Source organism: Asticcacaulis machinosus (assembly GCF_028550435.1).
GTDB lineage: Bacteria > Pseudomonadota > Alphaproteobacteria > Caulobacterales > Caulobacteraceae > Asticcacaulis > Asticcacaulis machinosus.
The window spans coordinates 172,537-230,207 of record NZ_JAQQKV010000001.1; the positions used below are offsets into that span (position 1 = coordinate 172,537).

Consider the following 57,671-nt stretch of genomic DNA (forward strand, 5'->3'; position numbering starts at 1 on the left):
TCTGGCTGATCTGGAGGCCTTAAAAGCGCTGCTGGCTCAGGTTGAGGGTAGGGCATTTGTGGCGCTGATGCTGGTCAATAATGAGACCGGCATCATTCAGCCGGTGGCTGAGGCCGCCGAAATTGTCCATGCCGCAGGTGGGTGGCTGCATGTCGATGCCGTACAGGCTGCAGGAAAAATCAATATTGATATTGAGACTTTGGGCGCGGATAGCCTGACCTTGACGGCGCATAAAATCGGCGGGCCAGTCGGCGTAGGTGCTTTGGTTTATAATAGCGGCCATACGATTTTGCCGATGATTACCGGCGGCGGACAGGAGCAGGGTTTGCGCGCCGGGACTGAAAATGTCGCAGGCCTTGCGGCCTTTGGTGTGGCGGCTTTGGCGGCGCGGGTTTGTGAGGGTTTACCCCAACAAACTTCAAACGAGGCCGCGCTTAAGGCTTTGGGGGCGCACATCATCGGCGAAGATGTCCCGCGTGTTTCAGGTATCACCTGTCTGGCGGTGCCGGACTGGTCGTCGCAATTGCAGCTTATCCATATGGATATGGCTGGCATTTGCGTCAGTTCAGGTTCTGCCTGTTCATCTGGAAAGGTCAAGCACAGCCGTGTCCTGAATGCTATGGGGCTGGAAAACCTGTCGAGCGGGGTCTTGCGCATATCGACCGGTTGGTCTAGCCAGCCTGCGGACTGGGGCCGGTTTTTTGAAGTTTGGTCGGGCGGGTATCAGACCTTCCGCGCCCGCCAGAAGACTAACAAGTCGACTAAGTTGAATATAAAGGAAAAAGCCTGATGGCGGCCGTTAAGGAAACCATTGATACGGTTCAAAAACTTGAGACCTATGAGCATGGTTTCGTCTCGGACATCGAGATGGAATTTGCGCCTAAAGGCCTCAATGCCGATATCGTGCGTTTCATTTCCGAGAAGAAGAATGAGCCGGAATGGATGCTGCAATGGCGTCTGGACGCGTTTGAGCGCTGGCAGTCGATGGATGAACCCGATTGGGCCAAGCTGAACTATAAACGTGTCGATTATCAGGACCTTTATTACTATGCGGCGCCTAAGCAAAAAGTGGCGCCAAAATCGCTGGATGAGATCGATCCGGAATTGCTGCGCACCTATGAGAAGCTGGGTATCCCTCTGAAAGAGCAGATGGTGCTGGCCGGTGTCGAAGGCGCGCCCAAATATGCGGTCGATGCCGTGTTTGACTCCGTTTCGGTGGTCACGACCTTTAAGGATGAACTGAAAAAGTCAGGCGTGATTTTTTGTTCAATTTCAGAGGCATTACGCGAATATCCTGAGCTGGTGCGTAAATATCTGGGCACCGTGGTGCCGCAATCGGATAATTATTTCGCAGCGCTTAATTCGGCGGTGTTTTCGGACGGATCATTTGTTTACATCCCACCGGGCGTACGTTGTCCGATGGAGCTTTCGACCTATTTCCGCATCAATGCGTCGGAGACCGGTCAGTTTGAGCGCACCCTGATCATCGCCGATAAGGGGGCTTACGTTTCGTATTTAGAGGGCTGCACCGCCCCGATGCGCGATGAAAATCAGCTTCATGCCGCCGTCGTTGAACTGGTCGTGCTGGAAGATGCCGAAATCAAATATTCGACCGTGCAGAACTGGTATCCCGGCGATGCGGAAGGCAAAGGCGGCATCTATAATTTCGTGACCAAGCGCGCCGATTGCCGTGAGCCACGCGCCAAGGTGTCGTGGACGCAGGTAGAGACCGGATCGGCGATTACCTGGAAATATCCGTCGTGCATCCTGCGCGGCGACGACAGCGTCGGTGAGTTCTATTCGATCGCGGTCACTAATGGTCATCAGCAGGCCGATACCGGCACCAAGATGATCCATCTGGGCAAAAATACCCGCTCACGGATCATCTCCAAAGGCATATCGGCGGGTAAGTCATCCAACACCTATCGCGGTCTGGTTTCGGCTCATGCACGGGCGGCGGGGGCACGGAACTTCACTCAATGTGACAGCCTGCTGATCGGTAAGACCTGTGCGGCCCACACCGTGCCTTATGTCGAGGCCGACACCGCCAAGGCGCAGTTTGAGCATGAAGCGACGACGACACGGTTGTCGGAAGATCAACTATTCTACGCCATGCAGCGCGGACTGTCGCAGGAAGAGGCGGTGGCCCTTCTGGTCAATGGTTTCGTGCGCGACGTGTTGCAGGAACTACCGATGGAATTTGCCGTTGAGGCACAAAAACTGGTGGCCATCAGCCTTGAAGGCTCGGTCGGCTAAAAAGAGAATAATGACAATGCTTAATATTGAAAACCTCACCGTCAGCGTTGACGACAAAACCATCCTTAAGGGCCTGACGCTTGATGTGCCAACGGGCGAGGTCCATGCCATTATGGGGCCGAATGGTGCCGGTAAATCGACGCTGGGCTACACGCTGGCGGGCCGTTCCAACTATGAGGTAACGGCTGGATCGGCCACGCTTAACGGCGAAGATCTGCTGGATAAGGATGTGCATGAACGCGCCGCGGCCGGACTTTATCTGTCGTTTCAGTATCCGCTCGAAATCCCCGGTGTTCCGGCCCTGACCTTTATCCGCACGGCTTTGAATGCTCAGCGCAAACTGCGCGGTGAGGACGAAATGTCGGCACCTGAGTTCCTGAAAACGACCCGCGAAGTGGCCAAGTCGCTGAAAATCGACATGGATATGCTTAAACGTCCGCTCAATGTGGGTTTCTCCGGCGGCGAAAAGAAGCGCATGGAAGTGCTGCAAATGGCGTTGCTTAAGCCGAAGTTCCTCATCCTTGATGAAACCGATTCCGGCCTAGATATCGACGCGCTTAAGGTCGTGTCAGAAGGTGTGAATGCCTTGCGTGCCCCTGATCGCGGGATGCTGGTCATCACCCACTATCAGCGACTGCTCGATCATATCACGCCGGATCGCATCCATATTCTGGTTGATGGTCGCATTGTTCATTCAGGCGGGCCGGAACTGGCCCACGAATTGGAAGCCAATGGCTATGACCAGTACCTCGGTGAGGCGGCATAATGGCGTTCGATCTGTTCGACCCCATAACCTGGCCAACGCGGCGCGATGAGGAATGGAAATATTCCGATCTGGCGCGGCATTTGCGCATCACGCCGCGTGAGTTGGAGGTTTCGACGGATATCGCAGCCCCGGCCCTGACGCTGGAGGGCTTCCATGTCCATAATGTCTTTGGGGCGGACTATAGCGGCCTTGAGGCGGCGGTTGCCGCGTCTAATGGTAAGCTGTGGTTGCGGCACTGGGCACGCGGGCGTCTGGACTGCGTGGCGGGTTTTCAGAATAAAGGCCGGATTGATCTTAAGGCCGGTGAGCATTTGACCCTGTTTGAGACCTATGAGGGGAAGGGTAATTACGCGGTTCATAGTGAGCTTGAACTCACTCTGGCTGAGGGTGCGCGTCTTGAGCGCGTGGTGGTGATGGACGAGCCGGAAACGGCAACATCCGTGCGGCAGTCAACGATTGATACAGCGCCCAACGCTCAGTATGTGCAGACCGTGGTATCGACTGGCGCGGCCTTTCAGCGCTTTGAAAGCCATGTAGCCCATGCGGGTCATGGGGCGGAAGTCCGCATGGATGGTGCGTACTTACTGAAGAACAAAACCCATTTCGATTACACCACGCGCCTTGATCATCAGCATATCAATGGCGTGACCACCCAAACTATCAAAGGGCTGGTCAAGGATCAGGCGCAGGTCGTGTTTCAGGGGCGTATTCTGGTGCAAAAGGGCGCTGATGGCACTGATGCCCGGATGCGGCATCAGGCGCTGATTTTGAATGACGGTGCGAGGGTACGCGCCAAGCCGGAACTGGAAATCTATGCCGATGACGTCCAGTGCGCGCACGGCAACACGATTGGCAATCTGGATGAAAACGCGCTGTTTTTTTGCATGTCGCGCGGCATGGATGAAGCCACCGCCCGCGGCCTTTTGATGCAGGCGTTTATTGTGCCGGTGATCGAAGCCATTGACGACGATCACTTACGCGCGGCGGTGCTGGAGTTCGTTGAGGCTAAGGCCGGAGGCTTTTATGGCGTTTGACGTCGCAAAGGCCCGCGAAGACTTTCCGATCCTGTCGCGGAAGATCAAGGGCAAGCCCCTGATCTATCTCGACAGCGGGGCCAGCGCCCAGAAACCGCGTCAGGTGCTGGAGGCCATGAGCGCACATGCAGCCACCTCATATGCCAATGTTCACCGTGGCCTGCATACTCTGGCGAATGAAACGACGGATGCCTTTGAAAAGGGCCGCGAAACCGTTGCGCGTTTTATAAATGCCGCTCGTGTCGAAGAGGTCATCTTCACCAAATCAGCGACAGAGTCGATTAATCTGGTTGCCTTCAGTTTCGGCACTTTCATCAAAGCCGGTGACGAAATCCTGATCTCTGAGATGGAGCACCATGCTAATATCGTACCCTGGCATATGCTGGCGGAGCGTACCGGGGCGGTGCTGAAATGGGTGCCGATCCTTGATGACGGCAGCCTGGATATGCTGGCCTTTGATCAACTATTGACGGATAAGGTCAAGCTGGTCGCCATAGCCCATATGTCGAATGTTTTGGGGACCATCAACCCGGTGGCTGAGATCGTATCCAAGGCCCATGCGGTAGGTGCCAAGGTTCTGATCGACGGCTGTCAGGGCGTGGTCCATCTGCCAGTTGATGTCCAGACGCTTGACTGTGATTTTTACGCGTTTTCGGCCCACAAGCTTTATGGGCCGACAGGCTTAGGTGTGTTGTACGGTAAGTATGATCTGCTGGCCGTCATGCCACCCTATCAGGGTGGAGGGGAAATGATCGCCCATGTCAGCAAAGAGCGCATAACCTATGCCGAACCGCCCCATCGCTTTGAAGCGGGCACGCCGGCGATCCTTGAGGTTATCGGCCTGACGGCTGCGATCGAATGGTTGTCGCAGTTTGACCGTGACGCAACTATTGTTCATGAAATGGCACTATATGACCGGGCCTATGAGGGCTTGCGCGGTATCAATAATCTGCGGGTACATGGCCATGCGGGCCACAAAGGCTCGATCCTGACCTTTTCTTTGGGGCAGGCCCATGCCCATGACGTTGCACAAATCCTTGATCGCTACAATATAGCGGTAAGGGCCGGTACACATTGCGCCGAACCGCTGATGACGCGCCTTGGGGTGACGTCGACCGTGAGGGCATCGATTGCGCTTTATAATACCGAAGATGAGATCGACGCTCTGATCGCGGCGGTTCAAAAAGCCCAGAGTTTCTTTGAGTAAGGTTACATACATGTCCGACCACATCATCAATCTTCATGAGGAACCGGAGCATCCGCAGGCGGAACTGTTCGCGCGTGAAGCGCCTTCGGGCCTGTCTGAGGCGGAACTGTCACGTCTGACCGAAGACCTGATTGCGGCGTTCAAAAGCGTCTACGATCCCGAAATTCCGGTAGATATCTATGAACTGGGGTTGATATACCGCGTTGATGTGTCCGATGACCGCGATGTGGCGGTCGACATGACACTAACAGCGCCGGGCTGTCCGGTGGCGGGTGAGATGCCGGGTTGGGTCGAGCAGGCGGTTATGGGCGTTCAAGGTGTCAATAGCGTCAATGTTAATCTCATCTTTGAACCCCCGTGGGATTCGTCGAAAATGAGTGACGAAGCCAAGCTTCAGCTTAATATGTTTTAAGGTCATGGAGGAAAACCGTTTTTCCCCCATGTGCCCCCTTACGCTACAGAAAGCGAAATCATGGAAACCGCTGTTTCTTTCCGCCCCCGCCGCCCGAGGCCTTCCATTGTCAGTCTGACGGACGCGGCCGCTCGTCAGGTCAAGGCGATTATGGCCAAGGCTGATAAGCCTTACGCTGGCTTGCGTGTAGGGGTTAAGGCGGGCGGCTGTGCCGGGCAAGAATATGTTTTAAGCTATGCTGAAACGGCCGACCCATTGGATGAGATCGTGACCGATAAGGATGTCACCATCCTTATCGAACCCAAGGCCGTACTTTATCTGGTCGGTACGGTCATTGACTATGAGACGACCAAGCTGTCGTCCAAATTTGTCTTCAATAACCCGAATGAGACCGATGCCTGCGGTTGCGGGGAGAGCGTGACGATCACGCCGGTTCAGGCGGATTAGTATCCAACCAGGTCAGGGCTTCATCAAGGCTTTCAAAGGTTTGTATATAATCTTTTGGGAATATGTCCCCAATCCCCGCCAGGCGCGGCTTATCAAGCGGGTCTTGCGATATCAGAGCCAATCGCTTGCGCGGCGGTGGCGGAGTACCTGCCATTTCGGCCAGAGCCTGAGCGGCTCTCATCAAGTCGGGCAGGGTGGTAAAGCCATCAGCGGCGCGCATATCCATCACCCGGTCGTAAGACCACGGTTGGTCAATCTGCTGATAAAGAGCAATCAAAGTATCAATCAGGGCCGCACCTTCGTAAGCGCCTCTGACCGTGACCAGCAGGCGATTTTTGGTTTCGTCGATGCGGTAACTTACTCGAAAACCCGATGGCATGATTATGGGCCTGTACGCAAATAAATACTATGAACTGTCATAGCTTGCTGACCTTAATAAAGCTTCAAAACCTGTTGTTTTCTTGAATAGTTTTAATCAGAAACTATGGTCGATGGCTGGAGTGGTGTGCCTGTGGCTTCGCTGATAAGCGTTTGTGTTTGGGTTTCGATCCGCGTTTGCAACAGTGTCATGAATTCACTCTTATTAAGGCCGGTGGGAATGGCCTCCATGAACTCCAGAACCGCCGTGCCGGGTAACTTTTCATAGCGTTCTTCTTGCCAGAACAGCCCCAGATTAGTAGCTACCGGTACGACCGGCCGGTCAAAATTTCTGTACATGTGCCACACGCCTGAGCGATAGCGGTGATAGGTGCCGGGTGCGGATAAATGACCTTCGGGATAGATTAAAATGTGTCGGCCATCATCATTGGCTTTCTGTGAGCGATCCGCCAGAGCCTTGCGAGCTTCGATGCCGCCGCAATTATTGACAACAATCGCGCCCAGTTTACGCAGGATTTTCGACATGAAGGGGTATTTTTCAAGATGATCGCCTGTCACAAAGGCCAGATCATTGAATTGCGAATATATGCAATATCCATCGCCCCAGGACTGGTGCTTGGCCGCAAAGATTACCGGCTGTGTGGGGATGCGGTCGCGGCCCCTGACCTCCAACCGGATGCCGGCTAGGTATTGCATCGCCCAGACCATGCGACGGGTATAGCGTTGAATAACCCAAAGCACGGGCCGTCGCCCAGGCAAAACGGTAAAAACCAGCGCCAACAGGCTGTAGAAGAGTGAAAACAGCCAATAGGCGGCGGCAAACAGGAAGCTGGGCATGGTCAGTCCTTAAAAGTCATCGTTCAAAGACTTATAAGACTTCTACCGATTTGGCGAGCCTGTGCTGAGCACGTCAGGCGACGTTAAAATCCCTGACCTGGCTGCCTTCAGCAACGGTCACCATGTTCCGGCCGTTGTTCTTAGACAGATAAAGCGCTTTATCGGCACGATCCATGAGGTCAAATGGATCTTCGGCGAACTCACGTTGAGCGAGACCGACCGAGATGGATACAGTGCCCAGATCTTCATTGGTCGAGCGGCGTTTCAACACACGGGTTGAAATTTCCTGACGAGCTTCATCGAGAATACGAGCTACATCGGTGGCCGTTTGGCCGGGGAACAACATCCCGAACTCCTCACCGCCATAGCGTGCAGCCAAAGCGGGGGGGCGTCCAATGCGGGCCAGAACACTGGCGACATAACGCAACACCTGATCGCCGGTCTGGTGACCCCAAGTGTCGTTAAAGCGTTTGAAATGGTCAATGTCGATTACGGCCAGCGTCAATGGCTTTGATACATCGTCGCCTTCGCATTGTTTATCGAGTTGCTCATCAAAGGCTTTGCGGTTAGCCAGATTGGTCAGGGCATCGGTCATGGCTTCCATGCGCACCTGATCAAGATGCTTACGCAAGCGATTAATTTCACGGGATGAATCGCTCAGGCGGGTTTGCAATGACTGATGATGATCAAGAACGACATTGGTTGCCGCCGACAGGTTGTCGACCAGATTCTTCAACACACCTGCATCGGCCAGATTAAGAGACTGACGTGCGCTTTCCAGTGTCGTGGAATAACTTCTTTGGGATGATTGCACGTCACTGATGACCTCAGTGATCGTATGTAATTCTTTGGACAGTTTCAGGCCAGCGTCACGAACTTCATCATTGAGTTTCAGGCGGGCAATGAATTTCGAGGCCAGGCTATCGCTGATCTCTTCGGTGATTTTCTCTCCGCTGGCGACGAGTCTCAGAACTTCCTGAGCTAAGGCGCACTGTGGATCACCGGCGACATAGAGCCAGATTTCGTAATTAAGTGGCGTCGGCCACACCCCATGCTCTTCCATAAGCTTTAACGCATCCTGCGCCAAGGCATATGAGTTGGGACCACGGACACTTACTTCTATGTCGTTATTCATTGGGTCTTCCTTGCGTCACCTGATTCTATGTGACAGGAGCAATCTAGCCCAACTTCTCTGACAGGCGGTTAACGCGCTAAAAAATTTTTCTGAATTTTTATTATTTTAAATCGACGCTTCGCAGTAAAAAGGCAGGTACATGCCAACCGAAGCCTTCGGCTAATTCTTCGTAATCGGTTGATTTTTCTTGAGTTTCAGAAGGTCTGTCTGCGCGGTTACGTTTACGTGACGGCTTTGGCGTTTCCAGCTTATTCTCGATAACTGTGTTTTCGTTAACGGCCGGTTCTGACTTGATTTCCGATTCTGGCTCAGTTTTTTGAGCTGTTTTTACCGATTTATCTCTGTCGCCACGGCGGGGTTTACGGTCTGGTCGCGGTGATTTGCGGCCCGTATCCTCGGCCAGTGCGCTGAAATCGACATCAATAGCCAGGGCTTCTGGTTCTTTTTTAGTAAGTTTCAGTACCTTATCGTAGTTTTTCTCATCGGCGGACGATAGCAGAAGATAGGCTTCACCAGAGCGGCCAGCGCGACCTGTACGCCCAATGCGGTGAACATAGTCATCAGCATGGTGGGGCACATCGAAGTTGAAGACATGGCCGACATCGGGAATATCAAGCCCACGGGCCGCAACATCAGACGCCACCAGCAAGGTCAGATCACCCTTGCGGAACGAATCCAGTGTCTTCATACGCAGGGTTTGATCCAGATCACCGTGGATGGGGGCTGCGTTAAAGCCATGAACGCTGAGGGATTTCGCCACGATATCGACATCGGTCTTACGGTTGCAGAATACGATACCGTTTTTAATGTCCAGCGTCGAAATGATCGCGCGCAGGGCTATGCGTTTAGCCTTGGCTGTATTCAGGGCGTTGCCGGATGGCACGCGGTAGACAAACTGTTTAATGTTGTCGTTGGTTGTGGCCGGACGCGAAACCTCGATACGCACAGGGTTTTTCAAAAATGCCTGAGTTATACGGGTAATTTCCGGCGCCATAGTCGCGGAAAAAAATAGGGTCTGGCGTGAGGGTGGGGTGAGCTTAAAAATACGCTCGATGTCGGGAATGAAGCCCATATCCAGCATACGGTCAGCTTCATCAACCACCATGATCTGAACGCCATTGAGCATGACTTTTGAGCGCTCAAACAAATCCAGCAAACGGCCGGGCGTGGCGATTAGCACGTCTACGCCCTTATCCAGCTTGGCTACCTGATCAGCCATCGATACGCCACCGATCAGAAGCGCCCAATTCAACTTGTGATATTTTGCGTATTTTTCAAAGGCTTCGGAGACCTGATCGGCCAGTTCGCGGGTAGGGGCCAGAACGATGGCGCGCGGCATACGGGCGCGCGAGCGGCCTGCGGCGAGACGCTCTATCATCGGCAATGTGAAGGCGGCGGTCTTACCGGTTCCGGTTTGCGCAATGCCAAGGACATCAAGACCGGTGAGAGCGACGGGGATCGCCTGTTCCTGAATAGCCGTCGGCGTGTCATAGCCGGTCTCAGCTATGGCCTTCAAAACTTCGGGGCTTAATCCAAGATCGGTGAACTTTGTCATGAAACTCTTTAACCGGGGGCATACGCGATAAACCGGCCTTATACACAGAATAGCCGTCTGGTGTAACAGCTATTCTGTGAAAAAGCCGGTTTCTTTGAAGTTTAAAGCTTTGCGGGTAAAATTCAGCCCGCTTAAACGTCAAGATCCTCGCTGACGAACTCTGCATTTTCCTGAATATAGCGAAAGCGCAATTCAGGTTTGCGGCCCATCAGGGTCTCAACCAGACTTTCGACCTCATCTTCACTCTCAGGCAAAACCACCCGCGCCAGAGTGCGGGTTTTAGGATCCATGGTGGTTTCTTTGAGTTGGGCCGGCATCATTTCGCCCAGACCTTTAAATCGGCCGATTTCAGGCTTCTTGCCCTTGAATTCTTTTTCCAGAATTTGAGTGCGGTGAGCATCGTCTCGCGCATATACGGTCTTTGAGCCATGACTAATCCGGTAAAGAGGCGGCATAGCCAGAAACAGGTTTCCGTTCCGGATCATACCGGGCATGGTTCGGTAGAAATAGGTAATGAGCAGGGACGCGATGTGAGCGCCGTCGACATCAGCATCCGTCATGATGACGATGCGTTCATAGCGCAGATCGTCTTCTTTAAAGCGCGCGCCGGGTTGCACCCCCAGCGCCAGCCCCAGATCAGACAGTTCCTGATTGGCCTTGGCCTTATCGCCGGTCGCCGAGGCCACGTTCAGGATTTTACCCCGCAGAGGCAGAATGGCCTGGGTATTACGATTGCGGGCCTGCTTGGCTGAGCCGCCAGCGGAATCCCCTTCGACCAGAAACAGTTCGGTGTCCTTGGCGTCCTGACGGGCGCAGTCAGCCAGCTTACCGGGCAGACGTAACTTGCGAGTGGCTGAGGCGCGCTGAACCTCCTTGTCTTTGCGCTTTTTGAGGCGTTCCTCGGCGCGCTCGACAATAAACTGTAATAGCTTATCGGCCTGTTTGGGCGATGAGGTCAGCCAGTGGTCGAACGGATCGGCAAGTGCTTTTTCGACCAGTTTTTGAGCCTCTGATGACGACAGGCGATCCTTGGTTTGCCCTTGAAACTCAGGGTTTTTGATAAACACCGAGATGACGATACCGGCCTGAGCCGCGACATCTTCGGCGGTGACGATCGCGCCACGCTTATCGCCGGTCATTTCGGCATAGGATTTCAGGGAGCGGGTGAGGGCGGCGCGCAGACCGGCTTCGTGGGTGCCGCCATCGGGGGTGGGAATGGTATTACAGTAGGACTGCGCAAAGCCGTCATGCTCGCCAAACCCTGCGGCAGACCACACCACGGCCCATTCGACGGCCCCACCTTCGCCCTTACGCTCGACGCGACCGGAGAAAATCTCGCTGACCGTTTCGGTATCGACCACGCGTTCAGCCAGATAATCGGCCAAGCCGTTCGGGAAGTAGAATTTGTCTTCGGCGGGTGTTGTGTCGTGGATCAGGGATGGTGCGCATTTCCAGTAAATCTGGACACCGCGGAACAGATAGGCTTTGGCTTTGGCCATGCGGTATAAACGTGCGGGCCGGAAGTGGGCGTTTTCGCCAAAAATTTCCGGATCAGGAATAAAGCGTTCGCGTGTACCCCGTTTTTTCGAGGGGCCCAACTGTGCAATTGGCCCTTGGGGCAAGCCTCTGGAGAAAACCTGCTGCCACTCATAACCGTCGCGCCATACCGTGACTTCGAGACGTTCAGACAGGGCGTTTACCACCGAAACGCCCACGCCATGCAGACCGCCTGAGGTTTCATAGGCCTTGCCAGAGAATTTACCGCCGGAGTGCAGAACCGTCATGACGACTTCGAGGGCTGACTTGCCGGGATATTTAGGGTGAGGGTCGACGGGGATGCCGCGGCCATCATCACGCACACTCAGGTAACCGTCCGCATCTAGCTCAACCCAGATCGCCTTGGCATGACCCGCTACGGCTTCGTCCATAGAGTTGTCAAGGACTTCGGCGAACAGATGGTGCATCGCCTTTTCATCGGTACCGCCGATATACATACCTGGGCGCTTACGGACAGGCTCCAGCCCCTCCAGCACTTCGATAGCATTGGCGCCATAGCCTTCGGCCGTCATCGCGTCAGGTTGAGACGTGGTGGGGGCTTTGACTTTTACGGCTTTTTCAGGCGGCGCGTCATTGGCGGGGTTCGGTGCCGTGTTGGTGGCAGGTTGAGGCTGGGCAGCATCCTGTGACGCGGGTGCAGCTCCAGTATCGAATAGATTCGGTTGGGGTACAGATGTGGACATAAACCCTATCTTGCTGTGATTCGGGATATTACAAAGAAAAAGGCCGCAAACCCTGTGGGCTTGCGGCCTTAAAGCTTAGCACGAAAGGCGTATGCTTAGAAAGCAGCCTTAAGTGTTACGGCGATACGGTCTTTGTAGTTAGTCAGAGGCTGACCTTGATACTCGTGCTTACCGGTGTCCCAATAACGCACGTCAACCGACAGAGCTTCAGTGAGAGTATAGCCCAAGCCGAGATTCCATGTGGTATAGTCAATACCATCTTCGATATATTGCTTGCCCATAGCGCCGGAGAACGACAGCTTTTCAGTGATCGGATAAGAGGCGTTCAGCTCAGAATACAGCGACTCACCTGCGCCACCGAAGTCCATCGAATAGTAGGCCGCGGCACCGATGGCGCCAGCGCCGATCGGATGGCTGACAGCAGCCTTCAGTTCACCAAAGGACAGGTTGGTGTCGGTTGGCTGGTTCGGATAGCCGTAATAGATACCGCCGAAATCGAACGAGAAGTCCTTATAGGTCGGCTTCACACCGGCATAAACGTCAACTTCCAAATCAGTTTCATTGTCGCCGAAATCTACGTTGGAAGCCCATGCGCCAGCATAGAAGATGCCGTTGGTGTAGTCTATGCCGCCCTGAACGGCTTCGTTACGGCCGGATTGGGAGACGCCGCGCCATACGTAGTCGTTGGTGACGGCAATGTTGTAGCTCAGGGCGCCTTCGGCCATTGCGCCACCGGCGAATACCAGACCCAAGGCGGTAGCAGCAGCGAGGAGGGACTTTTTCATTTTTTAATCCTGTTTTGTTGTTAACGCGTTTTCCAAGGAGGTCATCAGAGTACGCGCGGTTACGTAGTTAACGTTAGAAAACCTTAGCGAATGTAACATTTTTTTGTCGCAAGCCTAGTGCTGCCAGCGTTCAAAGGCATCGTTTGCCACGGTTTGGTGCAATTTTGCAACGCAATGTTAACGACGTGGTCGGAGGTGATTTGTTCGCCCAAAGGGTTATATTTCAGGGAGTTTAGATATGTTGATACTGACGGTAACAACGGGCCAGAGGTAAACAAAAAAAAGACCGCCCCCAAACGGAGCGGTCTTCTTCCAAATTGCCTGTTTTAGGGGGCTTGCTTAGAAAGCAGCCTTAAGCGTCAGGGCAACGCGCTCGTCCCCCAGTTGGCCGAAAACCTCTGTGTCCGTATCGTGGTAGCGCAGGTCAACCGACAGGATGTCAGTCAGGGCGTAGCTACCGCCGACGTTCCAGGTGTTGTAGCCACCGAAATCACCGTAAGCGCCAGATACGCTGATCTTGTCGGTCAGCGGGTAAGCGCCATTGACTTCGAAATAGTCTTCGAGGTCTTCGTCGGTGTTGACGTAAGCGGCGGCACCGATCGATCCCTTACCCAACGGATAGCTGACGGCAGCTTTCAGTTCGGTCATGTTGAGATCGTCTTCTTGCGGGTAGGCATAGTACAGAACGCCAAAATCAAAAGCGAAATCGCCAACGGTTGGCTTTACACCAGCATACAGGTCGAGTTCGTAGTCAGCATCAGAGCCGAAGTCTACGTTCGAGGCCCAGGTGCCGGCGTAGAAAATGCCGTTGCTGTAGTCGATGCCGCCAGAGATAGCTGGGTTTTCATCGGTTTGCGAAACGCCGCGCCAGACGTAATCGCTGGTGACGGCAACGTTGTAGCTAAACTCGCCTTCGGCCATAGCTGAACCGGAAGCCAAAAGAGCAGCCGCAGCGGCGGCAGCAAACAAAATCTTTTTCATATCCATATCCTCAGATGGGTTGTTTTTATAAGTCCCGTAACCGAGGGCGTTTCCTGTTTTGCGTCATTTATGTAGTTTTTGTGACTTTGCAATATGACCATACAGAATTAACCGGCCCTGCCAAGGGTGTGTATGTTTAAACACGTGTTGTGTGGTAATTATGCAATTTCATGGTTTCAATTGCTACATTTTAAGGGTTTGTTGCGGTGCATAACGTGACAAATAAGTCTGGGGTGAGGACGCAAATAAGGCGCCCGTTACCGGACGCCTTATAAGCTCATCTGAAATCAGATGTGGATAGGCTTAGTGATGAAGGGCTTCATCATGCAGTGACGAATCAAGACCGGCTTCTTCGTCCGCTTCCGAAACCCGCAGGCCGGTCGTGAACTTACAGATTACCAGAATGATGAAGGTACCAACCGCCGACCACACGATGGTGAAGCCAAGGCCTGCCAACTGAGCGCCGACCGTTGCGCCTTCAGCAAGGCTGTTGATGGAGGCGTCAGCGAACACAGCCGTCAGAACCGCGCCGAGGAAACCACCCGCGCCGTGGATGCCGAAAGCATCGAGTGAGTCGTCGTAACCCAGTATCTTCTTAACCCAGACCGCGGAGAAGTAGCAGACTGGACCCGCAATCAGACCAATGAACAGGGCGCCCATCGGATTGACGAAGCCAGCGGCTGGAGTGATGGCCACAAGACCCGCCACAATACCCGACAGGATGCCCAGCAGAGACGGCTTACGACGAACGATCCATTCAACAATTTTCCAGGTCAGGCCCGAAGCAAAGGCTGCCACCAGAGTGTTGAGCAGGGCTGCGGCAGCGATGCCGTCTGGTGTCCAGGCAGAACCGGCGTTGAAACCAATCCAGCCGACGAACAGCAAAGAGGCGCCGATCATGACGAAGACGAGGTTGTTCGGCGGCATTTCTTCGGTGCCGTAGCCTTTGCGGCGACCAAGGAAGAGGGCGGCCACCAGACCGGCGACGCCGGAGTTGACGTGAACGACGGCGCCACCGGCGAAGTCAAGCACGCCCATCGAGCCGAGGTAACCACCACCCCAGACCTGGTGACAGATCGGAGCGTAGACGAAAACGGACCACAGGGCCATAAACAGCAGAAGGCCAGACAGCTTGATACGCTCTGCGAACGCACCGGTGATCAGGGCCGGAGTGATGATCGCAAACGTCATCTGGTAAGCAATCCACAGCATTTCAGGCAGATATGGTGCTGCGCTGAAAGCGGTCGATGAGGTAACACCCTTAAGCATAAGGACGTCAAAACCACCGATGAACTGGTTTACGAAGTCAGCGGACTGACCAAACAGAGGGCCCGCCTTACCGAATGCGATCGAGTAACCTACGACGAGCCAGAGAAGACCCGCGACGCAGGAGACGGCAACCGACTGAGTGACGGTGGCGATGACGTTTTTCTTACGCACCATGCCGCCGTAGAACAGCGCCAGACCCGGCAATGTCATCATAAGAACCAGAGCGGTCGATAAGAAGACGAAAGCAGATGCGGCGCCATCGAGTTCCAGAGCCGTCTGGTGGCCGAGAAGAACCGGAGCTTCGGCCTCGGCTTCGGGAGCAACGGCTTCTTCAACCGCCGAAGCGGCTTCAGACATGGCTTCGGCCGCCTCAGAGGCGACTTCGGCAGCGACGGGTGCCGCAGCCATAGCTGTACCGGCGACGGGTGCCGCCAGCATTATAGCGGCAGCACAGGCTGCGGCTTTTGATAATTTAATCCACGTTTTCAAAGTATCCCCCTTGGTTAAGCGGATGTTGCACAGGCGAACAGTGCCGCCTTATGCCTTCAACTCAAAGGGTTTTTATCATGTTCAAGATAGGTAAAGGGGTGCGGGGTGGGCGATTGCGTCATTTATGTGTCAATTTGAGCCGGATTGACGTGTAAAGATGTATTTTGAAAATGGTTTCCTTTGAAATTAAAGTAATAACATTTGAAATTAAATATCGCGCTTAAATTTGGCAAAAATTAAGCCGCCCAAAATGGGCGGCTTAATCAAGTATTTCAGAGGCTTATAGGGCTTCTATTAGCACTTGTAGTACATTTCAAACTCGACCGGGTGCGGACGCAGTTCGAAATTCATGACTTCTTCCATCTTCAGTTCGATGTAGGAGTCAATGAAATCGTCGTCCATCACGCCGCCCTTTTTGAGGAAGGAGCGGTCAGCGTCGAGGCTGTTCAGGGCTTCACGCAGTGAACCGCAAACTTCAGGCACCAGCTTTTGCTCCTGAGGCGGCAGATCGTACAGGTTCTTGTCGGCAGGTGCGCCCGGATCGATACGGTTTTCAATACCATCAAGGCCAGCCATCAGCAGAGCCACGAAGGTCAGGTAAGGGTTGCCCATCGGATCCGGGAAACGGGCTTCGAGGCGCTTGCCCTTAGGCGAGGATACCCACGGAATACGGATCGAGGCCGAGCGGTTACGAGCCGAATAGGCCAGCTTCACCGGAGCTTCATAGCCTGGGACCAGACGCTTGTAGGAGTTGGTGGTCGAGTTGGCGAAAGCGTTGATGGCCTTGGCGTGCTTGATGATGCCGCCGATGTACCACAGGCACATGTCGGACAGGCCGGCATACTTGTCACCCGCAAATGACGGCTTGCCGCCCTTCCAGATCGACATGTGAACGTGCATGCCCGAACCGTTGTCGCCAAACATTGGCTTGGCCATAAAGGTGGCCGATTTGCCGTAGGCGTGAGCCACGTTTTGAACGACGTACTTGTAGAGTTGCAGACGGTCAGCCATGGTCAGCATGTCGGAGAACTTCAGGCCCAGTTCGTGCTGAGCGGGCGCCACTTCGTGGTGGTGCTTTTCGGTTTCCATACCGAGTTCTTCCATCACGGCCAGCATTTCGCCGCGCAGATCCTGACAGGAGTCGATAGGGTTGACCGGGAAGTAACCGCCCTTAGGCCCAGGGCGGTGGCCCATATTGCCTTCCGGGTAGACCTTGGCCGAGTTATGCGGCAGTTCAGTCGAATCGAACGCATAACCGGTGTTATCCGGCGAAATCGACCAGCGCACGTCATCAAAAATGAAGAATTCAGCTTCAGGGCCGAAGAAGGCGATGTCGCCGATGCCGGACGATGCCAGATAGGCCAGAGCTTTTTTCGCCATCGAACGCGGATCGCGGTTGTAAGGCTCGTTGGTGTCGGGGTTCACAACGTCGCAGAACAGGAACAGGGTGGTCTGCTGGTAGAACGGATCGATATAGGCCGTTTTCAGGTCGGGACGCAGCTTCATGTCCGACTCGTTGATCGCCTTCCAGCCGGCGATGGACGAACCGTCAAACATCGTGCCGTCTTCGAGGAACTCTTCGTCGACCAGACCGATGTCAAAAGTGACGTGTTGCATTTTGCCGCGAACATCAGTGAAACGAACGTCAACATATTTGACGTCCTTTTCCTTGATGAGGTTTAGAATTTCATTTGCAGTCATTTTGAGACGCCCCGAAACCTTGAGTTTAATAATAAAGAGAAGTTAGACGGCCTGTGGGCCGGATTCTCCGGTTCTAATGCGCACGACATCGATAATGTCGCTTACAAAAATTTTGCCGTCACCGATTTTACCAGTACGGGCAGCGGTCTGGATGGCTTCCAGAGCTGCGGGCGCCAGATCGTCGGCTACGACGAGTTCGATTTTGATCTTCGGCAGAAAATCAACGACATATTCCGCACCCCGGTAGAGTTCGGAATGTCCCTTCTGGCGGCCATATCCCTTGGCTTCCAGCACGGTCATACCTTGGACACCGATTTCCTGAAGGGCTTCCTTCACTTCATCGAGTTTAAAGGGCTTAATGACAGCTTCGATCTTTTTCATGAGCAATCCTGAAACGAGCGACCGTTCAATCGCGTAACTTGTTTGCATTGCGCAAGAATGCAAGAAAGTTTTACAAAAGTCCGGCTCACATGACTGAAAGAATTCATTACTTTGCGTGAAATGATGTGGCAAGGCATAAGATGCAAAGCGTACAGATTTCAAAACAAAAATCGCGCTTCAGGTCATTTCAGGTCTGAATAGGCGAATTTCAGACATAATCCGCAGTTCAAATGATGTAATTCTGGCGAAGTAATTGCTTTTGAAATCGTTTTAACGCGCTTAGCCGCATATTGGGCGCCCTTAGCTGCTGATTTCAGATTTACACCGTGTCTGCGAAGGATTTGTGGCGCATTATATTATTTGTCCGTGGCGCTTTGTTGTGAACGTTCGCAATAAAGTCCTTGTCAATCGCACCTGATCCGTCTATCGCCAGTGCCAATGCGGTCGTGGCGGAACTGGTAGACGCACTGGGTTTAGGTTCCAGCGCCGAGAGGCGTGGAGGTTCGAGTCCTCTCGACCGCACCAAATTTCTCTCCGATAAATTTGGATTTTTAATGGAGCGCAGCGGCGAGGCCGCTTGGCGGCGCGCAGCCTGCGCTCCCACTTGGTCGCTAGTCGCTTCGCTCCAGTTCGAGACTTTGTCGTAAAAACGAACAATCGAGGCAACCAGTCGGGCGCTGTGAATGCTTTCCGGCTAAACCGGCTTAGAGACCATCAGCCAGAATACGACGACAATCGCCGGAAAGGCGAGGCTGCCCAAGGTAATCCACCAGCGATCTAATCGCCAGTATCGCTCAGGTAATGCCGTGCCGGTATCAACGGCAATTCGTGCCATGTCACGCATTTTGATTTGCATCCACACCACGGGCACCCAACACGCGCCTGCGAAGACGTAGAGCAAAAGCCCCCATAATATCCAGAGATCGGCCAAGCTGTAGCCAGCCATGTGCACCATATAAAGTCCGCTAAAAAGCTGCACGATCACCGCAGGCGTCGTGAACAGCCAATCGGCAATGACCACATGGCGCACAGCGAAATAAATATCGCGCGTGTCGCGGCTGCGGTTGGCCATGAACATGTAAAAGGCGCTGCCTATGCCTGTGCCAAACAGTATGGTCGAACTTAAGACATGCACCCATTTGATCAGTTCGTAGCTCATGGTTTTCCTTTACCTGCGAAGCTGCTGGAGACGGAAGGTTTAATACGCTATATCAAACAGATTGTTATAAGGGGAAGCTTAGACGTGCGTGATGATCCTGATCCCGAAGGCGTCTGGTTTATTTATGATGGCGATTGCCCAGTCTGCGCTATGTCGGCGGAAATAGTTAAATTAAGGCGGAATTTTCGGCTGCACCTTATCAATGCCCGCGATGAGGGGGCGCATGATTTTGTTAAGCAGATCGATGAGGCCGGTTTTGATCTGAATCAGGGCATGGCCATTATTTATCAATCGCAAATCTATATCGGGGACGAGGCCTTGGCCTTGATTGCGGCCTTGAGCGATGATCGGCGGGGCTGGGGCTGGATCGTTCATCATATCTTTAAGTCCAAAACGCGGTCGCGGGTGATGTATCCGTTTCTGCGGGCGTTTAGAAATGGATTGCTGGCACTAAAAGGTGTGCGTCCCATTGATATGAAGGTGAGCCCGCGTGACCAATAAGCCGATCTTTCAATCTGTATTCGGAACTGCCTGGGAGAGGTTGCCGCCGGTTTTCAAAGCGCATTATGCCAACCGGCCATTCAGTAACGACAAGGTGCAGGTGGAGGGACTCATGAAGGTCGAACTGTCAGCCTTGGCAAAACTTCTGTCGCCCCTGATGCGGTTGACTAAGGCCTTAGTGCCGCAGGCGGGCTATAATATTCCGGTGACCGTAACCTTCAGTAGTGAACCTGATGGAGACGGGTTTCGCTTTGATCGGGCATTCAGATTTCCCGCTCGAAAGCCCTATCACTTTCGCTCGCGCATGGTGACTGCCGGTGAGGGCGATATTATTGAGTGGATGCCTTCGGGTATAGGCTGGCACGCGCGATATGGCTTTGATGGTGAAAAGGTGACGATGCACCATAAGGGGTACAAGATGCGTGTGTTGGGAGTGACATTGCCGATCTCGCTGGAATGGTTGATCGGGCGTGGCTATGCCGAAGAGCGGGCCATAGATGACGTGCAGTTTGAGATGTATATGGATTTGAGACACATCTGGTTCGGCCGCATCTACGCCTACAGCGGTACATTCACGGTCACAGACATGCGTTTAAGTTAATGGGTAAAGTTCTGATACTTGGGGGATATGGCAATTTCGGTAAGCGCATTGCTGAGGCTCTGATCCGGACAGATGTGCCTGTGGTCATTGCTGGGCGCGATCTGTCTAAGGCGCAGGCCTTGGCCGCACGGCTTAAAAATATAGTGCCGCACGCTGATGTGGCGGCGGCTTTGATCAATATTGACGATGGGCTGGTTGAGGCGCTGAAAAATCTGCCTCCAAAGGTCGTAGTCAATACGATTGGGCCGTTTCAGGGGCAGGATTATCATGTCGCCCGCGCCTGTATCGCTGCGGGCGTTCATTATATCGATCTGGCCGATGGCCGGGAGTTTGTCGCCGGCATTGCTAGTCTTGATGAAGAGGCCAAGGCTGAAAATCTTTGTGTCATCAGTGGCGCCAGCACGGTGCCGGGTTTATCGTCGGCTGTGGTTGAGCGCTACCGTCACCGGTTCAATGAGATTGAAACAATGATGTACGGCATCAGTCCGGGCCAGAAGGCCGAGCGGGGACTGGCGACCACGAAGGGCATACTAAGTTATGTCGGCAAAAAGCTAAAACCCGCACGGGGGCAGGTTGGTGCGCGATATGGCTGGCAGGATCTTTACCGCCAAACCTACCCTGAACTGGGGGGCCGTTGGATGGCGAATTGCGATGTGCCGGATCTCGATCTGCTGCCTGAGGCTTATGATATAAAGTCGATCCGGTTTTCAGCGGGACTGGAGCATCCCTTGCTGCATCTGGGGCTATGGAGCTTAAGCTGGCTGGTGCGGATAGGTTTACCTATTAAGCTTGAGCGGCACGCGGCCTTAATGCTGCGGATGAGTGATCTGTTCAATGGTTTGGGCACCGCCGATGGAGGCATGCACGTCGTTTTACGCGGAACTGCCTCAGATGGACAACCGCGTGAAGTGCGCTGGTTTATCATTGCCCGCAACGGCGATGGCCCGCAAATCCCTTGTGTGCCCGCGATCATACTGGCGCGACGGCTGGCGCAAAATGACCGGGCAGTAGCGGATATCGGCACAGGCGCAAAGGCCTGTGTCGGCTTGGTCAATATTGACGATTATCTGACCGAACTCAGCCGGTTTGACATGAAGACGCACCACTTTGAAGATTAATTTGAGCGATAAAAATCGTCTAATTCGTCTGGGCTAGGCTCGTAGGGTTTACGGCCATAATAGATGTCTTCATCCAACTCGCCTTCCGTCCTGGCGACGGCCAGGGCGACCACGGAATCACTGATGACGTTGATGGTGGTGCGGGCCATATCCATGATGCGGTCGACCGGCAGGATAAAGCCGACAATCAGGGCGACCTGTGCCGGTGTGGCGCCAAAGGTTTGCAAAACGACGGCGGCCAGAAACAAAGAGGCTGACGGGATGCCTGCGGCGCCGATCGCGGATATGGTGGCGGTCACCACAATCATGGCGTAGTGGCTTAAGGTCAGTTCATAGCCAAAGATGCGCGCTGTAAAAACGGCCAGAATCCCTAAGTATAGCGCTGTCCCGTCCATATTTATGGTCGCCCCCAGCGGCAGGGTTGAACCGGCAATCGACCGATTGACCCCCAGCTTTTGGGTGGTGCAGGCGATGGTGACGGGCAGGGTGGCGTTGCTGGAAGCTGTGGAATAGGCGACAGCGGCCGCATCGGCAACGCCCTTGAAAAATCGGCTCAGTGGCAGGCGCAGCCAGAGTTTTATAATCACCGTATAGGTTATGATCATGTAGGTGAGTAGCGCCAGGTACACGCACGCAATTAGCAATAATATGGATTTGAAGGCTTCTAGTCCCTGACTGGCGACCGTATAGGCGATCAAAGCGAATACGCCTATTGGGGCGAATTCCATGACAATCTGGGTAACCTTGAGCATGGCCTCTGATGCGGCGGTAAACACATCGCCCGCAAGCTTTGCCGACGGCCCCGCCAGAATGATGCCGATACCGAATATAACGGCGAAGAATATGATGGCCAGAACATCCCCTTCAACCAGCGCCACAACCGGGTTTTGGGGAATGACTTCCAGTAGTCGTTCACGTAAGGATGGATTGTCGGAAGCCAGCGGTGTGGCCTCAGTCGTCTCAAAGCTGATGCCTTGGCCCGGCTGAAAAATATTGCCGAATATCAGCCCGACTATATTCGCGCACACGGTCATCAGCAGATAAAGCCCGATGGTTTTCAGCCCGACCGTCCCAAGCTTTTTCGGATCGCCTAAGGCGACGACCCCGGCCACCAGTGTCGTGAAAATCAGCGGCACGATCAGCATCCGCAACAGACGCATGAAGACATCGCCGAAGGGGCCGAGATAGGTCTTGATCCAGTGGGTGGCAACGCTTTTGGCTTCGTCGGGGGCAATGCCAATATGCAGCCCCCAATAGATCAGCGCATGTTGCAGGCCATAACCCGTGATGACGCCAAGGACGAGCGCCAGCATGACCCGCCCCCACAAAGGTATGCTAAACCACCATTTGAACACTGAACGTCTCCTGGTCTTATCATACAGAATGGAACTGTGGCATAAGTACGGGGTTGCGGCAATTAGGATCGCAGGGTGGCGACGTCATGAAATCCGCCCAAAAAGCAACAAATGCGGCTATATACCGTTGACCTTGAGGCGAATAATGCCATAGATGCGCATCTTTGAATTTCCGCCCGCGCGTGTTGTGCGGTCGGTCGTGTTTTGTCTGAATTGTGCGTCCGGTTAGTGTTTTGAATTATTCAAGATATTGGGGCTGGAAAGGGCGCGGTTCTAAAAGGTACTGAAAATCGATGCAAGTCGTTGAAAAACTGAATGAAGGCCTGTCGCGCGTCTACGAAGTCACGATCGCTAAAGATCAACTGACGCAAAAGCTGAACGCCAAGATCGCCGAAGTCGCGCCGAAAATGAACGTGAAGGGCTTCCGTCCCGGCAAGGTGCCGCCGGCCCACGTCAAGAAGCTGTATGGCAAGGAATTGATGAGCGAAATTCTTCAGGAGACGCTCACCGAAACAACCCAGTCGGCGCTGGATCAAAATAAAGTGCGTCCGGCCAGCCAGCCTGAACTGACGCCGCTGGGTGATATTGATGCGGTCATCAAGGGCGAATCTGATTTCGCTTATCAGATCGCGGTTGAGCAAATGCCCGATTTCGAGCCGGTTGATGTGGCTGGCCTTGAACTGACCCGCCCGGTCTATGAGCCGACCGAAGAGGAAATCAACGAAGCCCTGAACGGCATCGTGTCGCAGCAAAAGCAGTATGAGCCCAAGGGCGGCAAAGCGCCTAAGGCGGCTGATGGCGATAAGCTGAATATCGATTTTGTCGGCAAGATCGACGGCGAAGTGTTTGACGGCGGCTCGATGGAAGGCGCTGATCTGGTCATCGGTTCCGCCCAGTTTATTCCGGGCTTTGAAGAGCAACTGATCGGCGCCAAAAAAGGCGAAGAGCGCGTTTTGAACGTGACCTTCCCTGCCGATTACGGTGCGGCCAATCTGGCGGGCAAAGAGGCGACCTTTGAAACCAAGGTCAACGAAATTTCTTCGCCTAAGGATGCCGTGGCTGACGATGAGTTCGCCAAGGGCCTCGGTCTCGAAGGTCTGGACGCGCTCAAGGGCCTCCTGAAGACCCAGATCGAACAGCAGTACAAGACTGCTGCCCGTTTCAAGATGAAGCGCGCTCTGCTTGACATCCTTGATGAAAAGCATTCGTTCGATCTGCCGCAAAAGATGCTGGACGCTGAATTTGCCGGTATCTGGCAGCAGGTTGAGCAGGACAAGGCCGCAGGGCAGCTGTCCGAAGAAGATGCCGGTAAGTCGGACGACGAACTGAAGGGCGAATACCGCAAGATCGCCGAGCGCCGCGTGCGTCTTGGCCTCGTGCTCGCTGAAATCGGCACTCGTCAGAACGTGACCGTGTCTGATCAGGAACTGGCTCAGGCTATCGCTCAGGAAGCCCGCAATTATCCGGGCCAGGAGCGTCAGGTGTTTGAATATTTCCGTTCGAACCCGGCCGCCTCCGCCCAGCTTCGTGCGCCGCTCTATGAAGAAAAGGTCGTTGATGCGATCTTTGAACTGGCCAAGGTATCGGAAGCGCCGATTACTAAAGAAGAGCTTCTGGCGGAAGACGACGCTTAAGCGTCGTCAATTCGCAGCTTGAATTAAATGAAAAAGAAGCAGGGGACTTTCCTCTGCTTCTTTTTTTGCGCTTGAAAAGCTGTGGGTAAATTGCCAGTTTGTAAAAGGGGTTCGCGGGGTGTCCACTTTCGTTTAAGAGTTTTAACCCTATATACGAATCCACAAGCCAATTTTGATCAGGGGCAATTATGCGCGATCCTATCGACAATCTGACTATGAATCTGGTGCCTATGGTGGTGGAGCAATCCAGCCGCGGTGAGCGCGCCTACGATATCTTCTCGCGTATGCTGAAAGAACGCATCATCTTTTTGACCGGCCCGTTCGAAGACGGTATGGCCAGCCTGATCTGCGCGCAGCTTCTTTTCCTTGAGTCGGAAAATCCGAAAAAGGAAATCGCGATGTACATCAATTCGCCCGGTGGTCAGGTGACCTCGGCCCTGGCGATCTATGACGTCATGCAGTACATTAAATCGCCGGTATCAACGGTCTGTATCGGTATGGCCGCATCCGCAGGATCGCTGATCCTGCAAGCCGGTGAAGCCGGTCAGCGTTTCTCCCTGCCAAATTCCAAGATCATGGTGCACCAGCCTTCGGGTGGCGCGCGCGGTATGGCGTCGGATATTGAAATTCAGGCCGAAGATATCCGCAAGACTAAGAAGCTGCTCAACGAAATCTACGTCAAGCACACCGGCCAAAGCTATGAGACGATCGAGCGCACGCTGGATCGCGACCGCTACATGACCGCTTTGGAAGCCAAGGAATTTGGTCTGGTCGACCACGTTTACGAAAAGCGTACCGATACGCTCGAAGTCGTTAAGTAGGCTTGCCCGTAAAGACTCTGTAATACCCCTTGTCGGCGGCTTTGATCATCTCAAAGTCGCCGCTTGTGTCTCCGAAGGCTGTCGCGAGTTGCATTGATTCGCCGTAAGCCGCTTTGAGGCGCGCAACCTTTTCGGGGCCTCGGCAGTTCAGTCCGTCGAGGTCTGGCAGCAGCCGGTTGTCAGCAGAAAATCCGAGCTTAGTGCCGATTACCCGGTCAGCCTCCAGATATGTCCCGAACGCGCTGACCAGAATGTCTGGTGAGGCCGTGACGATCACCCTCAATCGATCGGGCTGTTTTTGTTCGGCCCATGTGGCTAATGCGTCCGGCCTGAACAGTTTATCTTTATGGCTATCCGCGAACGCAGCGATCAGGGCTTCAAGATCAGAGCGCCTGATTCCGCCGAGTAATTTATGGATGAGCCGGGATTTTAACGCGCCTCGGTCTCTGGTCCTTATGTAGTGGCTGATAAGCGACGGGGTGGAGATAAACGCCCAAGCCAGTCTCAAATACCCGCAATGCCAGACCAGAAACGCGGTGAAACTGTCCTTATAGGTCAGGGTGCCGTCGAAATCGAAGGCGGCGATTTGAGGAGCGGGGACTTCATTTGCGGAAGGCATCAACAGGGCCGTTTATGAGTGTGGCTTTTATTCCTCATATTCGATCCTATATAGAAATTCATCCTGCTAATTGTGGTCGGGGACACGAAAACCCCAAAGGATGCGGTTGAGGCGTGGTCTAAACTGTGCATAGATCGCCTTAAGTGCCGTATGTTACGCGGATATGTAGCGAAAATAGCCTTTTTTTAATCCCTAAGAAGGCATAGTGTCGGTTTGAAGCGGGAACGTGTGTCGTACTTGGACTCACGGGCCGCGCATGAGGTGAGAAAGCGCTTATGACGAAAGCCGCCAGTGGCGATAGCAAAAGTACCCTTTACTGCTCCTTCTGCGGAAAGAGCCAGCATGAGGTGCGTAAACTGATAGCGGGGCCGACCGTCTTCATCTGTGATGAATGCGTTGAGCTGTGCATGGACATCATTCGTGAAGAGCACAAGATCGCTTTCGTGAAGTCCAAGGACGGCGTGCCGACCCCGAAAGAGATTCGTGAAGTCCTCGACGACTATGTGATTGGCCAGTCTCAGGCCAAGAAGGTTCTGTCGGTCGCGGTTCACAACCACTATAAGCGTCTGAACCATGCCGCCAAAGGCAATGATGTTGAACTGGCCAAGTCCAACATCATGCTGATCGGGCCGACCGGTTCGGGTAAGACCCTGTTGGCGCAAACCTTGGCGCGCATCATCGATGTGCCGTTCACTATGGCCGACGCCACGACGCTAACCGAAGCGGGTTATGTCGGTGAAGACGTTGAAAACATCATCCTGAAGCTGCTGCAAGCGGCTGATTATAATGTTGAGCGTGCTCAGCGCGGCATCGTCTATATCGACGAAGTTGATAAGATTTCACGCAAGTCTGACAACCCATCGATCACCCGTGACGTGTCGGGCGAAGGTGTTCAGCAGGCGTTACTCAAGATCATGGAAGGCACGGTTGCCAGCGTTCCGCCGCAAGGTGGTCGCAAGCATCCGCAGCAGGAATTCCTGCAAGTGGACACGACCAACATCCTGTTCATCTGCGGAGGCGCGTTTGCCGGTCTGGAAAAGATCATTTCCGGCCGTGGTAAAGGCACATCGATCGGATTTGGCGCCACGGTTAAGGATCCTGAAGAGCGTCGTCTGGGCGAAGTCCTGCACCAGGTTGAGCCTGATGACCTGATGAAGTTCGGTCTTATCCCGGAATTCATTGGCCGTCTGCCGGTTCTGGCCACGCTGGAAGATCTTGATGAGGCGACCCTCGTCAAGATTCTGACTGAGCCGAAAAACGCCCTGATCAAGCAATATGCCCGTCTGTTCGAGATGGAAAACGTCACCCTGACCTTCACGGAAGAGGCACTGTTTGCTGTCGCCAAGAAGGCCATTGTCCGTAAGACCGGCGCGCGGGGTTTGCGCTCTATCCTTGAGGCCATTCTGCTCGATACCATGTACGAACTGCCGAACATGCAGGGCGTCGAAGAGGTGGTGATCAATGGCGAAGTCGTTGAAGAACGGGCGCAACCGCTGCTGATTTACGCTGAAAAACGTGGCGGTGGCGCAGCTTAAGGCCATTCAAGCTAAGTGGTAAAAACAGCTCCGGAAACGGGGCTGTTTTTTTACATTTAATGTTCTTGATTTGTTCTGACGTGGTGTTAGCATGATGTATGCCTATTCCGACGCTCAGAACCGATCTTATTACTGACGAAAACGCCCTGCCGAACAGGTTGCGTAAAGGGCGGGGCTCAGTGTCAAACCGTACCAGCGGACGGTTCGATGCGCCGGATCTCTATGACATCGACGATGGCTGGACGCATGAGGAAAGGGCAGGATTTGAGCAGCTTAAAACCATTCTGGGCGTTGATACCGCGCGCAAAATCATTACGCGCAATGCCTCGCCCGATATCGGTTTTGACCGGTCTATTAATCCGTACAAAGGCTGCGAGCACGGTTGCATTTACTGTTTTGCACGTCCCAGCCATGCCTATCTTGATCTGTCACCGGGCATAGATTTCGAGACGCGCATTTTCCGTAAACCTGATGCCGCCAGACTGTTGCGGCAGGAATTGTCCGATCCGCGCTACAAACCCGCGCCGTTGATGCTGGGGATCAATACCGATGCCTATCAGCCGACCGAGCGAATGGAACGCATTACCCGTAGTCTGCTTGAGGTGCTGTTTGAGTTTCGCCATCCTGTACATCTGATTACCAAATCCGCCTTGATCCAGCGTGATATGGATATTCTGGGGCCTATGGCGGCGTTGCGGCTTGTCACGGTAATGTTGTCGATCACGACCCTGGACCGGCATCTGGCGCGGATTATGGAACCAAGAGCCGCTACCCCTCAGCGACGGCTGGAAACCGTGCGGGCTTTGCGCAATGCGGGTATCCCGGTCGGGGTTATGGTGGCGCCCATCATCCCCGGCCTGACTTGCCATGAAATTGAGAGCCTTGTGAAGGCGGCGGCCAACGCGGGTGCCGCAAAGGCGGGCTATAATCTGGTGCGGTTGCCCTATGAGATCAAAATCCTATTCGAGGAATGGCTAAGGCTTAATTTTCCGGATCGGGCCAATAAGGTACTTAATCATATTCGCCAATGCCGGGATGGCAAATTAAATGACCCTAATTTCGGTAGCCGAATGACGGGGCAGGGGCCTTATGCGGCCCTGATCGCCCAAAGGTTCGCGCTGGCCGTCAAACGCCACGGACTGAACTGGAAGCCGAGTAATCTCGATTACAGTCAGTTCCGCGGCGGTGATCCTCAGATGACTTTATTTTAAGAGCGTTTAAAGCTTGACCGTCGCGCCGCCGTTGTCGGCGCTTTTGTACATAGCCTGAATGATGCGCATGTCGCGCAGGCCCATTTCTCCGGGGGTGCGGTGAGGCTTGCCGGTTAGGGCTGCCGTCGAGAAGCCATCGAGCTGAGCGGCAAACTGCACCAGAGAATCGCCGGCGCGGATCGGGCGGGTGGCATCCGTATGGATAACGCCGCCAATGCTGTTGTAATCCGTGGCAGGGTTGAGCGCGATGTAGCCCTTGGTGCCCAATATCCGCTGCTGGCTGGTATAGGCAAAGGTGTAGGACGATGAGCCTTGGGCGGTGATGCCGGATGCAAACATCAGGCGCCAGTCAACGCCGCCTTCGACTTCGGTAAAGCGCGGATCACCTGCTGGGGTGGTGTAGACGGCAGAGACGGCAATCGGTGGTTCATCGACATACATCAGGCAGCCGTTTAGCGCATAGATGCCGATGTCATACATCGACCCGCCACCGCCGAGCGCCTTTTCAAGACGCCATTTGACCGGTGGATAGGCGGGGTTAGCCGGAAAGCCGGTTTCGCCTGAGAAATAGCGAATATCTCCGATTTCGCCGGCGCGCAGGCGGCGCAGGGCTTCCATATTGTTGGGCTCGAAATGAACACGATAGGCCACGCCCAGTTGCCGGTTGGCGGCCTTGGCGGCGGCGACCATCGCCTCACATTCTTCGACGGTTGAGGCCATCGGCTTTTCGCACAGCACATGCTTGCCGGCTTTCAGTGCGCGGATAGTGTATTCGGCATGCAGGCCGACGGGTAGAGCGATGTAGACGCAATCGATGTCTTTATCATTAGCGATCTTGTCGAAGTTTTTGTAATCATAGAACTTATTGACCCCGTACCGCGCCCCGACATCGCGGGCTTTTTCAGGGTTGCCGGAGACGAGCGCCGTCACCGCAGACTGAGACGCGGCTTGTAAGCCCGGCAGCACCTGACCAATGGCAAACGAGCCCAGCCCTACGACGGCATAGCCCATGCGCTTAGCGGGCGGTTCCGGCATTTTAGGGTTACCCAAAAGTGGCTGGCCCTTGGCAACCACTTCGGCCTGCGCGGCTCCCGCTACGGACGCAGCAAGGGGGGCGGCGCTGGCACCCAATAACAGCCGGCGACGATCGATCTCAAATCCGCTCATGATTGGCTTCCCTGATAATTTTGGCCTGATGGTTCTAGTTGGACGTTAGCGTTACCATTGTTTCAAGAAAGGTCAATTCGGACGGTATTTATCGCCGCAGTTTTTGAGAGCGGGTAATGGTCTGATCCAGAGTTTGCAAAAACTGCGAGCGGTTGGCAGCTGAAAACGGCGGCGGGCCGCCAGTGATTTCGCCGGTTGAGCGGATGTGTTCCATGATAGAGCGCTGGGCCAGGGCGACGCCTATTGAGTCCTTGGTAAAGGCGCGGCCATTGGGGGCAATGGCATAGGCGTCTTTGGCTAATACTCTGGCCGCTAAAGGGATGTCGTTGGTGATCACGATATCTCCGGCCACAGCCTGATCGGCGATCCAGTCATCGGCAATGTCAGGGCCGGCATCGACGATCATTCGGTGAATGAGCGGTGATTTGGGGATCTGAATAAAACTGTTGGAAACCACAAATACGGACAAGCTGTATCGGGCTGCGACCTTATAGGTCTCCTCCTTTACGGGGCAGGCGTCGGCATCAATGTAGATAATCATGGGCATGTCAGGTTCATATCAGGCCCGTTAAGCCATGTCCCTTGAATATTATCCGACCTATCCCACATAGAATTCAGGCTCATCCACAGTATCTGATATAGCTCAGGGCTTAGTGCCGGGCGAACAGGCTATCGGATGAGGCCTGAATCACTCTAACCTTGCAGGGCTTGGGGAAACGGGCTTTATTGTCTTTACGGAGATTTAGCTACGGCTCAGGTTTCCTGATCAGGAGTATGTAATGTTTGATGTTTTGACAATTCCGGTTCTGCCGCTGCGCGATATTGTGGTTTTTCCGCACATGGTTGTGCCGCTGTTTGTCGGCCGGGATAAGTCAGTGCGTGCCCTTGATGAGGTCATGAAGGGCGATAAGCAGATCCTGCTGGCGACGCAAAAAAATTCCTCCGATGATGATCCTGAAGCCGACGCCATCTACGATATTGGTGTGCTGGCCAACGTGCTGCAGTTGCTGAAGTTGCCGGACGGCACGGTAAAAGTGCTGGTCGAAGGTAAGTCGCGCGTGAAAATCAAGCGCTTCACCAAAACCGACAGCTATTATGAGGCCGAATCCTACGCGCTGGAGCCCAGCCTGTCGGAAGGCCCTGACCTCGAAGCTTTGGTGCGCGCGGTCTCTGAGCAGTTTGAAAACTATATCAAGCTGAACAAGAAAATCCCTGCTGAGGCCGTAGCAACCCTGGCTGAAATTTCCGATCCGGACGTATTGGCCGATTCCATCGCCGCCCATCTGGTGATCAAGATTTCCGATAAGCAGAACCTGCTGGAGCAGCTTTCGGTCACCAAGCGCCTTGAGAAAATCTATGCCCTGATGGAAGGCGAAATCTCTGTCCTTCAGGTCGAGAAGAAAATCCGCTCGCGCGTCAAGCGCCAGATGGAGAAGACCCAGCGCGAATATTACCTGAATGAGCAGATGAAGGCCATTCAGCGCGAATTGGGTGAGCAGGACGAGGGTAAGGACGAACTGGTCGAACTTGAGAAAAAGATCAAGGCGACCAAACTGTCCAAAGAGGCCCGCGATAAGGCGATGGCTGAACTGAATAAGCTGCGTCATATGTCGCCCATGTCGGCGGAATCGACGGTGGTGCGCAACTACCTCGACTGGCTGCTGGCTATCCCGTGGGGTGCCGCCAAGACCAAGCCGATCAAGCTGGATAAGGCTGAGGAAATCCTCGATGCCGATCACTATGGTCTTGAAAAGGTCAAGGAGCGCATTCTTGAGCACTTAGCCGTGCAAGCGCGCATGGGCACCCTCAAAGGCCCGATCCTGTGCCTTGTTGGCCCTCCGGGTGTCGGTAAGACGTCGCTCGGTAAATCGATCGCCAAGGCGACGGGGCGGGAATTTGTGCGCATCTCATTAGGCGGGGTACGTGACGAATCCGAAATCCGCGGTCATAGGCGAACCTATATCGGCTCCATGCCCGGCAAGATCATTCAGTCGATGAAAAAGGCCAAAACGACCAACGCCTTCTTCCTTTTGGATGAAATCGACAAGATGGGCGCTGACTGGCGCGGTGATCCGGCCTCGGCCCTGCTTGAGGTGCTGGATCCGGCGCAAAATTCAACCTTCAACGACCATTATCTGGAGGTCGATTATGACCTCTCCAAGATCATGTTCGTGACGACGGCCAACTCGCTCAACATGCCGCAGCCTCTGCTTGACCGGATGGAAATCATCCGCATCCCCGGCTATACTGAGGATGAAAAGGTTGAGATTGCCAAGCGTCATATCCTGCCGGTACTGGCCAAAGAACACGGTTTGTCGGCTGAGGAATGGATTGTGCCGGAGCAGGCCATTCGTGACCTGATCCGCTATTACACGCGTGAAGCGGGCGTGCGCTCATTGGAGCGTGAACTCGGCAATCTGGCGCGTAAGACGATCCGCGATCTGGCCAAGGAGAAGGTCAAATCGATCACGGTTGGTGATGAGCGTCTGGCCAAATATGCCGGTGTGCGCAAATATCATTATGGCGCAACCGATGAAGAAGATCTTGTCGGTATGGTCACGGGCTTGGCCTGGACGGAGTTTGGTGGCGATATTCTCACCATCGAAGCCATCAAAATGCCCGGTAAGGGCGGCATGAAGGTCACCGGCAATCTGAAAGAAGTCATGAAGGAATCGGTCTCTGCGGCCAATTCTTACGTGAAGGCCTTGGCACCGAAGTTTGGTATCCTGCCGCCGGTGTTCGATAAAACCGATGTCCACGTCCACGTCCCGGAAGGGGCTACGCCAAAAGATGGTCCATCGGCCGGTGTGGCTATGGTCACGGCCATGGTGTCGGTTCTGACCGGCATTCCAGTTCGCAAGGACATCGCTATGACAGGTGAAATCACCCTGCGTGGGCGGGTGCTGGCGATTGGCGGTCTGAAGGAAAAGCTGCTGGCGGCGTTACGTTCCGGTATCAAGACCGTACTGATACCGAAAGAGAATGAGAAAGACCTGATTGATCTGCCGGCCAATGTGAAGTCGGGTCTGGAGATCATTCCGGTATCTCTGGTTGAGGATGTCCTGAAACATGCCCTGACCAAGCCGCTCGAATCTATTGAGTGGGTGGAGCCGGTGGTGGTCGCAGGGGCTGCGGTTGCTGCCATTGATGATCCGGACGCACTCACCGCACACTAAAAGCGCGTCCCGTTACAATCAGGCCGGTCTGTTTCTCGCGAATCAGACCGGCTTTTTTGTGCGCCGCATCACGGACGTGTAACGATAAGAAAATGGCCGTGAGGTATAAAAAGACGATAAAATCGCCTGAAACCCTTAAAAAAACACGGTTTGCGGTGCAAAAAATGCAATTTGGCTTTTGACCTGACGGTTTTTTTGTAGTCTCTATCGGTTTCGCCTTCGAAGGGCACGCTGAAAGTGAGTCGTGCCGTCAAAGGATAGTTTTTGGCAAACCTATACTGATGGTAGGGAGAAAATATATGACGACGAAAGCTGAACTCGTGGCATCGATTGCCGAACAGGCCGGCCTGACCAAAGAGCAAGCCAAGAAGGCACTCGACGCTTTTACCGACAGCGTTTCGGATGCTCTCAAAAAAGGCGAAGAAGTCCGTCTGGTGGGCTTTGGCACCTTCCTGGCCGTCAAGCGCGAAGCCGGCACGGCTCGCAACCCGCGCACCGGTGAAACGGTTGCTCGTCCGGCCAGCACGACCGCACGCTTCCGCGTCGGTGAAGGCCTGAAGTCCGCTCTTAACGGCTAAGACTTATTTGAGACGGTTTTCGCTGCGCGCACCTCTGATGGGGATAAATGCGCATCAGACCGCTTCAATGACTTGACTTCTGAAGCGGAGGCGGGCAAAGGCTCACCTCCACTTCAGAGACCGCACAGATATATGATGTCATGCGGTTTTAAGGGGGCGATTAGCTCAGCTGGCAGAGCGGCTCGTTTACACCGAGTAGGTCGGCGGTTCGATCCCGTCATCGCCCACCAACCCCTTGATTCCATTGAATTTTCCGAAAATAATCGTCGAAATGAGGCGCTTTGTTGCCCCGTTTTGTATCACCAGACGATTTCCGGACAGCCAATTTCCATAATAGAATCAAACAGTAACGGACAGGCGACTGTTGCCCCGTTCAGTAGCACCGCCGGGCAAAGCCGGGCCTCCCGACTGTTTGGGCATCGTCGGACGACATCATCCTCAAAAACAATGGCCAAACCATCGATCCACGGTTCGTCGAGACCGTCCGGGATGGTCGAAACAGATCGCCCCGGAAATGACCGGCGCACATCATCTTCTCAAAAGCATGGGATGTTCGTCAGGGGACGATCCTTCTATGTTCGATGGAAAATCCCCTCACGACTCCAACCCATTATCGGGCAGTCACATTTCGTTCGGTCGTTGAAGACAGGACGATGGGCCGATGCTGTCCGGATGATCCGGGTAGTCAGTGTGGACTTCGAAAACATGCTCAGGAAGGCCGAAGGAGCGTCTGCGGTAAGCGTCTCGTTCATTTCGACCCCAGCGCCCCACGAGATCGTTCAAGCCGGTCCAAGCCCTATCTCACAGCCAATAGACGATGGGATGACGCTTCAACAGGTCTTCGACATGTTCATGAGCGATCCGTCGAAGAAACGAGCATGGACGACGATGGCACGATACCGTGAGACCATGGGAGTGGTGTTCGAGGTTATTCCGCCCGACACGCCTATCAAAAAGGTTGATCGCGTCCTATGTCGGCAGGTGTTGGAAATGGTTCAATGGCTTCCGGCCAACGCTACGAAACCCGTGCGTAGCCAATCTTCAATCAACGCTCCTGTAAAAGCCTATGTCCTTCAAATGTTGGGTTACGTGATGTCGCAAGCAATCCCTTGCACGGTCTGCATTTGCGTCACTGAACCCGTGAGATAAATTGTCTCATGCAAAGGCTGGTCTGTCGAAGTATCCGGGACACTTTTTTCACGAGATTGACCCGGCCAAATGAACCGGCTGAACACAAACGCATGATGGCAAATATCGATGCGGAATTTCAGGACGTGGCTGACACGCATGAAATCTGCCGCATTTATTATATCATGGCGAAAGAGGGGCTGGTTCCATCCGTAGGCTATTCCTACGCATTTCCGTAGGTCTGAAAAAGCCCGCCGTTCGTGCGGCGGGCTTCCATCATGCGATCCCGACGTTCTCCGCTACCGCCTTGATGATCTGCCGGGCTTGCGCGTCGGTCAGATTCTTTCGCGCCGATCCGTTCCGTCGCCAGTCATCAAGTTCGTCGATCTCGATTTCATATTCATCGAAAAGGTAGCCGCACAAGTTCTCGAAATTTATCGCGCACCCAGTGCGGCCGACGTGCTCTTCCCAGCCTTCGATGATCTGGCGCTCCGCCATCCAGCGGGTGACGCGCCCCTCGGATCGGTGGTTCTTGAGGAACGATGCCGACAGGGCGTGAAGGACCCTGTCTAAAAACTCGAACTGGCCGCGAATGGTGACGGACAGTCCAATGTAGGCTGCGGCAACTATGAGGATCGTGAAGATGGCCGCGTTGTCGAGACCGTCCGATACCGTCTCCGGCGCGAAGACGCCAACGACGGTTTGTTGGATGGCTAACGCCGAAATTATCATGGCGAAGCCGATTGCCGCCCATACAACGACAAAGAGCTTCTGGACCGGAGAAAGGCAGTTGATCATGCAGACCTCAGCGAACTTCCATTGGCGGATGGACTATGTTGCCGCGCCCGTATTGTGCTTCGAGTAGGTTCCGCGCATCGTTGGGATTGTTAGCCTGAATGCGGACTTCACATACCTGCCCTCTGGCAGTTCGCACGTGCGCTCGAAAGTTTCTCATCGGAATAGCCTCCCTCTAAAAGCAACTTCGCTAGGCGGCGCAATTTGCCACCAAAATATAACGAATTGGAATATCTTATGGCGCAATCTACTTAACATTGGGTCAACAAGGCGACCCATGCGCAGTATCCATTCCAAGCCCTATTCGATGATTATCGATGCCTTGATCGTGGCGAGGAAGGCTGCACCCTTGACGCAGGTGGAACTGGCAAAAATCTGGGGTAAGAAACAGCCGACGATCACCAAGATTGAACAGTGCGAACGCAGAATCGATATGGCCGAGTTTCTTGAACTCTGCATCATCCTCAATACCAATCCGACTGACATCCTGCGTGAGGCGCATCTGGAAATGAAGCGTTCAATGTTGTCTAGGTAACGCTGCCTTTGACGTTATCCAGTGCTGCTGAACCAAACAGAACCGCCGCTTCTGCTTCTGTAGCAAGCCTTTCATCGAGCACTCGCAGATGGTTCTCTTCGATGTCCTGCCATTTTAGAAGATCGATCACGCGCGCTTCGACAAGCACTTCCATCGCGTATATCTGACCTGAAGCCGTCCGAATGGTTGTGAAGTCTGGCAGATCAGACAAAGCGTGCCACTGGGCCTGAGCACCGATCCGACGGTTCAGACATTGAAAAGCTTCCAAGAAATTTGGCTGACCGTCGCCTCGCGCCAAGACTCTAAAATCAATCACCCATGCAAGTTGGTTTGTCGCGCTGGAACCCATGAGAAAATTCTCGCACGGAACCCGAATCTGTCAACGCATCCAGATGTAGAAACACCCCCGCCAAAGCGAAATATGCGAAATTCATATATTTTTATATATGCGATTTTAGAATAATAATGCCGTAGTGCTCAATCACTTCATACTTACGCCGGAGGACCAACCTGTCATCACAACCTAATCTCCCCAGCTTCGACGCCTGCTTCCAGAACTGGCTCAACGCTCAGTCCGACGATGACTTGCGCCGGGCTTTGGACGAGGATCGCGGCGAGATGATCCGTGAGAGGGTGATAGCGGAGATTGAGCGGCGGACAGGAATTATGAAACCTTGATAACCTTTTCCTGTATAATATTTGATAAATTATAAGTAATTATCACGCCAAGCAATGTTTGCAGGATTTATAAATGGCGGATACGTTACCCCTTCAGGTATGAATCCATAATTTGCGCTGCTGGCCACATTGTCAGATAGCATGATACTTCCATCTATCCTTAGCCTTATGTTGCCAGAGTCAAATAAGCGGTGAATGTCGATACGTAGACAAATGCCATTATTTTCATCATCCGATCCGCCGTTCTTAACCGGGACTATGTGAGCAGCTTCGAGTATTTCAGGAATTTTTTCGCCAGTAATGAAGCAAGTCCGCTCATAAGCATTCAAAACGCGCGATCGAAATTTTGACTGTCCTGTCCGTGCTAATACAGTGGTCATTACTCGGGTGCGTTCAATTATAGATGGCAACGATGAGTGTCGAACATCGTCTACAGCCCTTGCTGCACTAGCATCGTCCTCGAAAATCGATTCCTTTGATGGCGCGCTGACTGATTCAACGTCAAACAATTCATCCATAACGAATTTTTGCTTCGAAACGTGCACTCCTGCCCCAGCTTCCAACCTCAGCAATCCAAAGTTTGCCAAGAAAAGAAGAAACTCCCTTGCAAGCCTACGGTCATTGTCCATGGGAGCGCAATCTGGCCAGCCATGAACAATAGAAGGATCAGCCCTATATCCGAATAGCATAGAAGCTATTGTATCGACAGAAGCTTTGGCACCCGCCAATGGTATTACAACCTTGACCAATTCTTCGTTGGTTAGATATGCGGCCGACGCCCCGGAATTGCGGCCTAATTTTTCAATAATTTCTAAAATCAGTTTTAACGGGCGAATTTCGAGGTTTGCTTCTCTCCACTTATCAATTTCATCGCTTGAGTAAGTTGCTACGTTGGGTAGCATCGTTTGCTGCACCATTAGTGCGGCAAACTCTGCCTGAGTAATATATCCGTCAGCTACCCGTCGTCCCAATGGCGTCAGTTGAATTAATCCTCGACGCGCCGAGGTTAAAAGCCCAGTTCCACGCCAGTATTGTCCCGAATTTCTGAACAGATTTCTGCTCGGGTCGCGCGCCAAGGTGACAGAGGACTCTGTCTCTTCTTGCACGATTTGCAATGTGTCTTTGAGTCTTGGATCGGCGAAAACCCGCCCCTCATGACGGCCAAGCGCCCGCAGCACACCAAGAAAAACTGGCGCTTCAAGTAACCCTTCGCTGGGCTGAACACTAAGCCACCGCCACTTGTAGGTATCAAATGGCTTGATCGGCGTCATGCTGCTTCCGACACGTTCGATTCTTTAACCGCTTTATTAGCACTCATGAGCATAGTGCCTATAGCTTTACCCAGCAGCGGTGGCACAGCGTTAGCTATTTGGCGATACGCGGACGTTTTAGTTCCTGCGAACACAAAGTCGTCAGGAAATGATTGAACGGCTGCAAGTTCCCGTGCCGTCATGCGGCGGTGATTGTTGGGATGGTGAAGCACCACAACGCCACCTTTTTCGTCACCTCTTGCCGTTACGGTAGGAGAAGGACGGTCTGCCTCTATGTAACGGTGCCCCAAATGCCCATTAAAACGCAACTTGTAACGAGAGCATTGATGGTTAGGGATGTTTAATCCGTCTTCAGGCTCAGGAAAATGTGCAAGGGCCTTACCGACCGTGAACCAAGGCTTTAACTTATTAACGCTTGCAGAATCCGGCGACGTATGGGTTGGCTTCGGAGGGAAAGAAAGCGTGTCTGGCACGTCTTTCCGCACACCGACAATAATTACTCTCATCCGAGCTTGGGGCACCCCGTAGTCGGCGGCGTTTACAACTTGATAGTTGACCCGGTAGCCCAACCCTTCGAACTCTTCAACAATACGCCGAAGTATTTCCCCTTTGCCGATTGAAGCCAGACCCTTTACATTTTCCCCGACAAAGTAGCGTGGTCTTTTGTCCCTTACGACGCGAACAAGCTCTCTATAGAGTGAATTGCGAGGATCACTCATGGTGCGCCCCCAATTTGCTACCGAAAACCCTTGGCAGGGGAAACCACCTACCACGACGTCACAATCTGGAATTTCAAAACTTTTAATTTCGCATATACTGCGCGTGTCTATGTGGTCGCCAATGTTATTGCGGTATGTTGATGCAGCATCTGCAAAAATGTCATTCGCCCAAACGATTTCCATACCCGCTTGGATCAATCCAAGGTCAAGCCCTCCCGCTCCAGAGAACAATGAGACGACTTTCATTACGCAACCTCTTTAAGGATTGAAGTTTTTGCAAGCTGTTGCCCTAAAGCTTTCGCAAAAAGAACAGGAACGGCATTACCCACTTGGCGGTAACAGGAGTTCATCCCTCCAATGAACTCGAATTTCAGGGGAAATGCCTGTATAAGTGCTTGTTCTCGAATAGACATACGGCGATGATTTCTTGGGTGCTGAATTGCACAAACCCCTCCCTTGCCATTGCCTCTCGCAAGAATGGTCGGGGAAGGTTTGTTTGGGTCAGTGGTTCGGTGGCCCGTAAAATTCCGGTTGGTGACTTTGTATTTTGAAAAAACGTGGTTAGGCAGCTCGTTTGTGGAGCCGGGTTCAGGTATATCTTCCAAACACTCACCAATCGTTAACCATGGCTTCAGCCCCCCGTTCATTTTTGAAGGGTCGCAATGCGTCGGGTCAGGGAAGATGAAATCTGCGGCCTCAGGCAGGTCTTGCCGCGTCCCAGCTATGATGACGCGACGACGCATTTGAGGAACGCCAAAGTCGGCCACGTTAAAAAGACGTTTAGAAACACGATACCCTGCATCGGCAAAATCGGCTTCAATTTTCTGTATCGCACGACCGCCAGCAAGGCTAAGTATGCCCCTGACATTCTCTGCCAAAAAATATAGAGGCTGTTTTTCTCTAACGATCCGCAAGAATTCGAGGTAAAGTCTGTTACGTTCATCTTCGTCGAAGCGCAACATATTGGCTTGCGAAAATCCCTGACAGGGAAATCCACCTACAACGACATCGCAATCAGGGATTTGCATCGACGAAATTTTACATATGTCGCCCAAGACGATCTCGGTTCCGATGTTGCCTTTGTAAGTGGCTACCGCATCTGCGTCGAAATCATTGGCCCAGATAATTTCATGGCCAGCTTGGATAAGTCCAAGATCAAGGCCACCAGCCCCAGAAAATAGTGATACGATCCTCATGCGGCTCGCCTTTGCTTTTTGGAAATTTCGATCATCGACGTCTGAATGGTCGGCAGCATATCGATCTGAGCACCGAGCTTTTTCTTCGCCAAATCAATCTCATATTCTTTTTGGAGATTGAGCCAGAATTCTGGGCCGACGCAAAAAAAATGGCCAAGCCGCAAGGCAGTATCGCCGGTAATTGCCCGCTGACCGTTTATTATTTCAGTTAGCCGATTAGTTGGCACCTTTATGTGCCTTGCCAGTTCAGCGGCAGCCATATTGAGGGCTTTCAGCTTCATGCCCAGCTCGACGCCCGCATGGGTGCATTCTTTTAACATGGCGACGCAATCCCAGAATCAAATCGAATCAATGAATAAGTCTTTCTTGCCGATATGCATTACGTCAAGCGTAACTCTGGCAATTATGCTCTCCGCGCAACGAGCAACTTATCTCCAACAAATCAGTTCCCTATTTGTTCCAATAATGAGCGGTTGTCAATAATTTTGGGTCAGGTAACTGGGTGTAGGTCAACCGGGAAGGAGCACCGCCTTCAAACTGCTAGATGCTTTCAGATTCTATGAAAAGTGAAATGCCGTTTGGAATTGTCTCTTTAGCACGTTTTGAAGAACCGTTGGCATCGACCGCATCGAATATCACCCTCTCTAGCTCGGCGCGTCTCTCATCGAGTTCATCGTTCCAAATTGCAACGACAGCATGGTCACTGATATTATGATCTGCCTGATATAAAGCTATAGCGCTGGCAGCTTTTTCCTCGTCGGTATAGTCATAAAGCCTGTCGGCTATATCCACAGTGATGGACATTTTCTTATCCTTAGAAGTCTCATGGCGTAATGCAGGGGCGCTATTATTAATGTATACTACGAGATAACCGCCTAATCCAAGTCCTTCAAAAGCGGCATATCCTGTCCAGCCGCAAGCAGTGGGATAGCCTTGTCGACATATGAGATAAGTGGGTCCCGGCGTTTCTGCCAGCCCTTCAATTCGGTCGCACTAAAGTCAGCCAAACGATTATACCCGGCAGCTACCGCCTTCCGCGCCCATTTCTCCACGAACTTCTTGTCGTCATTGCGTTTGGATCGTGCGGCAGACGCAGCCTTCATCTCGGCTAAGCGTTCTTCATCTGATTTCTCGACCAAGGTGGCGATCTTTCGGTTGATGGACGACATTGCGCTCGACCCCACATGGGTCAGCACGACATTATTAAAACCGTTCTTATTCAGATGTTTCTGAACCGCCTCAGCCTGCGGCTTCTCATAGAGATAGATCAGATACGGTCCTGAATGGTCCCCGTTTCGGATGGCTCCGCGCATGATCATCTGACGGATTGCCTCGGTCTCTCGCGCATCAGTGATGTCAGCCGCCGTAATGTCCGTAACCTCGGTAATGGGTTTGTCGGTCGGCGTGTATTTGGCGCTGTAGATGAACGCACATTTCGTAAGATGTCGGAATTTGTTGAGACCCATCGCCAAAGGCGCAATGAACTCGCCACCAAACCGTCCTTGGAACCGTTTCTCGACACTCCCATTGGCTGACCAGAAACCGAGGTCAGGGTCGTGTTTGGATATGTAGTCAGCAACCTCGACAATAGCTTTGAGACCATCCTCGCTGTCCCAAAAGCTCGTGCTGCCGGTGTGTGAATCGGCGAAGTAGCGTATCTCAATTTCTGGCTGGCCGGTCCGGGGACGAGATACATCGGTCTCGACCAAGTGGAAAATATGCGAGAAGAAGAATGCCATCGCGCGGTAACCCAGACTACCTTTATAATTGGATGCCGAGATATAAATCTCATTGAAAGCAGACAGATACGTCGGAGACCAGAATGAAAACCAGCGGAAGGCTTTGCGGGCCTTGAGCGCCGCGTCCTCAATGAAAACTCCGGTCGGCCGCAATGCTTCTTTGAGGAACTTTTGTGCGTCTTTACTCAGATCGTTGTGGCGCGGTTTGTTCGCGGCTACGCCGTCCATCGTATAGTGCGTCCAGCCGTTGTTGCTACCGGCCGGAACTAGGCCGTTTATGATCAGGTCGTAGGTCGCCCCTGCTTGAACCTGACCGGAGTGTAGGGTCGATGGGGCTTCATCGATCATCACGCTCCACCCTTGGAAGGCGTTGAAGGCATTCCCGATCAAGGTCTCGTGGGTGATGAACACGACGGCGTGGGGATGATGGGCATTGATCTCGTCCTTGAGCGCGACGAGTTGGTCAAAGACCTTGCCATTGGTCTTACCCCCGGAATGAAGTCTCCGGATATACGGGATCAACCCTTCCTTCTTCGCCCGCGCTTCCTGTTCTTCGGCGAGTTCGATGGTCGGACACGCAAATAGATAACGCCCCGGCGTCATGGCCGCGACATTCCTGAGCTTATCAGTTTTCCCTGCACCTTGGTTGCCGGTGATGACGTTGAGGGTTCGTTTAGCCATTGTGGTATAAGACCTTTTCAAGCAGGGTCGTGGTTCGCATGATGGTAGCATGATGCGGTTAAAAATATCTGACGGACATGTATTCTATATAAAAACGTCAGATATTTTTTGACGAGGACGGGCCTATACGAGTGGATGCCCCGGCAGGAACGAGTAAAGGCCACGACCTCATCCCGGAGGCGGTAAAGCCGCAGGCGATGCCCGGCTCCGTTCAGGCGTTGAACATGATCCTCTCAATGACTTAGACCGGCCTTGAGGCTTTGAGGATGAGTGATGCGTCGCAGCAGCCGCCATGTCAGCCCTTGAGGGGCGACCTGTTGGCCGCTGGTAGAGAACAAGCCCCTTCGACCATCCTTTAATGCGCTATTGCTCCGCTTCGCTCCACAACACCGCATACACAGCATCCCCGAAGCCACCTGTTCCCGGCTGTGCCTATGACTTGATTCAAGAAATCGAGGTCTGGAAGACCCGGCTGACAAGGGACTGTGTGGCATTATGGCCTTCGGCCGGTGCCCGGTCGCCGGGCGATGGCGATCAATGGCTCATTGTCCCGCCAGTCGGCTGCGACGCCAGCCAGCGAGAGGATCAGCGCAGGTTCCACCTGCGGTGATCATCGAGTGCTGGATCGACCACTATGATGTGCCGAAGGACTTGGTGGACATCATCGAAGGCCCGGCCTTAAACGATTGACTACCTCATGGCCAGACCGCCGTTCCTTGTTGCCTCTTCATTGCCCAGTCAAGTTCGCCGGGGCCGCAGGCCCCCCTCATGACCAGACACGCACGTCAGGACTGGGGAGTAGCATGGCCGGGTCAATCTCGTGAAAAAAGTGTCCCGGATACTTCGACAGACCAGCCTTTGCATGAGACAATTTATCTCACGGGTTCAGTGACGCAAATGCAGACCGTGCAAGGGATTGCTTGCGACATCACGTAACCCAACATTTGAAGGACATAGGCTTTTACAGGAGCGTTGATTGAAGATTGGCTACGCACGGGTTAGCACCCATGATCAGACGACCAACATGCAGATGGATGCTCTGATCGAGCATGGGGTGAAGGTCGAGGACATCTACCAAGATGTCGCCAGTGGGAAGAAGGATGATCGCCCGGCACTGATGGCCTGTCTCAAAGCCCTGCGTGAAGGCGATACGCTGGTCATCTGGAAGCTCGACCGCTTGGGCCGCGATCTGCGTCACCTGATCAACACCGTGCATGACCTGACCCACAGGGACATCGGCCTTCGTGTCCTTGCCGGGCATGGAGCCAGTATCGATACGACGACGGCGAGCGGCAAGCTCATCTTCGGCATCTTCGCCAGTCTCGCCGAGTTCGAACGGGAATTGATCCGGGAGCGCACTGTTGCCGGACTACAGGCTGCCCGCGCCCGTGGACGACTGGGAGGTCGCAAGTTCGCCCTGACACCATCTGGCTTGCGCCGGGCACAAGCCGCAATGATGCACCGGGATACGAACGTCGCCGACCTGTGCGCCGAACTGGGCATCACCCGGAACACGCTTTACAGGCTCGTCAGTCCCAACGGGCAGCTACGGCCTGACGGCGAGAAGTTGCTCAAGCTGGCCGGGAAGTGAACCTTTAAGTCCCACTTAATAGTTAGGCAGGCTTTCGTCATAAATCACCCCGGTCTGGGCGACGGAGCATAAATACATGGGCACCCACGAAGAGGAGAAAAGCCCATGCCCCAGACCTACATCACCCGAAGCGAGGAGTGGCTTCTAAGCTTCCTCCCAGCCGGTCAGTTCCATGCCGAAGATCGACAGCTTTACCACGACCATGTGTCGCCCGGTCTGATCCGGGAACTGCTCAAGCACTATGATCACGACGAGGCCATCGGCCTCCTGACCTATGTTGTTGAGAGGATCGACATCCGCCTCGACCGGGCCAAGGATCGTCGCCTCAAATACGAACTGGCCTGCTACCGCTCATGGCTGATGAACATGCGTGGCCAGATCGCCGCGACCAACCGCGCAGAACCCGCCACAGGTCGTCATACAAGCCTCATGGGAGCCGTGAAGCGTATCATCGCGGGTCAGGCTCATCCATAACGCTCCCGGTCTGAGCGTTACCCCAGCCTCCCGGAGCCTGTCTCCAATAACCCGGCTTCGGGCGGTCTTTATAAACACGATACGCTTCCCCAGTCGGCGCGTTGCATGGTTCAATAAGGCATCCTTAGAAAACGGATCGCTTAATGAAAACCGAAGAAAATCAACATCATAGACAACCCGTCATCGCCCACCAAATATACTTCCCTCCAAAGTCCCTCGCTATGCTCGCTGTACTTTGTCGCGGGTAAGAACGGAAAAATCAGCTCGAAGCGGTTCTTCGCTGATTTTTGCTTTTTTATTATCCGTCTCAGTTTGTCGGTGTGCCGCTATGAAAGCGGAACTCTGTATCTGGAGCGGAAATCAGCGCCTGCTCAACCGGGCGGATGGCTTTGATACGATCTGCCACATCATCGGCATCACCATAAAGATGCGCTAGCTTCAGATAGCCGGTGAAGTGCCGCCCCTCGCTTTCCAGCAAGCCTTTGTAGAATTTTCCCAGCTCGTCATCCAGATGAGGGTAAAGCGCGTTAAAGCGTTCGCAAGATCGCGCCTCGATAAAGGCTGAGATCACCAGTATATCGGTCAGCATGCCGGGCTCCGTCCGGCGTACCATTTGCCGCAGACCGGCGGCGTAGCGCGACGCCGAAAGCGTGCGCAAAGGGACTCCGCGCTTTTTCATCAGCTTCATGACCTGCTCGTGATGCACCAGTTCTTCGCGGGCTAAGCGTGACATGGCATTCATAAGCGCTTCACGGGTATTGTACTTGGCCATCAGATTAAGTGCGTTGCTGGCCGCCTTATATTCACAGTTCTTATGGTCAAGAAGCAGCAGATCTTGATTGGCAATTGCGGCCTCAATCCAGGCCTGCGGTGTTGTCGAGCCCAAAAAGTCTGTAATCTCTGAAATCATTTGGTTCCCATGCCAAAAAGAGCAGGGCGGAGCAATCGAAAATCGATAGTTCGGAATTGGTTAAGGTTTTGTTCACCAAGGTTCGACAGTCTGATTCCATAGTATGTATGCGTGTGCGTGATTCTGGCAAAATGCCGGGTAAATTAACTCCTAACCAGAATGGCAAGGATCGCTCGTGTCAGTTGTGACCGCCAATACGAATACAGGTGCTATGGCAGCACTCCAGGCTTTGAATGCGACCGCGCGGCAAGTGCGTGAGGTGGAAAGTCGCATAACTACAGGCCTTAAAGTTGCGACCGCCAAGGATAACGGTGCGGTATATGCGATTGCGGTGATGCAACGCTCGGAAGTGTCGTCGCTTGATGTTTTACAGCGGTCTTTGGAACGTGCCAGTTCTGTCATCGATGTGGCTATGAGTGCCGGTGAAACGGTAGCGGATGTCCTGGATGAAATGAAAACGCGGGTAGTCTCAGCCGCGGATACATCGCTTGATACGACCGCACGCACGACGATGTCCGAAGATTTCATGGATCTTATCCGTCAGATCTGGCACGCGGTCAAAAACGCTGAGTTCGACGGCACAAATCTGATTGATGAAGGCGCAGAAGATATGGTTGTGCCGGCTTCGCTTACGCAGGACACCATCACAGTTCAGGCTCAGAATTTATCGCTGGGGGTTGATGGTCTGTGGTGGAATATGCCGATTGCATCGGCGACCCTGCCGTTTACGACGGCGACCGAGGCTGCTGATTTTATTCCGGCAATGGATATCGCCATTAAGCGTGTCAGTTTAAGGCTGTCGGCGTTGGGCAGTGCCGCGAAGGCGATCGACGGGCAGTCGCAGTTTTTATATAAACTGCAGGATGCAATGACAGAAGGTGTTGGCAATCTGGTCGATGCCGATATGGCGAAAGAAAGTGCCCGCATGACTTCGGTGCAAACTCGTATGTCGCTTGTGCAGCAGTCATTAAGCATTGCCAACCGCGCACCCAGCATGATTTTGGGCCTGTTCCAATAAGCTCCCTTAACCGCACCTTTACTCAGGTGTAATATTTTGCCGGCTACACGCAATTGCTGGCAAAATGCCATTATTTCTCATTGGAAAGGAGGCGTGCCGTGCCGGGTATGTCGATCCTGACCAACAGAGCGGCCTTAACGGCGTTGCAAAATTTAAATGCGACGGCGGCGGAGTTGGCGGTGACACAAAGGCGTATTTCTACGGGCCTTAAGGTCGCCAGTGCCAAGGATAATGGCGCGGTATGGGCCATCGCCAATTATCAACGCTCGCAGATTTCATCGATTGATGTTCTGCAAACCTCGCTCAATCGCGGCAAGTCCGTCATCGATGTGGCCATGGCCGCGGGCGAGTCGATCTCAGACATCTTCACTCTGATGAAAGAAAAGGCGCTCGCGGCATCCGATACGTCGATTGATACGACGGCGCGGGCGGCCCTGTCAGAAGAGTTCATGACTCTAGCTAAACAGGTGGACCGCATTTCCCGGACATCTTCATTTAACGGCACAAGTCTGATCGGCGCCGGAAATCAAAACATAAGCGTCCTTGCAGGCCTTGGCGGTGACACTATGACCATCCGTGCGCAGGATATGTCTCTGGCCGGCTTGTGGGGCAGCGTGCCGGGGCATGGGGCGGTCACGCTTGGGCCCATCACTACGGCGGCGGATGCTCAGAAATTTATCGATGCCACCAACTGGGCGATTAAAAATACCAATCTTAGTCTGGCGAAACTGGGTACGGATTCAAAGATGCTGGATCGGCAATCGACCATGCTCTATAAAATTCAGGATGCCATGGAGGCTGGGGTCGGTAATCTGGTGGATGCTGATATGGCCAAGGAAAGCGTCAAATTACAAGCACTCCAGACCAAAATGCAGTTGGGGATACTGGCGCTGTCGATGGCTAACAAAAGCTCGCAGATGATCCTTGAGTTGTTCCGCCGTTAAAAAGACCAGATACATGCTTGCATTTTCAAGACTTTGCTTGTAAAGGCTACGCTCCGGCGTGGAAATCAGTTTCCACTCCGTTCTGTCCGAGACCTTCGGGGAGCAGGGGCCGCCTGTTCCATAAACTTCCGGGAGCCCCCGAAAGACCGAAAATAGACGGGACGCGACACGCCATCAAGATTGCACGATTTCCTTGTGTATAGGAAGCGCGTGCGGCCCTTGGGTGATTAGCTTCTCATCATGGACAGTGACAAACCGCATCAGGGTAACCTGACGCGATTTTGTCGTTTGTTACGTCTGTTGGGAATTCCCCCTTCAGATATCACCTCAATTGGAGGCCGCAAATGGACCGCGCACAAAAAGCCAGTTCGATCGAAGAGCTTAAGGGCATCTTCGCTGACTCAGGCGTCGTGGTTGTGACCCAGTATTCGGGTCTGACCTTTGTGGAAATGGCTGAACTGCGCAACCGTCTTCGTAAAGAAGGCGCTGTGCTTAAGGTGTTTAAGAACCGTCTGGCTCAAAAGGCTCTCGACGGCTCGGTCGGCGAAAAGGGCGATGCCCTGTTCAAAGGCCCGGTCGCGCTGGCTTACGGCCCGGACCCCGTCACTGCCGCCAAGATTACGGCCCAGTACGCCAAAGAGAATGACAAGCTCAAGCTCGTTGGCGCCCTCATGGGTACCGAAGTCCTGAACGAAGCTGGCGTCAAGTCTCTGGCCACACTGCCGTCGCTCGACGAACTTCGCGGCAAGCTTATCGGTCTTATTCAGGCACCTGCGACCCGTATCGCTGGCGTTCTGCAAGCACCGGCGGGTCAACTGGCACGCGTCTTTGGCGCGTATGCCAAAAAAGACGCCGCTTAATCAGCTCATACCACTCACAAACCTATACCTACTTAAGGAAATACAATGTCTAAAATTGAACAATTGGTCGCCGACCTGTCCACCCTGACCGTTCTCGAAGCTGCTGAACTGTCGAAGGCTCTTGAAGAAGCATGGGGCGTTTCTGCCGCTGCTCCGGTTGCTGTTGCCGCTGCTGGTGGCGCTGCCGCTGCTCCGGCTGAAGCTGCTGAAGAGCAAACCGAGTTCACCGTTGTCATCGTTGACGGCGGCGACAAGAAGATCAACGTGATCAAGGAAATCCGTGGCATCCGTTCGGACCTCGGTCTGAAGGAAGCCAAGGACCTGGTTGAAGGCGCTCCGCAAACCGTTAAGGAAAACATCTCCAAGCAAGAAGCTGCCGACATCAAGAAGAAGCTTGAAGAAGCTGGCGCCAAGGTCGAAGTTAAGTAATTCAGGCTTTTGGCCATATTACTTTAAAGCTCAGGCCCGAAGGGAAACCTTCGGGCCTGTTTTCGTTAGCACCGGAGTGGAGATATGACGCAGGCGCTTTTGCGGACATTTGATTTCCTGCGTGAGGTGATGCCGCCTGAACCATCATGGCGGGTTATCGGATCTGGGGCCCTGTGGCTGAGTGGGGTTCCTGTCGTGCCACAGCCAGAAGATGTCGATGTGGTGGCACCGTTTGAGGTGATTGAGGGCGTGCGCCGGGCCTTAAAGGTGTCATTGCCGGTTGCGTCCAAACCTGATGAGCGTTTTCGCTCGCGGCCGTTTTTTCAGTATAGACCCGATGGCGGAGTTATAGTTGATTTCATGGGAGATCTGGACGTTTTCGGGGTGGAATGGCATCGCTTGCGTTTTGAAAGTTGCGTTTCGGCGGGTGGAATTTTCCTTCCAGATCTGAATGAGCAGGTGGCTATTCTGCGTCGGTTTGGCCGGCCGAAGGATTTGCAGAGAATTGAGGCGGTTCAGGTTTTCCTGAGTGGCGATCAAGCGGATCGTCTTGTCGCTGATTTTTAACCATGTTGACACGGCGTTTTCATACGCTACTCTGTGGATAATTCGGGTGGCAGCAACAAAATCAAGCTGCCAGGATCGCCATGTGGGAGGCGTGCCGTGATAACTTTTAAAAAGCAAGTTAAATCAGCGATTAAGCGGTTTGTGGCTACCCCCTATTTTCTTGGGGTGCTTATCTTTATATTTGGGGCGTGGATTACTTTATCCAGTAACGCTTTGGGGGCGGCGACGGTTTTTTGCGGGCAGGGCTGGTTTCGGCCTGTGTGCTCCTATGGCGGGCTGGCCGGCGTGGCCTCGCCAACCGAAGAGCGGTTCTGGGTGGCGGCTTCATCACGCACGGATGGTGAGGGGTTGCGCCAGTATTTGCTAATTTATCCGCAAGGGGAGTTTGCGCGCGAAGCTATGTTGCGCCTGCAAACCTGCCGCCGCGTGGAGCGTGAAAACTGGGACGGCGAGGAAAAAACCCTTCCTCTTCTGGTGATGACGGCTTTGGTGCCCTCGGTTTCGCAAGGGGCGGCCAAAGATATTGCCATCGCGTCGGGTAAAACCGATGCGGCGGTTATGTGTCGAAATTACGAGGCGGGGCAGTACCGGCTCAGAAAGTCGGATGTACGGCCTGATCACTGGAGTTGCTCGGCGCGCGGGCGGGGCGTGGTGTGCGGATTTGAAGGGGTCGCTGTCTGTCAGGTTCAGACCCGCTTTGTCGAAGTTCATGAGGACTGCACATGATTTCAGAGCCGCTTTCACGACCTGGAATTTTAATTCTTGACATTTTCAAAAAATATTGAGGATGCCCTCTTCACAGGCGGGGATAAGTGCGCTATGGCGTGCTCTCTTGGATTGCGACTCGTACTGCGTTTCGCGCATCCTGCGAATTTACCTGATGGCTGACATTATGCTCTTTTCGTCGGCGAAGGGTTTGGCTTAGATCGCAAAGCCATAAAAACAAAGCGTCTGAGGCGATTTGTCGCTTCATAAAGAGCGGACGCAAGGCAACTTTTACACCCGGTGGGTGTGACGACACCTTGAACCCCCGGATGCCCGCATTCAACGGCGCATCCAAAGCACAGCGTTTCCACGCAAGGATAAAAATGGCGCAGTCTTTTACTGAAAAGAAGCGGATCCGGAAATCTTTCGGCCGTATCCCTGAAGCTATTCGTATGCCGAACCTGATCGAGGTTCAGCGCTCATCTTATGAACAATTTCTGCAACGCTTCGTCCGCCCGGTCGAGCGCATTGATGACGGCCTGGAGGCTGTTTTCAAAAGTGTGTTCCCGGTCAAGGACTTCAACGAGCGTGCGACGCTGGAATATGTGTCCTATGAGTTCGAAGAGCCCAAGTATGACGTTGAAGAATGTATCCAGCGCGACATCACCTATGCGGCGCCGCTGAAGGTCAAGCTGCGCCTGATTGTGTTTGAAACCGACGAAGATACCGGTGCCCGCTCCGTCAAGGACATCAAGGAGCAGGACGTTTACATGGGCGATATCCCGCTCATGACCGATAAGGGCACTTTCGTCGTCAACGGTACTGAACGCGTTATCGTTTCCCAGATGCACCGCTCGCCGGGCGTATTTTTCGATCACGACAAGGGCAAGACCCATTCGTCGGGTAAGCTGTTGTTTGGCGCGCGTATCATTCCTTACCGCGGGTCGTGGCTCGACTTTGAATTCGATGCCAAGGACGTTGTGTACGTCCGTATCGATCGTCGCCGCAAGCTGCCGGCGACCACCTTCCTGCAGGCGCTTGGCCTTGACGGCGAAGAAATCCTCACGACCTTTTACGATGTCGTGCCCTATGAGAAAAAAGACGCTGGTTGGGTCACGCCTTATAAGCCTGAGCGCTGGCGTGGTGTGAAGCCGGAGTTTGATCTGGTTGATGCTGATACCGGCGAAGTGATCGCCCAGGCAGGCACCAAGATTTCGGCCCGTACCGCCAAGAAGCTGGCTGATGGTGGCGTGAAATCGCTGCTGCTGTCGGAAAACGCCCTGAACGGTCGTTATCTGGCGCGTGACGCCGTCAACTTCCAGACCGGTGAAATCTACGCCGAAGCCGGTGATGAGCTTGACGCGGTGGCCATCAAGACTCTGGAAGAAAACGGTTTCTCGACCGTAGACGTGCTCGACATCGACCATGTTACCGTTGGGCCTTACATGCGCTCAACCCTGCGTGTCGATAAGAACTCTTCACGCGAAGATGCTTTGTTTGACGTTTACCGCGTCATGCGTCCGGGTGAGCCTCCGACCATCGAAGCGGCTGAGGCTATGTTCAATAGCCTGTTCTTCGATATGGAGCGTTACGACCTGTCGAGCGTCGGTCGCGTCAAGATGAACATGCGTCTTGAGCAGTCAGTGGCAGACGATGTGCGCGTTCTGCGCAAAGATGACATCCTGAGCATCCTCAAGATCCTGGTCGGTCTGCGCGATGGCCGTGGTGAAATCGACGATATCGACAACCTCGGTAACCGTCGTGTGCGTTCGGTCGGTGAATTGCTGGAAAACCAGTACCGCGTCGGTCTGCTGCGTATGGAGCGCGCCATTAAGGAGCGTATGTCGTCGGTCGATATCGACACCGTCATGCCGCACGACCTGATCAACGCTAAACCCGCTGCGGCTGCCGTGCGTGAATTCTTCGGCTCGTCGCAGTTGTCGCAGTTCATGGACCAGACCAACCCGCTGTCGGAAATTACCCATAAGCGTCGTCTGTCGGCCTTGGGCCCTGGCGGTCTGACCCGTGAGCGCGCCGGCTTTGAAGTTCGCGACGTTCACCCGACCCACTATGGCCGTATCTGCCCGATTGAGACTCCGGAAGGCCCGAACATCGGTCTGATCAACTCGCTGGCCACCCATGCCCGCGTGAACAAGTACGGCTTTATTGAATCGCCGTATCGTAAGGTCATCGACGGCGCGGTGCAGGAAGAGGTCGTCTATATGTCGGCCATGGAAGAGTCCAAGCACACCATCGCTCAGGCGAACGTGCCGATCATCAAGGGCCATCTGGGCGACGATCTGATGACCGTCCGTATCAACGGCGATGTCACCCTGTCGGGTAAAGACCAGATCGACTATATGGACGTGTCGCCGAAGCAGGTGGTTTCGGTCGCTGCGGCCCTGATCCCGTTCCTTGAAAACGATGACGCCAACCGCGCGCTGATGGGCTCGAACATGCAGCGTCAGGCCGTGCCTCTGGTTAAGGCGGACGCTCCGTTCGTCGGCACCGGCATGGAAGAGGTTGTGGCGCGCGATTCCGGGGCTACCATTGCTGCCCGCCGTACTGGCGTGGTTGAGCAGGTCGATGCGACCCGTATCGTGGTTCGCGCTACCGAAGAGACCGATCCGACCAAGCCGGGCGTTGATATCTATCGCCTGTCGAAGTTCCAGCGCTCTAACCAGAACACCTGTATCAACCAGCGTCCGATCGTAAAAGTTGGCGATAAGGTGGCCGCGCATGACATCATCGCTGACGGTCCATCGACTGACCTCGGTGATCTGGCTCTGGGCCGTAACGTGCTGGTCGCGTTCATGCCGTGGAACGGTTACAACTTCGAAGACTCGATCCTGATTTCCGAGCGCATCGTGCGTGATGACATCTTCACCTCTATCCACCTGGAAGAGTTTGAAGTGATGGCCCGCGACACCAAGCTTGGGCCAGAAGAAATCACCCGCGACATTCCAAACGTCGGTGAAGAAGCTCTGCGTAACCTCGACGAGGCCGGTATTGTGGCCATCGGCGCCGAGGTTCAGCCGGGCGATATTCTGGTCGGTAAGGTGACACCAAAGGGCGAAAGCCCAATGACGCCGGAAGAAAAGCTTCTGCGCGCCATCTTTGGTGAAAAGGCGTCTGACGTTCGCGATACCTCGCTTCGTCTGCCACCGGGTGTGGCTGGTACGATCGTTGAAGTGCGTGTCTTCAACCGCCACGGCGTTGAAAAAGACGAACGCGCTTTGGCGATTGAACGTCACGAGATCGAACGTCTGGGCAAGGACCGCGACGATGAGCTGTCGATCCTTGAGCGCAACATCTATGGCCGTCTGAAGGACATCGTCCTCGGTAAGGTTGCCATCTCCGGGCCGAAGGGCATGGGGCGTGGTGAGGTCACCGAAGAGAAGCTGTCCGAAGTCTCCAAAGGCCTGTGGTGGCAGATCGCCCTCGAAGACGAAAAGATCATGGGCGAGCTTGAGGCCATGAATCGCCAGTTCACTGAGGCGCGCAAGCGTCTGGACCGTCGCTTTGAGGATAAGGTCGAGAAGCTGCAACGCGGTGACGAACTGCCGCCGGGCGTCATGAAGATGGTCAAGGTCTTCGTGGCCGTGAAGCGCAAGCTGCAACCGGGTGATAAGATGGCCGGCCGTCACGGCAACAAGGGGGTTATTTCCAAGATTCTCCCGGTCGAAGACATGCCGTTCCTCGCCGATGGTGAGCACGTTGATATCGTGCTGAACCCGCTGGGCGTGCCATCGCGCATGAACGTCGGTCAGATCTTTGAAACTCACCTCGGCTGGGCCTGTGCTAACGTCGGCAAGCAAATCGCTAATCTGCTGGAAGACTGGCAGAATGGCGGTCAGAAGCAGGCGCTGATCGATCACCTGCGTGGCGTCTATGGTCAGGAGCAGGAGCTTCCGGATACGGAAGAGGCTCTGATCGAGCTGGCCAAGAACCTGTCGCGTGGCGTGCCGATTGCCACCCCGGTCTTTGATGGCGCCCATATGGACGACATTGAAGGTATGCTGGAGTTTGCCGGTCTTGATCGTTCCGGTCAGTCGATCCTGTTTGATGGTCTGACGGGTGAGCAGTTCAAGCGTCCCGTCACCGTCGGCATCATCTACATGCTGAAGTTGCACCACCTGGTCGACGATAAGATTCACGCCCGCTCTATCGGGCCATACTCGCTCGTCACCCAGCAGCCGCTGGGCGGTAAGGCGCAGTTCGGCGGTCAGCGCTTCGGGGAAATGGAGGTCTGGGCTCTGGAAGCTTACGGTGCCGCCTATACCCTGCAGGAAATGCTGACCGTTAAGTCGGATGACGTCGCCGGTCGTACCAAGGTCTATGAAGCCATCGTCCGTGGCGATGACAGCTTCGAGGCCGGTATCCCGGAAAGCTTCAACGTCCTGATCAAGGAAATGCGATCTTTAGGTCTGAATGTGGAACTGGAGAATGGTCAGGGGTAGGGCGCAAGCTCTCCCCTCTGCCTTCGCCCGTTTTCTACTGATTTTTTAGGTGCTTACGGCACCATATGGAGCAACTGGATGAACCAGGAAGTCCTCAATATTTTTAATCCGGTCCAGGTCGCCCCGACCTTCGACCAGATCCGTATCACTCTGGCGTCGCCCGAAAAGATCCTGTCGTGGTCGTTCGGTGAGATCAAGAAACCGGAAACCATCAACTACCGGACGTTCAAGCCTGAGCGTGACGGCCTGTTCTGTGCCCGTATTTTTGGCCCGACCAAGGACTATGAGTGCTTATGCGGCAAGTATAAGCGCATGAAGTACAAGGGGATTATCTGCGAAAAGTGCGGCGTGGAAGTCACCCTGTCGCGCGTTCGCCGTGAGCGCATGGGCCATATCGAACTGGCGTCACCGGTTGCTCACATCTGGTTCCTGAAGTCACTCCCCAGCCGGATTTCCATGTTTCTCGACATGGCGCTTAAGGACGTTGAGCGGGTTCTGTACTTTGAAAACTACATCGTCACTGAGCCAGGTCTGACCGCGCTTAAGCTGAACCAGCTTCTGACCGAAGACGAATATTATCGCTATCAGGAAGAATTTGGCGACGACAGCTTCACGGCTGAAATCGGTGCCGAAGCTATCCGCAACATGCTGATGTCGATGAACCTCAGTGAGATTGCCGATAAGTTGCGTGCGGATCTGGCTGATAATCCTTCGGAAATGAAAGCCAAGAAGGCGTCCAAGCGCCTTAAGCTGATCGAAGCATTCATGGAATCGGGCAATAAGCCTGAGTGGATGATCCTGACGGTTGTGCCGGTCATCCCGCCTGAACTGCGCCCGCTGGTGCCGCTGGATGGTGGCCGTTTCGCGACCTCCGACCTCAACGACCTCTATCGCCGCGTGATCAACCGGAATAACCGTTTGAAGCGCCTGATGGAACTGCGCGCGCCGGACATCATCATCCGCAACGAAAAGCGCATGTTGCAGGAATCGGTTGATGCCCTGTTTGACAACGGTCGTCGTGGTCGCGTCATCACGGGCGCCAACAAGCGTCCGCTGAAGTCGCTGGCTGACATGTTGAAAGGGAAGCAAGGCCGCTTCCGTCAGAACCTGCTCGGAAAGCGCGTCGACTATTCCGGCCGTTCGGTTATCACCGTGGGCCCGGAACTTAAGCTGCACGAGTGCGGTCTGCCCAAGAAGATGGCCCTGGAACTGTTCAAGCCGTTCATCTATGCGCGTCTGGATGCTAAGGGCCTGTCCGGCACCGTCAAGCAATCCAAGCGCATGGTCGAGCGTGAGCAGCCGCAGGTTTGGGATATCCTCGAAGAGGTTATCCGCGAACATCCGGTCATGCTGAACCGCGCCCCGACCCTTCACCGTCTTGGGATTCAGGCGTTTGAACCCAAGCTGATCGAAGGTAAGGCTATCCGTCTGCACCCGCTCGTTTGTTCGGCCTTTAACGCCGACTTCGACGGTGACCAGATGGCCGTTCACGTCCCGCTGTCGCTTGAGGCCCAACTTGAAGCCCGCGTCCTGATGATGTCGACCAACAACATCCTGTCGCCGGCCAACGGTAAGCCGATCATTGTGCCGTCTCAGGATATCGTGCTGGGGCTTTATTATCTTTCGCTCGTGAAGGAAAAAGAGCAGGGCGAAGGCATGATCTTTGCCGACCTGAACGAAATTCAGGCCGCGCTCGATGCCGGTGTTGTCTCCATGCACGCCAAGGTCAAGTGCCGCTTCACCGAAGTCGATCCAGACGGCGAAACCCGCACCCGTGTCATCGACACGACGCCGGGCCGCATGAAGATCGCAGCCCTGCTGCCGCGTCACGCCTCGATCGGTATCCGGGTTCTGGAAAAGAACCTCACGAAAAAGGAAATCGGCAACCTGATCGACGTGGTTTATCGCCACTGCGGCCAGAAGGCGACCGTGATCTTCGCTGACCAGATGATGGCGCTCGGCTTCAAAGAAGCGGCTCGCGCTGGTATCTCCTTCGGCAAGGACGACATCGTTATTCCGGATTCCAAGAAGGGTATCGTCGAAGAAACCCGTAACCTGGTTGAGGAATACGAGCAGCAATATGCTGACGGTCTGATCACCAAGGGCGAAAAGTACAACAAGGTCGTTGACGCCTGGTCGAAAGCTACCGACCGCGTGTCTGACGAAATGATGAAGGAAATCAGCCGTAAGCACCTCAATGCTGATGGTACTGAAAAAGAGATCAACTCGATCTACATGATGGCCAACTCCGGTGCCCGGGGCTCACAAGCCCAGATGAAGCAACTTGGTGGTATGCGCGGCCTTATGGCCAAACCGTCGGGCGAAATCATCGAAACCCCGATCATTTCGAACTTCAAAGAAGGCCTGTCGGTTATGGAGTACTTCAACTCCACCCACGGTGCCCGTAAAGGTCTGGCCGATACCGCGCTGAAGACGGCGAACTCCGGTTATCTGACCCGTCGTCTGGTTGACGTCGCTCAGGACTGTATCATCATGGAGCCGGATTGCGGCACGACGAAGGGCATCACGCTCCGCGCCGTGGTCGAAGGCGGTGACGTGCTGGTATCGCTGGGCGCGCGCGTTCTGGGCCGCACCACGGCTGAGGACATCAAGGACGTGGCGACGCAGGAAGTTGTGGTCGAAGCCGATACCTATGTGGACGAAGAAGTGGTCGATATTATCGAAGCTTCGGGCGTTCAGTCGGTTAAGGTTCGCTCGGTTCTGACCTGTGAGGCTGAACTCGGTGCCTGTGCGGCCTGCTACGGTCGTGATCTGGCCCGCGGGACACGCGTCAATATGGGCGAAGCCGTCGGCGTCATCGCGGCGCAATCGATCGGTGAGCCTGGTACTCAGTTGACCATGCGTACTTTCCACATTGGCGGTACCGCTCAGGTGGCCGAGCAGTCGTTCTATGAAACGACCGCAGACGGCGTGATCAAGCTGACCGGCGGCAATACGGTTAAGGGCACCCACGGTGACCTGATCGCTATGAGCCGTAACGTCATGATCACGGTTCACCATGATGGTAAAGACCGTGAGACCTATAAGGTGCCTTACGGTTCGCGCCTGCGGGTCGTTGACGGCTCAGAAGTCAAGAAGGGCCAGCGTCTGGCGGAGTGGGATCCATATACCACCCCGATCATCACCGAAGTTGGTGGTAAGGTGCGCTTTGAAGACCTTACTGACGGTATGTCGGTGCGTGAAGAAACCGACGAAGCCACCGGCATCACCAACCGCGTGGTGGCTGACTGGCGCGCTTCGCCGCGTGGGTCTGACTTGCGTCCGGGCATGGGCATTGTTGACGATGCCGGCGCCTATAAGCGTCTGGCCAACGGCACTGAGTCGCGTTACCTGCTGCCGGTCGGGGCTATTCTCTCGGTCGGTAATGGTGACGAGGTTCGTCCGGGTGAAATCCTGGCGCGTATCCCGACCGAAGGTGCCAAGACCCGCGACATCACCGGTGGTCTGCCGCGCGTTGCTGAACTGTTCGAAGCCCGTCGTCCGAAAGACTGCGCTGTCATCGCCGAAATGGATGGCCGCGTAGAATTTGGTCGCGACTATAAGAACAAGCGCCGTATCAAGATCACGCCGGAAGATGGTTCGGAAGCCGTTGAGTTCCTGAT

General features: G+C 54.0%; 52 protein-coding genes, 2 tRNA genes and 1 pseudogene (2 of these 55 only partly in view). 31 read left to right on the top strand and 24 right to left on the bottom strand.

All coding sequences use genetic code 11. From position 1 onward, the window contains the following. The 7 genes in view from PQU98_RS00790 to PQU98_RS00820 are tightly spaced (at most 60 nt apart) and all read left to right on the top strand, a layout consistent with a single transcriptional unit that may run on beyond the window. Positions 1-790, top strand: partial view of a cysteine desulfurase family protein gene (locus PQU98_RS00790; protein WP_272742985.1) — the 3' portion only. 368 nt of this gene lie to the left of the window's left edge; the window shows 790 of its 1,158 coding nt (coding positions 369-1,158); the start codon falls outside the window, past its left edge; the stop codon is at positions 788-790. Beyond that, on the top strand, positions 790-2,256 hold the full coding sequence (gene sufB / locus PQU98_RS00795; RefSeq protein ID WP_272742986.1) for a Fe-S cluster assembly protein SufB: 1,467 nt from the start codon (positions 790-792) through the stop codon (positions 2,254-2,256). Before PQU98_RS00790 ends, sufB begins: the two co-directional genes overlap by 1 nt. Positions 2,257-2,272: 16 nt before the next feature. Then, entirely contained in the window at positions 2,273-3,022 is a 750-nt protein-coding gene (gene sufC / locus PQU98_RS00800) for a Fe-S cluster assembly ATPase SufC (RefSeq protein WP_272742987.1), read from the top strand. Further along, positions 3,022-4,056, top strand: a complete 1,035-nt coding sequence (gene sufD, locus PQU98_RS00805) for a Fe-S cluster assembly protein SufD (protein ID WP_272742988.1) — start codon at positions 3,022-3,024, stop codon at positions 4,054-4,056. Before sufC ends, sufD begins: the two co-directional genes overlap by 1 nt. Further along, on the top strand, positions 4,046-5,263 hold the full coding sequence (locus PQU98_RS00810) for an aminotransferase class V-fold PLP-dependent enzyme (protein ID WP_272742989.1): 1,218 nt from the start codon (positions 4,046-4,048) through the stop codon (positions 5,261-5,263). The genes sufD and PQU98_RS00810 overlap by 11 nt, the downstream gene beginning before the upstream one ends. 10 nt (positions 5,264-5,273) lie before the next feature. Further along, positions 5,274-5,675: an SUF system Fe-S cluster assembly protein gene (locus PQU98_RS00815; protein ID WP_272742990.1), complete on the top strand. Its 402-nt coding sequence runs from the start codon at positions 5,274-5,276 to the stop codon at positions 5,673-5,675. 60 nt (positions 5,676-5,735) lie between these two features. Continuing rightward, positions 5,736-6,122 carry a HesB/IscA family protein gene (locus tag PQU98_RS00820; RefSeq protein ID WP_272742991.1) on the top strand — a complete coding sequence of 129 codons (387 nt, stop codon included), beginning with the start codon at positions 5,736-5,738 and terminating at the stop codon, positions 6,120-6,122. Here PQU98_RS00820 and PQU98_RS00825 read toward each other — a convergent pair. From PQU98_RS00825 to PQU98_RS00870, 10 genes are all read right to left on the bottom strand, one after another. Further along, a complete protein-coding gene (locus PQU98_RS00825; protein WP_272742992.1) occupies positions 6,100-6,501 on the bottom strand; it encodes a hypothetical protein in 402 nt (133 codons plus the stop codon). The genes PQU98_RS00820 and PQU98_RS00825 overlap by 23 nt on opposite strands. A 92-nt stretch (positions 6,502-6,593) precedes the next feature. Next, positions 6,594-7,337 carry a lysophospholipid acyltransferase family protein gene (locus PQU98_RS00830; protein WP_272742993.1) on the bottom strand — a complete coding sequence of 248 codons (744 nt, stop codon included), beginning with the start codon at positions 7,335-7,337 and terminating at the stop codon, positions 6,594-6,596. Between the two features lie 73 nt (positions 7,338-7,410). Continuing rightward, positions 7,411-8,472, bottom strand: coding sequence for a GGDEF domain-containing protein (locus PQU98_RS00835; protein WP_272742994.1), 1,062 nt, complete (start codon positions 8,470-8,472; stop codon positions 7,411-7,413). A 100-nt stretch (positions 8,473-8,572) separates the two neighbouring features. After that, positions 8,573-10,027, bottom strand: coding sequence for a DEAD/DEAH box helicase (locus PQU98_RS00840; RefSeq protein WP_272742995.1), 1,455 nt, complete (start codon positions 10,025-10,027; stop codon positions 8,573-8,575). A gap of 131 nt (positions 10,028-10,158) precedes the next feature. Continuing rightward, a complete protein-coding gene (gene parE, locus PQU98_RS00845) occupies positions 10,159-12,267 on the bottom strand; it encodes a DNA topoisomerase IV subunit B (protein ID WP_272742996.1) in 2,109 nt (702 codons plus the stop codon). A gap of 95 nt (positions 12,268-12,362) precedes the next feature. Then, positions 12,363-13,052 carry a TorF family putative porin gene (locus tag PQU98_RS00850; protein WP_272742997.1) on the bottom strand — a complete coding sequence of 230 codons (690 nt, stop codon included), beginning with the start codon at positions 13,050-13,052 and terminating at the stop codon, positions 12,363-12,365. A gap of 339 nt (positions 13,053-13,391) precedes the next feature. Beyond that, positions 13,392-14,033, bottom strand: coding sequence for a TorF family putative porin (locus PQU98_RS00855; RefSeq protein ID WP_272742998.1), 642 nt, complete (start codon positions 14,031-14,033; stop codon positions 13,392-13,394). Positions 14,034-14,336: 303 nt separating this feature from the next. Next, positions 14,337-15,791, bottom strand: a complete 1,455-nt coding sequence (locus PQU98_RS00860) for an ammonium transporter (RefSeq protein WP_438263845.1) — start codon at positions 15,789-15,791, stop codon at positions 14,337-14,339. Between the two features lie 294 nt (positions 15,792-16,085). Next, on the bottom strand, positions 16,086-17,492 hold the full coding sequence (glnA, locus tag PQU98_RS00865) for a type I glutamate--ammonia ligase (protein WP_272742999.1): 1,407 nt from the start codon (positions 17,490-17,492) through the stop codon (positions 16,086-16,088). Positions 17,493-17,534: 42 nt separating this feature from the next. Beyond that, positions 17,535-17,873 carry a P-II family nitrogen regulator gene (locus tag PQU98_RS00870; RefSeq protein ID WP_107872337.1) on the bottom strand — a complete coding sequence of 113 codons (339 nt, stop codon included), beginning with the start codon at positions 17,871-17,873 and terminating at the stop codon, positions 17,535-17,537. 440 nt (positions 17,874-18,313) lie between these two features. Between PQU98_RS00870 and PQU98_RS00875 the strand changes: the two genes are divergently transcribed. Beyond that, positions 18,314-18,398, top strand: a tRNA-Leu gene (locus tag PQU98_RS00875). 169 nt (positions 18,399-18,567) lie between these two features. On the opposite strand, the gene PQU98_RS00880 is transcribed toward PQU98_RS00875, so the two are convergent. Beyond that, positions 18,568-19,032 carry a DUF2269 family protein gene (locus PQU98_RS00880; protein WP_272743000.1) on the bottom strand — a complete coding sequence of 155 codons (465 nt, stop codon included), beginning with the start codon at positions 19,030-19,032 and terminating at the stop codon, positions 18,568-18,570. On the opposite strand from PQU98_RS00880, the gene PQU98_RS00885 reads away from it, so the two are divergent. Genes PQU98_RS00885 through PQU98_RS00895 form a run of 3 tightly spaced genes read left to right on the top strand, consistent with a single transcriptional unit; the run spans position 19,003 to position 21,252 of the window. Beyond that, positions 19,003-19,533: a DCC1-like thiol-disulfide oxidoreductase family protein gene (locus PQU98_RS00885; protein ID WP_272743001.1), complete on the top strand. Its 531-nt coding sequence runs from the start codon at positions 19,003-19,005 to the stop codon at positions 19,531-19,533. The genes PQU98_RS00880 and PQU98_RS00885 overlap by 30 nt on opposite strands. Beyond that, on the top strand, positions 19,523-20,134 hold the full coding sequence (locus PQU98_RS00890; RefSeq protein ID WP_272743002.1) for a DUF4166 domain-containing protein: 612 nt from the start codon (positions 19,523-19,525) through the stop codon (positions 20,132-20,134). The genes PQU98_RS00885 and PQU98_RS00890 overlap by 11 nt, the downstream gene beginning before the upstream one ends. Beyond that, entirely contained in the window at positions 20,134-21,252 is a 1,119-nt protein-coding gene (locus tag PQU98_RS00895; RefSeq protein WP_272743003.1) for a saccharopine dehydrogenase NADP-binding domain-containing protein, read from the top strand. Before PQU98_RS00890 ends, PQU98_RS00895 begins: the two co-directional genes overlap by 1 nt. Here the strand turns inward: PQU98_RS00895 and PQU98_RS00900 are convergent. Next, on the bottom strand, positions 21,249-22,607 hold the full coding sequence (locus PQU98_RS00900) for a dicarboxylate/amino acid:cation symporter (protein ID WP_272743004.1): 1,359 nt from the start codon (positions 22,605-22,607) through the stop codon (positions 21,249-21,251). The two genes, PQU98_RS00895 and PQU98_RS00900, sit on opposite strands and share 4 nt — an antisense overlap. A 293-nt stretch (positions 22,608-22,900) precedes the next feature. On the opposite strand from PQU98_RS00900, the gene tig reads away from it, so the two are divergent. Together tig and PQU98_RS00910 are read left to right on the top strand one after the other, a co-directional pair. Continuing rightward, positions 22,901-24,241 carry a trigger factor gene (gene tig / locus PQU98_RS00905; protein WP_272743005.1) on the top strand — a complete coding sequence of 447 codons (1,341 nt, stop codon included), beginning with the start codon at positions 22,901-22,903 and terminating at the stop codon, positions 24,239-24,241. 188 nt (positions 24,242-24,429) lie between these two features. Further along, the gene (locus PQU98_RS00910; protein WP_272743006.1) at positions 24,430-25,062 is read left to right on the top strand and encodes an ATP-dependent Clp protease proteolytic subunit; all 633 of its coding nucleotides are present in this window, start codon (positions 24,430-24,432) and stop codon (positions 25,060-25,062) included. On the opposite strand, the gene PQU98_RS00915 is transcribed toward PQU98_RS00910, so the two are convergent. Next, a complete protein-coding gene (locus PQU98_RS00915; protein WP_272743007.1) occupies positions 25,055-25,681 on the bottom strand; it encodes an HAD-IB family hydrolase in 627 nt (208 codons plus the stop codon). The two genes, PQU98_RS00910 and PQU98_RS00915, sit on opposite strands and share 8 nt — an antisense overlap. Before the next feature lie 275 nt (positions 25,682-25,956). On the opposite strand from PQU98_RS00915, the gene clpX reads away from it, so the two are divergent. Both clpX and PQU98_RS00925 read left to right on the top strand, forming a co-directional pair. After that, positions 25,957-27,216, top strand: coding sequence for an ATP-dependent Clp protease ATP-binding subunit ClpX (clpX, locus tag PQU98_RS00920; protein WP_023463898.1), 1,260 nt, complete (start codon positions 25,957-25,959; stop codon positions 27,214-27,216). A gap of 98 nt (positions 27,217-27,314) precedes the next feature. Further along, entirely contained in the window at positions 27,315-28,427 is a 1,113-nt protein-coding gene (locus PQU98_RS00925) for a PA0069 family radical SAM protein (RefSeq protein WP_272743008.1), read from the top strand. 6 nt (positions 28,428-28,433) lie between these two features. Here the strand turns inward: PQU98_RS00925 and PQU98_RS00930 are convergent, their stop codons facing one another. Together PQU98_RS00930 and PQU98_RS00935 are read right to left on the bottom strand one after the other, a co-directional pair. After that, on the bottom strand, positions 28,434-29,594 hold the full coding sequence (locus PQU98_RS00930; RefSeq protein WP_272743009.1) for a Gfo/Idh/MocA family protein: 1,161 nt from the start codon (positions 29,592-29,594) through the stop codon (positions 28,434-28,436). A gap of 88 nt (positions 29,595-29,682) precedes the next feature. Continuing rightward, on the bottom strand, positions 29,683-30,141 hold the full coding sequence (locus PQU98_RS00935) for a YaiI/YqxD family protein (protein ID WP_272743010.1): 459 nt from the start codon (positions 30,139-30,141) through the stop codon (positions 29,683-29,685). A 232-nt stretch (positions 30,142-30,373) separates the two neighbouring features. On the opposite strand from PQU98_RS00935, the gene lon reads away from it, so the two are divergent. From lon to PQU98_RS00955, 5 genes and pseudogenes are all read left to right on the top strand, one after another. Beyond that, entirely contained in the window at positions 30,374-32,770 is a 2,397-nt protein-coding gene (gene lon, locus PQU98_RS00940; protein WP_272743011.1) for an endopeptidase La, read from the top strand. 299 nt (positions 32,771-33,069) lie between these two features. Continuing rightward, the gene (locus tag PQU98_RS00945; protein ID WP_267526569.1) at positions 33,070-33,348 is read left to right on the top strand and encodes an HU family DNA-binding protein; all 279 of its coding nucleotides are present in this window, start codon (positions 33,070-33,072) and stop codon (positions 33,346-33,348) included. Positions 33,349-33,502: 154 nt separating this feature from the next. Next, positions 33,503-33,578, top strand: a tRNA-Val gene (locus PQU98_RS00950). A gap of 319 nt (positions 33,579-33,897) precedes the next feature. After that, positions 33,898-34,056, top strand: a pseudogene (locus PQU98_RS16985) (DUF6538 domain-containing protein); the annotation flags it as partial. Between the two features lie 114 nt (positions 34,057-34,170). Then, the gene (locus PQU98_RS00955; RefSeq protein ID WP_272743012.1) at positions 34,171-34,497 is read left to right on the top strand and encodes a hypothetical protein; all 327 of its coding nucleotides are present in this window, start codon (positions 34,171-34,173) and stop codon (positions 34,495-34,497) included. Positions 34,498-34,752: 255 nt separating this feature from the next. Here the strand turns inward: PQU98_RS00955 and PQU98_RS00960 are convergent, their stop codons facing one another. Further along, complete coding sequence (locus PQU98_RS00960) at positions 34,753-35,274, bottom strand: hypothetical protein (protein WP_272743013.1); 522 nt, start codon at positions 35,272-35,274, stop codon at positions 34,753-34,755. A gap of 274 nt (positions 35,275-35,548) precedes the next feature. Here PQU98_RS00960 and PQU98_RS00965 point away from each other — a divergent pair, with 274 nt between their 5' ends. Then, positions 35,549-35,806 carry a helix-turn-helix domain-containing protein gene (locus PQU98_RS00965; protein ID WP_272743014.1) on the top strand — a complete coding sequence of 86 codons (258 nt, stop codon included), beginning with the start codon at positions 35,549-35,551 and terminating at the stop codon, positions 35,804-35,806. On the opposite strand, the gene PQU98_RS00970 is transcribed toward PQU98_RS00965, so the two are convergent. The 7 genes from PQU98_RS00970 to PQU98_RS01000 all read right to left on the bottom strand — a co-directional run bounded on the left by PQU98_RS00970 (position 35,799) and on the right by PQU98_RS01000 (position 42,090). Continuing rightward, on the bottom strand, positions 35,799-36,155 hold the full coding sequence (locus PQU98_RS00970) for a hypothetical protein (RefSeq protein ID WP_272743015.1): 357 nt from the start codon (positions 36,153-36,155) through the stop codon (positions 35,799-35,801). The two genes, PQU98_RS00965 and PQU98_RS00970, sit on opposite strands and share 8 nt — an antisense overlap. A gap of 358 nt (positions 36,156-36,513) precedes the next feature. Next, complete coding sequence (locus tag PQU98_RS00975) at positions 36,514-37,755, bottom strand: HNH endonuclease (protein WP_272743016.1); 1,242 nt, start codon at positions 37,753-37,755, stop codon at positions 36,514-36,516. Then, positions 37,752-38,720, bottom strand: coding sequence for a DNA cytosine methyltransferase (locus PQU98_RS00980; protein ID WP_272743017.1), 969 nt, complete (start codon positions 38,718-38,720; stop codon positions 37,752-37,754). Before PQU98_RS00980 ends, PQU98_RS00975 begins: the two co-directional genes overlap by 4 nt. After that, positions 38,720-39,670 (bottom strand): DNA cytosine methyltransferase, encoded by a 951-nt coding sequence (locus tag PQU98_RS00985; protein ID WP_272743018.1) that lies wholly within the window; start codon positions 39,668-39,670, stop codon positions 38,720-38,722. Before PQU98_RS00985 ends, PQU98_RS00980 begins: the two co-directional genes overlap by 1 nt. Then, positions 39,667-39,990 (bottom strand): HigA family addiction module antitoxin, encoded by a 324-nt coding sequence (locus PQU98_RS00990; protein WP_272743019.1) that lies wholly within the window; start codon positions 39,988-39,990, stop codon positions 39,667-39,669. Before PQU98_RS00990 ends, PQU98_RS00985 begins: the two co-directional genes overlap by 4 nt. 220 nt (positions 39,991-40,210) lie before the next feature. Beyond that, complete coding sequence (locus tag PQU98_RS00995; protein WP_272743020.1) at positions 40,211-40,474, bottom strand: hypothetical protein; 264 nt, start codon at positions 40,472-40,474, stop codon at positions 40,211-40,213. Between the two features lie 71 nt (positions 40,475-40,545). Beyond that, on the bottom strand, positions 40,546-42,090 hold the full coding sequence (locus PQU98_RS01000) for a DEAD/DEAH box helicase family protein (protein ID WP_272743021.1): 1,545 nt from the start codon (positions 42,088-42,090) through the stop codon (positions 40,546-40,548). Positions 42,091-43,066: 976 nt separating this feature from the next. On the opposite strand from PQU98_RS01000, the gene PQU98_RS01005 reads away from it, so the two are divergent. Both PQU98_RS01005 and PQU98_RS01010 read left to right on the top strand, forming a co-directional pair. Beyond that, positions 43,067-43,681: a recombinase family protein gene (locus tag PQU98_RS01005; protein ID WP_272743022.1), complete on the top strand. Its 615-nt coding sequence runs from the start codon at positions 43,067-43,069 to the stop codon at positions 43,679-43,681. Positions 43,682-43,786: 105 nt separating this feature from the next. Further along, a complete protein-coding gene (locus PQU98_RS01010) occupies positions 43,787-44,155 on the top strand; it encodes a hypothetical protein (RefSeq protein ID WP_272743023.1) in 369 nt (122 codons plus the stop codon). 307 nt (positions 44,156-44,462) lie between these two features. Here the strand turns inward: PQU98_RS01010 and PQU98_RS01015 are convergent, their stop codons facing one another. After that, a complete protein-coding gene (locus PQU98_RS01015; protein ID WP_272743024.1) occupies positions 44,463-45,065 on the bottom strand; it encodes a MiaE family protein in 603 nt (200 codons plus the stop codon). Positions 45,066-45,240: 175 nt separating this feature from the next. Here PQU98_RS01015 and PQU98_RS16990 point away from each other — a divergent pair, with 175 nt between their 5' ends. The 8 genes from PQU98_RS16990 to rpoC form a co-directional block, all read left to right on the top strand. Next, on the top strand, positions 45,241-46,083 hold the full coding sequence (locus tag PQU98_RS16990; protein WP_272743025.1) for a flagellin: 843 nt from the start codon (positions 45,241-45,243) through the stop codon (positions 46,081-46,083). 107 nt (positions 46,084-46,190) lie between these two features. Beyond that, on the top strand, positions 46,191-47,027 hold the full coding sequence (locus PQU98_RS01025; RefSeq protein ID WP_303649468.1) for a flagellin: 837 nt from the start codon (positions 46,191-46,193) through the stop codon (positions 47,025-47,027). Positions 47,028-47,371: 344 nt separating this feature from the next. Then, on the top strand, positions 47,372-47,887 hold the full coding sequence (gene rplJ, locus PQU98_RS01030; RefSeq protein ID WP_272743027.1) for a 50S ribosomal protein L10: 516 nt from the start codon (positions 47,372-47,374) through the stop codon (positions 47,885-47,887). 45 nt (positions 47,888-47,932) lie between these two features. After that, positions 47,933-48,316 carry a 50S ribosomal protein L7/L12 gene (rplL, locus tag PQU98_RS01035; RefSeq protein WP_272743028.1) on the top strand — a complete coding sequence of 128 codons (384 nt, stop codon included), beginning with the start codon at positions 47,933-47,935 and terminating at the stop codon, positions 48,314-48,316. Positions 48,317-48,400: 84 nt separating this feature from the next. Continuing rightward, complete coding sequence (locus PQU98_RS01040; protein ID WP_272743029.1) at positions 48,401-48,883, top strand: nucleotidyltransferase family protein; 483 nt, start codon at positions 48,401-48,403, stop codon at positions 48,881-48,883. A gap of 96 nt (positions 48,884-48,979) precedes the next feature. Further along, positions 48,980-49,609 carry a hypothetical protein gene (locus PQU98_RS01045; protein WP_272743030.1) on the top strand — a complete coding sequence of 210 codons (630 nt, stop codon included), beginning with the start codon at positions 48,980-48,982 and terminating at the stop codon, positions 49,607-49,609. 362 nt (positions 49,610-49,971) lie between these two features. Further along, on the top strand, positions 49,972-54,048 hold the full coding sequence (gene rpoB, locus PQU98_RS01050; RefSeq protein ID WP_272743031.1) for a DNA-directed RNA polymerase subunit beta: 4,077 nt from the start codon (positions 49,972-49,974) through the stop codon (positions 54,046-54,048). A gap of 78 nt (positions 54,049-54,126) precedes the next feature. Then, positions 54,127-57,671: the 5' portion of a DNA-directed RNA polymerase subunit beta' gene (rpoC, locus tag PQU98_RS01055; RefSeq protein ID WP_272743032.1), read on the top strand. 640 nt of this gene lie beyond the right edge of the window; 3,545 of the gene's 4,185 nt are visible here — the first part of the coding sequence; its start codon is at positions 54,127-54,129; the stop codon falls past the right edge of the window.

Bases quoted from the DNA above. Each gene is read 5' to 3' on its own strand.
- sufB (WP_272742986.1), top strand. From the start codon at position 790: ATGGCGGCCGTTAAGGAAACCATTGATACGGTTCAAAAACTTGAGACC.
- sufC (WP_272742987.1), top strand. From the start codon at position 2,273: ATGCTTAATATTGAAAACCTCACCGTCAGCGTTGACGACAAAACCATC.
- sufD (WP_272742988.1), top strand. From the start codon at position 3,022: ATGGCGTTCGATCTGTTCGACCCCATAACCTGGCCAACGCGGCGCGAT.
- PQU98_RS00810 (WP_272742989.1), top strand. From the start codon at position 4,046: ATGGCGTTTGACGTCGCAAAGGCCCGCGAAGACTTTCCGATCCTGTCG.
- PQU98_RS00815 (WP_272742990.1), top strand. From the start codon at position 5,274: ATGTCCGACCACATCATCAATCTTCATGAGGAACCGGAGCATCCGCAG.
- PQU98_RS00820 (WP_272742991.1), top strand. From the start codon at position 5,736: ATGGAAACCGCTGTTTCTTTCCGCCCCCGCCGCCCGAGGCCTTCCATT.
- PQU98_RS00825 (WP_272742992.1), bottom strand. From the start codon at position 6,501: ATGCCATCGGGTTTTCGAGTAAGTTACCGCATCGACGAAACCAAAAAT.
- PQU98_RS00830 (WP_272742993.1), bottom strand. From the start codon at position 7,337: ATGCCCAGCTTCCTGTTTGCCGCCGCCTATTGGCTGTTTTCACTCTTC.
- PQU98_RS00835 (WP_272742994.1), bottom strand. From the start codon at position 8,472: ATGAATAACGACATAGAAGTAAGTGTCCGTGGTCCCAACTCATATGCC.
- PQU98_RS00840 (WP_272742995.1), bottom strand. From the start codon at position 10,027: ATGACAAAGTTCACCGATCTTGGATTAAGCCCCGAAGTTTTGAAGGCC.
- parE (WP_272742996.1), bottom strand. From the start codon at position 12,267: ATGTCCACATCTGTACCCCAACCGAATCTATTCGATACTGGAGCTGCA.
- PQU98_RS00850 (WP_272742997.1), bottom strand. From the start codon at position 13,052: ATGAAAAAGTCCCTCCTCGCTGCTGCTACCGCCTTGGGTCTGGTATTC.
- PQU98_RS00855 (WP_272742998.1), bottom strand. From the start codon at position 14,033: ATGAAAAAGATTTTGTTTGCTGCCGCCGCTGCGGCTGCTCTTTTGGCT.
- glnA (WP_272742999.1), bottom strand. From the start codon at position 17,492: ATGACTGCAAATGAAATTCTAAACCTCATCAAGGAAAAGGACGTCAAA.
- PQU98_RS00870 (WP_107872337.1), bottom strand. From the start codon at position 17,873: ATGAAAAAGATCGAAGCTGTCATTAAGCCCTTTAAACTCGATGAAGTG.
- PQU98_RS00885 (WP_272743001.1), top strand. From the start codon at position 19,003: ATGCACCCATTTGATCAGTTCGTAGCTCATGGTTTTCCTTTACCTGCG.
- PQU98_RS00880 (WP_272743000.1), bottom strand. From the start codon at position 19,032: ATGAGCTACGAACTGATCAAATGGGTGCATGTCTTAAGTTCGACCATA.
- PQU98_RS00895 (WP_272743003.1), top strand. From the start codon at position 20,134: ATGGGTAAAGTTCTGATACTTGGGGGATATGGCAATTTCGGTAAGCGC.
- tig (WP_272743005.1), top strand. From the start codon at position 22,901: ATGCAAGTCGTTGAAAAACTGAATGAAGGCCTGTCGCGCGTCTACGAA.
- PQU98_RS00910 (WP_272743006.1), top strand. From the start codon at position 24,430: ATGCGCGATCCTATCGACAATCTGACTATGAATCTGGTGCCTATGGTG.
- PQU98_RS00915 (WP_272743007.1), bottom strand. From the start codon at position 25,681: ATGCCTTCCGCAAATGAAGTCCCCGCTCCTCAAATCGCCGCCTTCGAT.
- clpX (WP_023463898.1), top strand. From the start codon at position 25,957: ATGACGAAAGCCGCCAGTGGCGATAGCAAAAGTACCCTTTACTGCTCC.
- PQU98_RS00925 (WP_272743008.1), top strand. From the start codon at position 27,315: ATGCCTATTCCGACGCTCAGAACCGATCTTATTACTGACGAAAACGCC.
- PQU98_RS00930 (WP_272743009.1), bottom strand. From the start codon at position 29,594: ATGAGCGGATTTGAGATCGATCGTCGCCGGCTGTTATTGGGTGCCAGC.
- PQU98_RS00935 (WP_272743010.1), bottom strand. From the start codon at position 30,141: ATGCCCATGATTATCTACATTGATGCCGACGCCTGCCCCGTAAAGGAG.
- lon (WP_272743011.1), top strand. From the start codon at position 30,374: ATGTTTGATGTTTTGACAATTCCGGTTCTGCCGCTGCGCGATATTGTG.
- PQU98_RS00945 (WP_267526569.1), top strand. From the start codon at position 33,070: ATGACGACGAAAGCTGAACTCGTGGCATCGATTGCCGAACAGGCCGGC.
- PQU98_RS00955 (WP_272743012.1), top strand. From the start codon at position 34,171: ATGACGCTTCAACAGGTCTTCGACATGTTCATGAGCGATCCGTCGAAG.
- PQU98_RS00960 (WP_272743013.1), bottom strand. From the start codon at position 35,274: ATGATCAACTGCCTTTCTCCGGTCCAGAAGCTCTTTGTCGTTGTATGG.
- PQU98_RS00965 (WP_272743014.1), top strand. From the start codon at position 35,549: ATGCGCAGTATCCATTCCAAGCCCTATTCGATGATTATCGATGCCTTG.
- PQU98_RS00970 (WP_272743015.1), bottom strand. From the start codon at position 36,155: ATGGGTTCCAGCGCGACAAACCAACTTGCATGGGTGATTGATTTTAGA.
- PQU98_RS00975 (WP_272743016.1), bottom strand. From the start codon at position 37,755: ATGACGCCGATCAAGCCATTTGATACCTACAAGTGGCGGTGGCTTAGT.
- PQU98_RS00980 (WP_272743017.1), bottom strand. From the start codon at position 38,720: ATGAAAGTCGTCTCATTGTTCTCTGGAGCGGGAGGGCTTGACCTTGGA.
- PQU98_RS00985 (WP_272743018.1), bottom strand. From the start codon at position 39,670: ATGAGGATCGTATCACTATTTTCTGGGGCTGGTGGCCTTGATCTTGGA.
- PQU98_RS00990 (WP_272743019.1), bottom strand. From the start codon at position 39,990: ATGTTAAAAGAATGCACCCATGCGGGCGTCGAGCTGGGCATGAAGCTG.
- PQU98_RS00995 (WP_272743020.1), bottom strand. From the start codon at position 40,474: ATGTCCATCACTGTGGATATAGCCGACAGGCTTTATGACTATACCGAC.
- PQU98_RS01000 (WP_272743021.1), bottom strand. From the start codon at position 42,090: ATGGCTAAACGAACCCTCAACGTCATCACCGGCAACCAAGGTGCAGGG.
- PQU98_RS01010 (WP_272743023.1), top strand. From the start codon at position 43,787: ATGCCCCAGACCTACATCACCCGAAGCGAGGAGTGGCTTCTAAGCTTC.
- PQU98_RS01015 (WP_272743024.1), bottom strand. From the start codon at position 45,065: ATGATTTCAGAGATTACAGACTTTTTGGGCTCGACAACACCGCAGGCC.
- PQU98_RS01025 (WP_303649468.1), top strand. From the start codon at position 46,191: ATGTCGATCCTGACCAACAGAGCGGCCTTAACGGCGTTGCAAAATTTA.
- rplJ (WP_272743027.1), top strand. From the start codon at position 47,372: ATGGACCGCGCACAAAAAGCCAGTTCGATCGAAGAGCTTAAGGGCATC.
- rplL (WP_272743028.1), top strand. From the start codon at position 47,933: ATGTCTAAAATTGAACAATTGGTCGCCGACCTGTCCACCCTGACCGTT.
- PQU98_RS01040 (WP_272743029.1), top strand. From the start codon at position 48,401: ATGACGCAGGCGCTTTTGCGGACATTTGATTTCCTGCGTGAGGTGATG.
- rpoB (WP_272743031.1), top strand. From the start codon at position 49,972: ATGGCGCAGTCTTTTACTGAAAAGAAGCGGATCCGGAAATCTTTCGGC.